Origin of the sequence: Fructobacillus evanidus, assembly GCF_963580165.1 — a bacterium.
GTDB lineage: Bacteria > Bacillota > Bacilli > Lactobacillales > Lactobacillaceae > Fructobacillus > Fructobacillus evanidus.
In genome coordinates, this window is record NZ_CAUZLM010000002.1 from 1 (window position 1) to 57,671 (window position 57,671).

A 57,671-nucleotide genomic window follows, 5' to 3' on the forward strand; every position below is an offset into this window, starting at 1 on the left:
ATATTGCTTACCGTCGATTGTTTGCAAACCGGATACGGCTTGGCCATCTGCACCAAAATAATAAGTGTTGGTTTGATCCCAAGCATTCGTCTGCTTTGTACCGTTAGTATAGTCAACATAGCCATTTTGATTCTTTTCCAAACCATTTTTGGCAGTTAAAATACCATTTTGATCGGCAGTATAGGTCTGGTTATTAACCGTTACTTCAGTGTTCTTGCGAACAGTGTATGTTTGGTCATCACCGAAGTAATATTGCTTACCGTCGATTGTTTGCAAACCGGATACGGCTTGGCCATCTGCACCAAAATAATAAGTGTTGGTTTGATCCCAAGCATTCGTCTGCTTTGTACCGTTAGTATAATCAACATAGCCATTTTGATTCTTTTCCAAACCATTTTTGGCAGTTAAAACACCATTTTGATCGGCAGTATAGGTCTGGTTATTAACCGTTACTTCAGTGTTCTTGCGAACAGTATATGTTTGGTCATCACCGAAGTAATATTGCTTACCGTCGATTGTTTGCAAACCAGATACGGCTTGGCCATCTGCACCAAAATAATAGGTATTCGTTTGGTCCCAAGCATTCGTCTGCTTAACACCATTAACGTAATCGACAAGTCCTTGGTCATTTTTTGTAATCCCATTGGCAGCTGTCGTGGGATTATCAGCACCAACTGAAGCACTTGGGCTGGAACCAACCAAAGAACTGCTTGAGCTATTAGCATCAGCTGATACATTATTTGATTGAACAGTCACTGTGCCAAATAAGCCGGCAATCAGTAAAGAACCGACTGCCCAGTACTTACCACTTTTGTACATTTTAAATCGCATTGTCCACTCTCTATCTCTTTATCATTGTAATAAAATATTTCTACTGTTACATTCTAACACAAAAAAAGCCACTACTTTCGCGGTGACTCTAATAATTAACGTAAATAATACGTCCCGTCACTACCGAAATAGTAGCTTTTTCCATCAATTGTTTGCCAACCTTGAACAGCACGGCCGTCACTGTCAGTCCAATACGTCAAACCCCAGGCATTGCGCCAGCCCTGATTTTGACGAACACCATTAACAAACCAATAATAAGTGCCCATATAATAGCGGAAACCAGTATATAACTGACCATTTTCATACCAACGATAACCACCATTTTGATCAGATCCATCATAGATATAGCCGCTAAAAGGAGTTAAAATTCCTGTACCATCAGCTTTGTACTGGGCATTGTTGATTGTCACTGTTTGATTAATACGAACAAAATAGGTTTCGTCATTACCAAAGTAGTATTGCTTCCCATCAATCGTTTGTAATCCTTGAACAGCACGTCCACTCGTATCTGTCCAGTATGTCAAACCCCAAGCAGACCGCCAGCCGGCGTTTTGACGCACGCCATCGACAAACCAGTAGTAAGTACCCATGTAATAGCGAAAACCTGTATATAACTGACCATTCTCATACCAACGGAAGCCACCATTTTGATCAGATCCATCATAAAGATAACCTTGCCATGGCTGTAAAACGCCATCCTTATCTGCTTGATACATTTGATTCTCATCAGTGACTGCTTGGTTTTCGCGCAAATTAAAAGTATTATCATCGCCAAAATAATATTGCTTTCCAGCAATCGTCTGTAAGCCTTGAACAGCACGACCATCACCACCAGTATAATACCGATTTCCCCAAGCATCATGCCAAGCATTATCTGAACGATAACCATTATCAAAGTAATAATAAGTGCCCATATAATACTGGAACCCAGTGTATGGCTGTCCATTTTCTAGCCACCGATAATCATTAACAGAAGAATCCCAAACATATCCCGTCGAGGATGTCGCCATGCCAACATAATCCATTGAAACATCAAAAGTACCACTAATCCCGTTAAAACCGGCATTTGAAGACCACTGCCACATACCATATTGTGTATTCCAAAGGTCATTAGCAGATGGCGTATATGGATATTGGGCCATCCAGATTCGATTATTTAACAGAAACGATGTGTTAAGATTCATACTATTTTTATAGTAAGCGTAGGTATACAAAGCACCATTGACAAAACCTCGACTTTTTAACTGGTCATTAAAAGCTTGGCTATTAGCAGATACACCACTATTTTGCGTTGAAGTATCTTCTAAATCATTTACTAATAAATCACTGCTAGCAAATCCTAATTGCGTTGCATAATCAGCAAAATAATTTGCTTCGGCCCGTGCACTACTTTGATCAGAATAAGTAGAGTAGTGATAGGCAGATACCTTTAAACCAACTGATTTAGCATTAGTGATTTGACTGCTGGCATATGGGTTATGATAATAGGTTCCTTCGGTCAATTTGACGATAATTCCCTTAACACCATTATTTTTCATAGTTTGGAAATCACTCGTTGAAAGATAACCATTGTTTGATGAAATATCAACGACATCCATCCGGGGTATTCCACTTTGGCCACCAGTTACCCGGTCAATATCATCAGCATGAACTGTTAAATGATTTTGATTAGCAACGACTCCAAGTGCTGTGATAGCCGTTAACGCTAACCACGTTTTTTTTAATTTCATTATTCTTTAACTCCTATTCAAGATGGTTCTACTTACATATTCAATGAGTGCTATGCTTTGCAAACTAAAAAATAATTAATCGTTTTCCTAATAGCACATAAAATTTATTAAAGCCAAATTTTCTAGCACCATCACCAATTAATTGGCACCTACCTTGAGACCTTAACCACTTACTGTCTCACTAAAATTATACGTACCAACCGTCTACTTCAACCACTGCCATATTAAAATAATAATTATTTAGAATTTTTCTCGTGTATTCCTTCTAACGTGACTTTTCACTTATTTTTAATCGTTCTTATTTTTGTTCGTCAAAATTAATTTTACAACATTATCTTTTTATTGTCATATGTAACTATTTAATCTCACTCCAGTGCGACTGTAGGTCATAATTTTTGCAATAACCTATCATTGACTAACTACGATTATGATCTCATTCGACAAAAAAAGACAAAATCCATCTGAATTTTGTCTTTTTTTGATTAGATTATCGGAGATAATACGTTCCATTATTACCGAAATAATAACTTTTACCATCAATTGTTTGCCAGCCTTGCACGGCGCGGCCATCACTATCCGTCCAGTACGTCAAGCCCCAGGCATTGCGCCAACCCTGATTTTGACGAACACCGTTCACAAACCAGTAGTAAGTGCCCATATAGTAACGGAAACCTGTGTATACCTGACCATTTTCATACCAACGGTAACCACCATTTTGGTCAGAGCCATCATAGGCATAGCCACTGATAGGTGTCAAAATACCAGTTCCATCTGCCTGGTACTGAGCATTTCCAATAGTCACTGTCTGATTTTGACGAGCATAATAACTACCATCATCACCAAAGTAATACAGCTTCCCATTAATCGTTTGCAAACTTTGAACAGCGCGACCATTGCTGTCAGTCCAGTATGTCATTCCCCAAGCTGATCGCCAGCCATCATTTTGGCGAACACCATTAACAAACCAGTAATAAGTCCCCATGTAATAACGGAAACCTGTATATGGTTGACCATTTTCATACCAACGGAAACCACCATTTTGATCTGTGCCATCATAAAGGTAGCCCGATGTTTTAGCAGCTTGGATTGCCTTTACTAATTTATCGGAAGCCGACTCAGTATCGGTTGTTGTATTAGTTGATTGGTTACTATTGGCATCTGTTGATTGGTTATTGTTCGTATTAGATGACTGGTCACTATTTGACGTTGTCGTGCTACTAGTTTGAGTCCCACTTGCTGCACCATTTGTCGCCATTCCCGTATAGTCCATAGAAACGTCAAACTTACCACTAATGCCATTAAAAGAAGCATTAGATGACCATTGCCACATACCAAAGCCAGTGTTCCAAAGATCACTACCAGATGGGGTATAAGGATATTGGGCAATCCAAACCTTACTATCGCCACCGTAAATTGAAGTATCAACGTTGTTGGTCTTCATATAGTATTTACCGCTATAAAGGGTTGTATTGGTAAAGCCACGGGCATGTAATTGGTCGTTAAAAGCTCGGATGTTGTCAGAAACATTTCCACCAACCGTACTGCTATCTTCCAAATCGTTAATTAATAAATCAGTACTTTTAAACCCGAGTTGTGATGCAACATCCGCGAAGTGATTTGCTTCTGCACGACCACCGTCCGGCGTGTTAAAATCAGAATAATGGTAGGCAGAAACAGTCAAACCAGCAGCACGAGCATTGGCAACCTGTGCTTGAGCATATGGGTTAGTATAACCAGTTCCCTCGGTCAATTTAACGATAATTCCTTTGACCCCATTATTGCGCATCGTCACATAATCTTGGGCCGTTAAATAGCCCTGATAAGAGGACACATCGACAACATCCATTCGAGGTAAACCGCTCTGGCCAGCAGTGACAGCAGCGATACTGTCAGCTCGAGCAACTAGGTGATGGCTAGCATCCACAACAACACCAAAAGTGGTTGCTGCCGCCAATGTTAGAAAAGCGTTTTTTACATTCATGGTTTCTTTTAATCCTTATTGGTGAAAGTTCTGCTTAGCATAGGTTACAGGCGATACTCCCTGCTGTGATGCTTGTGTGATAATTTGCTTAATATCACTTGGTGCCCATTGGTCGGCAGGCAAACCGGCAGCCTTTAGCTGAGCAGTTACCTGTTGAACCATTGATGAATCAACGGTTTGACCACTCAATGTTTTATTAGGATCGTAACTAGCTGATGTTTGTGGGTTAGCACCCTTTTGACTTGTTGCACTTGTCGAAGACGAGGTTGCAGATGATGCCACTGAACTGCTAGAACTAGCGCTGTCACTAGTACTTTTAGCCGTTGATGACACTGCCGAAGAGGTTGAAACCGAACTTGATGAAGTTGTTGATTCCTTTGAATTATGGTTAGTGCCCAGAGCATAGCCACCACCGGCAACAACAGCTGCCACTACAACAACCCCGATAATTGTCCCAATTTTTTTCACAAAAATTCTCCTTGATTAGTCATTCTCTCAAAGGTGACCCCTGAAGCTTGGCCAAGCCTATCATCGTCCATTTTACACTATCTGACCTATTTTTGCAGGTTCCAATCTGATTTTAATTTCCATTTAATCGAACAAGAGTAGCTCTAAATAAAAAGCGATGTCATCAATCATGACATCGCTTTTACTTTATTTTCCAATGAATTCATTCAACATGCCCGTGGCAATCCCAAAGTAAATCAGGATAGCCGCCCAATCGACCACCGTCTGCACTAATGGTCCATTCACCAATGCCGGATCCAAATTCACTTTACTCAATGCCGCCGGCACTAAGTACGCCAGCAACGATGAAAGCAGAATCGCAACGGTTGCAGACAAGGCAACAGCCAAGGCTAGCCCTTCGTTATCTTGCCAAAGGGAAACAACGGTGAAAAGAACCACGCCCGCTAAGATGGCAAGCACAAAAGAAGACAGCAACTCAGAAATCAGATTCTTCCAGAAAGACCGATCCGTGCTTGAACCAAAGTGACGGACAGCCAAGGCCAAGGATTGCGTGCCAGCATTTCCGGCAACTCCAGCAATGACCATAATAAAGGCAGCCAAAATTGGTGCCTGACGAATGGTGTGCTCAAAGCTCGCAACCAAGGCCACGGAGACAAGACCCAAAATCAATAGTGCCAAGAACCAAGGCATCCGCTTCAAAGCAGAGTGCCAGGGACTATCGTCGGTATCAGAAACATCGACGGCAGCCAAACCAGAGTACTCCTCGACCGCTTCCTCATCAATCACGTCAACAATATCATCAACTGTAATGATTCCTAACAAATGCTGATCATCATCCGTAACCGGAATGGCAAAAAAGTTGTAATCGGCCACGACTTGGGCGACTTCTTTTTGGTCATCCCCCGCCTTCACCGAAATAACCCGAGTATTGGTAATCGACTCAATCGTCATCTCATCCGGATGGGTCAGCAAGTCCCGCAAGGAAACGATTCCGACCAGGCGATGGTTTTCATCAACCACATAGACATAGATAATTGACTCGGCTTCTTCGGCCTGCTTTTTTACTTGGGCTAGAACGTCCTTCACTACTGAACTAGCAGCTACTGCCAGGTATTCCGTGGCCATCAAAGCCCCAGCCGTCTGGTCCTCATACTTAATCAAATTTCTGATTTCTTGAGCTTCTCGATGAGGCATCAATGCCAAATAGGTTGAGGCTAACCGGGCTGGCATGGCTTGAAACAAATCAGCCTCATTATCAGCAAACATTTCAACCAGGATATTAGCCCCCTTTTGTGGTGGCATCTCCTGCAAAAGGTCAACAACCTCTTCAGCATCGATTTCCAAGTTATCAAAAACTGTCGCAAGCGTTTCGTCATCCATGACCCGCCAGGCAACCTCTCGAATGTTCTTCGAAAAGCTGGCGTAAACCTGCCCCTTTTCAAAATCGTGCAGGTTGGTGAACTCGGTCATAAAGTCATCGTCTTGTCCGTTTTCGAGCAAGTCCGTTAAGGCATGGACAGCTTGTCGGACTTGCTGCTCATTGTCTAATTCCATGAAAGGATTCCTTTCCACTTCGTTTATCTTCCTTGAAAATACTACAAAATCAGCTTGGCTTCAACCTTAGTCGTAAACGTTTTTACCCTTGAATGTCCTTTAATGCCTGCAAATCAGCCGGCAAATCCGTTTGCAGATGGCGGTTTTCTTCAATAAATGGATCATAGAAGGTCATCTGGTAGGCATGCAAGGCTTGTCGCTTCAACCCATACCATAGTGGCCCGCCGTACAGGTCATCCCCTACTAATGGGAAACCGATGTGGGCAAAATGAACGCGGATTTGGTGTGTCCGGCCGGTATGCAACTGCACCTTGACCCGGGTCATCGGCTGATTTTCATCATTAGTGTACCGGTGTTCCACCCAATATTCCGTCTTTGATAATTTGCCATCAGGCGTCACCGTGCGCTTGATAAAGTCACCTGGTAAACGGCCAATTGGTTCTTCGATAATGCCGTGATCCTCTGGCAAGTGACCAGAGACGTAGGCCGTGTAGAACTTTTCCACCGAATGATCCTGCAATTGTTGATCCAAAACGGCATGAGCAAAGCGATGCTTGGCTAACAAGACAATCCCGGAAGTATCCCGGTCAAGACGGGTCACAACGTGGGGCACCAAGTCTTCGGCCCCTTCATCGAGCAAGTGCCCCTTCACCTGGTTAACCAACGTATGCAGTCGATCGGCATGCCCTGGAACAGTAGTGACCCCGTATGGCTTATCAACGGCCAAAAAGTGTTCGTCTTCATAAATCACGTCCAGCGGGGTGAAATCAGGAACGACCAAGTCGTTCCCCGTTTCAACCGGCATCACGATTGTGACCAAGTCGCCATCCTTAATATAATCGGAGGTGTACACCTGTTGGTCATTGACCAAAATAGCGCCCCCGTTATGCTTCATTTGTGAGAACATCCGGTGCGAAACACCGTGACTTTGTAAGAAAGAGCGGACCTTCCGTTCTTCTGTTCCCTGATATGTCCAAGAAAATTTCATACTAATTTATCTGTGCCGGTTAATGAACCGGCTCCTTTCAATTCCATGCAAAAGCGGTGCCTTTGCTCGACCAGACACCGCCCTGCCACTTATTCAACGTCTTCTTCGCTACTATCAGCGATAAAGGCCTGCTTAACCCGACTCCAAAAGTCTAAATGACGGAAGGAGGCAAAATGAACTTCTTTTTCGGCCACCTCAAACTCAACAGCCACAATGCCCTCGGCCAGAATCTCTAACTGGTCGCAGGTCAACAAAAAGGCCTTGGTCTTTGGTCGAATGGTAATCTTTTGCTCGGCCGGAACCACTAATGGCGATCCCAATGTTCGAAAGACCCGGTTATTAATCGACGCAATTTCAGACATTTGGATTGCCTTTAATGACGGGTGTAAGACCGCCCCACCGTTGGCCTTGTTATAAGCAGTCGATCCAGTCGGCGTTGCAATAGCGACACCATCACCCCGAAAGCCTTCAAAGCGCCGACCACTTAAGCAAATATCGGCAACCATCGTGCCAACTGGCTGCTTAATCGTCCCCTCATTCAAGGCCAAGTACTCCTGCCTGGCACCATCGGCTGTGACAGTCGTCATCTTCAGCAAGGGGTACGAAACGCGCTGACCTTTGTCATGGACTAAGCTGTTTACCAGTTCCTTGACTTCGCTGCCCAACCAATCGGTATAAAAGCCCAAATGGCCGGTATGTAAACCAACGAAACGCAAATCATCATTCCCATCGATATATTCGTGAAAGGCTCCCAACAGGGTGCCATCCCCACCAACGGAAATCACTAAATCGGGGTTCTCCCGGTCCAAGGCAATTCCCTGGGCTTTCAATTCTTTCTTCAGGTCGGCCACAATGGCAAGCGACTGGGCCTGATCATTATTGTATAAGGCGACTTTCATGCCTACTCCTCTAAGATCTTTTTTCTGCTTGCTAATCAAAAGGCCGGCCTAAGCCGGCACTTCTTAATCCTTTGCCTTAATCTCTGAAAATTCTTGTTCCAGTGAAAAGGTCTGATTGGAAATTTCCGTTAATTCTTCGGCCATCTCCGGTGAAATTTCACCATGCTTATAGCGCAAATCGTGTTCGATTGTTGCCCAGAAGTTCATCGCCAAGGTCCTGATTTGAATTTCTGCTAAGACCTTGTGCTCCCCATCCAATAAGGAAACGGGGTACTCAATCACCATATGGTATGACCGGTAGCCCGAAGGCTTGGCATTCATCACATAATCGCGTTCTTCCAAAATGGTAAAATCAGTCCGCTTGCGTAAGAGTTCCACAACCGCATAAATATCTTCAATATATTTGGTCATAATCCGCAAACCAGCAATATCTTGCAAATCGAGGGCCAGACGGTCTTCATGCAAGTGCCGACGCACAATCTTTTCTTCAATTGACGCCTGGGACTTCACCCGGCCCGTAACATATTCAACCGGCGTTGGCTGCCCGGCCTTTTGGTACTGTGCGCTGAGATAATTCAACTTCACTTTTAGCTCTGCGACGGCCTGGGTGTATGGTTCAAAAAAACTTTCCCACTCCACTACTCGGTCCTCCTTGAAACGTTGGCAATTTACTTGCCAAGATCACTTCCTATTCTACCATAAGTTTCACGGACCCTTGGGATAATAAAAAACAAACAACCGGTCAGTTGTTTGTTTTCTGTTGGATATTTAATGATTAATTAAAGCAAGACATCTTGTCTGTTCTTGTTAGCCAATGAAGCGGCACCAATGACACCAGCATCATTACCTAATTCAGCCAACTTCACAACAGTTGAAGTCCGAACAGTTGGGAAGGCAAACTTTGTCCAGTTCTTTTCAACACGCTCGCGCAAGAACTCACCTGCAGCGGCAACACCACCACCGATAACGATGGCTGATGGGTTCAAAATGTTTGAAATTGAAGCAGCTGCGTAACCCAAGTAGTAAGCCAACTTATCAACCGTTTCGTTAGCCAAATAGTCACCTTCCTTGGCCAAGTCAAAGATAATCTTTGAAGTTACTTCTTCACCGTTATCAATCATGCGGTTCAACTTTGATTCACCAGCATATTGTTCGGCAAAGTCTTGTGCCAAATGAACAACACCAGTTGCAGAAGCATATTGCTCCAAGCAACCGTGGTTACCACAAGTACACAAGTAACCATTTGGTTCAACGATGATGTGGCCAACTTCACCACCAGCACCGGCAACCCCATGAATCAATTCATGGTTGGCAACCAAGCCACCGCCAACACCAGTTCCCAAAGTAATGAAGGAAACATCGGCATCGTTGTTACCAGCACCCTTCCAGGCTTCACCTAAGGCAGCAACGTTGGCATCGTTATCAATTGTTAAGTCAAAACCAGTGCCAGCTTGAATTGGTTCCTTAACAGCTTGTTCTTGTGCCCAGTTCAAGTTGTAGGCACCCTTAACAGTTCCTTCTTCACGATTAACTGTTCCAGGAGTTCCCATACCAATCCCAATCACGCGGCTCTTGTCCAATTGGTACAAGTCCAAGTGATGGTTAATTGATTCAATAATATCAGGGACGATATGCTTACCGTCTTCCAAAATGTTGGTTTGAATTGACCACTTTTGTTGGACTTCACCTTCGTCAGTCAAAATCGCAAACTTAATGGTAGTTCCACCGAGGTCAACCCCGATTAATTTATCTTTTGCCATGATTTACTGTAGCTCTGCCGCAGTGGCCTGACAGAACATTCCTCCTGTGTCTTAGATTACTCAGTTATTTTAACAAAGGTTGTCTACTTTATGCAAGCGTTTACAAAAAATCAGCATAAGTTATTTTTTAAACAATATTATTCTGATTGTCCAATCAATCCAACTAAGGAAAAATCAGGCGAGCACAAAGCTTATTGCACACTACTTGCGGCTAAAAAGTCCGGACCGGAGTAATCCCCGGTCAACTTAGCCTCCTGGTCATGTTCCTTAGCCAAGATGACTTTCATTTTTTTATAGTCCTCTTTTGAAATCACATCGGCCTTGTAAAGGTTATCGACTTCCAAAGCAGCCATTTCAATATCCCAAAGGCGCTTGCCTAAATGAATAAAAACGTCATAGGTTTTTAAGTACTGTAAAATATCGTAAAAATTTTTCATCAAAATTCCCCGTTTCATGCAGACCTGATTTTCGGCCTTAACAAACAGTCGGCGAAACCCACCTGACTTGCCTGCCATTATACGCTGGCAAAGCCGATTACGAAAGTCCCAACGGTCGACTAGCCGAAATTTCCAGCGTTCTATGACCAGCCAAAAGAATCAAAAGCCCATTTTGAACTTGGTAGCCCGGATATTCCTGCTGTAAAGCCGTCTGGTAGAGACGAATTTGCCCCGTATATTGATAGCGAATTTTGGCTAGACCCTTATTTTGCTTTGGTCCTGGCGTCTTTGCCACATAATCCGTCTTGTAATCAAAGAGCGTAATTGTTTTTTGCTGGTCATCGATAAAGTAACCGTCGATAATTCCGTGAATTAAAATCGGTTCCGTCTCGGTTAAATCAGGATAGACCTGGTTAGCGGGCACCAGCATTGAAAACGGATTTTCCCGGTGTAATGTCTTAGAATGGCGGGCAATTGTTTGCGCCATCTCTGTTTGTAAGAAGTCCAAAATCTGGTCCAAGTCAACCAAGGTCGCCACCTGGTCCAAGACCTTGCCATCCGCCACCAAGCTAGCCAAGAGGTCTTCCAGGTCAGCCAATGTATACGGCTGATTAAAGTCAATCAACTGTAAAATCAGGTGGGTCGCCGTCCCCACAGCAGTTGGTGCTGGCTTGGCTTGACCGTCTTCCTCAAAGGCTGGTACCGGCAAGGTATCGGTCGTGAGCACATGGGCCGTTGGATCCAGAACGCGCTGGTCAGGACGGTGGCTGGCGTTAGCTTGGGTGGCTGGCTCGGCCGAGGAGTCTGACTTGCCTTGAACGCTGTTGTTGTTCGAGCCAGCACCGTCTTGAGCTTGTTGCCTGTTATCAGCAGCCAACTGCTGCGACTCTTCTCTACCTTTAGTTTCAACAGAATGACCCGACCACGACATTTGATGGCCAGCCTGGTCCAAGGTCAGCTTCGCCAATTGACCTTGGTCCGGATCTTCAAAGAGACTCTTAATTTCAGATACCGATTGATAGGCGGCCGTTTGGGTCGCTGGCCAGTTTGGATATTGGTAATTCAAACGGTCACGCAGGCGGTCGGTATCAATCGACTGCTTTGGCGTGACGGCGCCGGCCGCTAGTTCAGCAGCCGATGATCCGGCAGGCAAGTCAGCTGATTTCACCGTCAAGGGGCCAACTTCCTCTTCTGGAATAATGGCGACTTGAATCACACCAGTCTGTGGTGTCTGAGTCGATGGCACCCGTGGCGTTTGGACCTCGCCCAACCACTCGGTCAGCACCGGCACCTTCAACCGAGCCAGGGTGATCAACGTCCAGTCCAAGTAAGACTTGGACCGAAGACGCAAATCACGCCCCAAGAACTGCCCCGTCGTTGACCGCGCCTCGAGATAAAGTGCCCGTGGCCGGGCACTTTCATCCTCTTGCTTAGCGACGGTACCGACTAGGTAAAGTTGCTGCTTGGCCCGAGTTAAGGCCACGTAGTAAAGGCGCATTTCTTCCGACCAAGCCTGCCGTTGTAGAGCTTCCTTAACGGCATACTTTGCCATGGTCGCTACCTTAACTTTGGCATGCGGCTCCAAGTAATCAACACCGACACCGGCATCCTTTTGCACTAAGAAGTCGCCCTGCATATCGCGGGCGTTTAAATCCTTTTCTAGCTCCGGCAAAATCACGATTGGAAATTCCAACCCCTTGGAAGCGTGGATGGTCATCAAGGCAACACTTTCCTCGGCTGATTCCTGGGCTACCTCGCCCACTTCCTGACCATTCTTTTGAATCTCTTCAATGTATTGGATGAAGGCGTACAGCCCTGATTGGCCATTCTCCTGAAAGGCACCGGCCTTTTCATACAGGGCATGCAAATTAGCCTGCCGCTGGTTGCCACCAGGCAGGCCACCAGCGTAATCCAGCCAGCCGGTATCCTGGTAAATCGCCAAAACCAAGCCAACCAAATCATTTTGACGCGCCAACGATTGCCAGGCACCGAGCATTTCTAAGAACCTTTGACTACGGGCATGACTCTTGGCGTCCGCCACCACAGCAGTATAGAAATCATGGCGGCGGTCAGCCAAGCGAATTTCCGCCAAATCGTTTTCATCAAAGGCAAAAATTGGTGACCGCAGGACGGCCGCAAGTGGAATATCCTGGTGGGGATTATCAACAATTCGCAAGAGGTCAAGGACTAAGTACACTTCCATAACCTGATAGTAATTTCCAACCCCATCCGATTGGACTGGGATGCCGGCCTGATTTAACGTGCGTAGTAATTCAACGTAGCCAGTCTTGGACCGGGTGAGAATCGCAATATCGGAAAACTTGACCGGGCGCATCAAACCCGCTTTTTGGTCATAGACTTCACCCTTTTGAATTAGCCCCTGAATTTTTTGTGCTAAGTAGCGGTACTGGCTGGCCCTCTTTTCGCTATTGTCGGCTTCTGGTCCAGCCTGATTTTCACCACTTTCATCAGTCGCAAAGCCTGTCTTTTCCTTATTCGCCTGTTCGATAATATCCAGGTGAAAGACCGCTGGCACCATCTTTGGATAGGACGCCGCGGCAATCAATTTAGCAGAATCCTGGTATGGAATATCGCCCAGCTCTTCATCCATCAATTGGGTAAAAATCTGGTTAATAACCGTCGTTACGTTATTTTCTGACCGGAAGTTTTCAGCCAATTCAATTCGTTCATCAGGGCTGTCATCCCTAGCAAAGTCAAAGTATTTGCCGGTAAAGAGCGACGGATCCGCCTGACGGAAACCATAAATGCTCTGCTTGACATCCCCCACCATATACATATTTTCGCCGTTCGATAGGCTTTTCAAGAAAGTTTCCTGAAGACGGTTAATATCCTGGTATTCATCAACCAGGATTTCTTGAAATTGACTTTGTACCAAATTCAACACATCTTCCTGCTGCAAAATCAGCAAGGACAACTGCTCGGCATCCGAAAAGTCCAATAGGTTTTCTTCCCGCTTCTTAGCAGCAAAAGCATCCAAAAATGCCTGCGTCACCGTTACCAGCGTGCTTACCAACTGGTTACCGGCCGCATTAACCTGCTGCCACTGGTCTTCTGTCAAAGCAAAGATGGTTTGGTTCAAGTTGACGATTGCTCCAACCCGACCAGACTTGGCAAAGAAGGTGCTAAAGCCAGTCCGAGCGGCATCTAAGAGCGCCGCCAAATCCGGGTCTTCCTTAAAAACCTTGGCCGTCTTCGCCTGTGGGATTTTACCCCAGTCGGAGGCAATCAGCTCCCGTAATGTATCAAAGGATTGGTGATCGGTTAACGCCTGCTGGACTTGGTGAACCTTGTCCAAAGTTTCCTGGACAAAGTTGGCCGTCTTGTTTAACTCACTAATCCCCTCGATGTCCTGCAAGATTCCGGTAAAAACCTGGTCTGCCTGGTTAAAGGTCGCCAAAGTTTTTGGTGCTAAAAACTTTTGAAAATTATTCTGATCAATTAGGGCTGGCGCTGGTGTAGCCGCCGTTTCCTGAACTGTGTCAATTGTCGAGGCCGGCGCTGGTGCAGCCAAATCACCCGCCAAAGAAGCCAGCCACTCCGGACCATCGGGCCGGGCTAGGGCAAAGTCAGCCAGTTTTAAGACTTTTTCCTTCAGGTTTTGATCCTGATTTGGATTAGCAAAGTTATTGACTAAGGTCAAAAAAGCCTCATGGTCGGGATGACTTTGATCATAAAAGTCAGCAAAGACCGCCTCAATCACCCGGTCCTTTAACAGGTTTAGTTCCGCCTGGTCGGCTAGGAGCCGGTAACTGGGGTCGAGACCAATTTTATAGTAGTACGTATCGATTAGCTTCAGCGCAAAGGAGTCGATGGTCGAGACATTCGCAACGGGCAAGAGTGCCAACTGATCCAGCAAGAAGCGCTTTTGCTGGTCATCTGTCACCTGGCCAATTTGCTCCGTAATCGCCACTTCCAGCCGTTCCTTCATTTCCGCAGCAGCGGCATTAGTAAAAGTCACGATTAGAAACTCATCGACACTGGCACCGGCTAAAATTTTACGGACCAAGCGCTCAATCAGGACCGTCGTTTTCCCAGAACCAGCCGAGGCCGCCACTAAGATATTATGGCCACTATGGCTAATTGCCTTTTCCTGATTTTCGGTGTATTGTCTAGCCATTTTCACCATCCTCTTCTGCTTGTAACTGTTTGATGACTTCTTTCTTCCGCCCGGTATACTTTGGCACCTGGTAACGGTCGCCCAAGACCTTATCAAAGCGCATGATGTCCTTATAGGCCGAATATTGCAAGGCACTTTCAACCGGTCGAATTGGGAATTGCCCGGCTTGAATCTTTTCGGCGGCTTCCTGCAGTAGTTCTTGATTTTTCTTAGCCAAAAGGGCAAAATCAGCATCGGCAATCGTTTCCGATGTTGCCGTTGGCTGCCCATCCTTTGACATCGTTAACTGATAGTAGCGCGCCTTTTCCTTTGGTGCCAGTCGCTCTAGTTCGTCTAGGTAATCAGGATTATCCAGAGCCAAGCCCCGGTACTGAAAACTCTGACTAGTGGCTTTACCAGCCAATAACTCATCCACGTCACCGCGGAATTTAGCCAGTGGAATCACTTCTTGCTGGATTGGGGCAAAGAAGGCTCCACCAACACTTTGGATGCCCAACTGCTTGGCGTTTTCCTGAACAGCCTGCCAGTATGTCAGCAACTGAAGCTGCAGGCCATTGGCCGCATCACGGTAACTAAAGGTTTTTCCGGATGTCTTGTAATCAACCAACGTGGCAAAGTCCCCGGCTGGGTCCTGTCGGTCTAATCGATCAATCTTCCCACGGACGATGACCTCCCGATTACCTTCACCCAAACTCAAGGCCATCAGGTCTCCCTGAGGAAAACCGAAAAGCGTTTCAACCCGGTCTGGGGCAGACTGGTTCGTTTGGGCTGCCTGCGTTAGCTGTTTGAGCAACTCCTGGGCAACCTGGTCCAAATACTGGGCCACCGTCTTGCCTTGGCCGTCCTCATTTAATTCAGCAAATTGTGGTTCCTGGACCAACCGAGCCAATTCATCTTGAACGACCGTCTTAATCTCTGCTGGCGTGAGGTCACGAAGGGTTTCCTTCTTCTCAATTAGGTTGCCGACCGCCTTTTCAAAAAGGTCATGATAAATAATTCCCGTCGAGGCAGCATCCAGCTCGGCACTTGGCCGTTCTTGTAAGCGCAACCCATACTTCAAGAAGTATTCATAGGGATTTCGATAGAAAGCTTCAATTTGTGAAATTGAGACCCGCAGTGGCCGTTGGAATAACTCCTTGGCCAAAGCAGGAGTCAAAATCCGGGCCTGATTTTGATAATGGCGGCTCGATAGCACCCGGTCAACCTGGCCATCTAAGCCGGCATCTGCCAAGGCATCTCGGACCGCTTGAAAATCAGTTTCCTGACCAGCTAAATCGGTCATTTTAGCCAATTGCGACAGCGTCGCCGCCGGTGTTCCTAAGTAGTGCGCCGTTAAATCAACCAAGTTTTTGGCCTGTCCTGCCACCGGCTGAACCGGTACTAAAAAGAAATTCAGCAATCGGCTATAGTAAGGTGACATTTCGTTTTGCTTGCCCTCCTGATTTAACAGTGGATAGGACAAAACGACCTTTGACGAAGCAGCCTGCAGGGCCCCGTAGAAAACCAAATTTTCTTCGGCCATCTGGGCCGCAGCGGTTTGCCGCAAATAGCGTGGCGTTTCCTGCTCGGCCAATGCCGGCTGCACGAGCAGACGGTCTTGGTCCGTCAAAACGGTCTTATTCTTAACCTGCGCTGGTAAGGCCGACCGGGTTCCACCAATAAAGTACAAAACTCGGTACTTTTGGCTCTGCACGATTCCAGCCTCTGAAATGGTCAACTGGTCCAACTGGTTGGGAATACCCGTAAATTTCCCTCCGGCAAACCCTGATTGCAGGGCCGCCAAAAAGACCTGGCGGTCAAAGTCTTGATCACCGGCCACTTGGACAACTTGGTCCAAGATATTAATAAAGAGTTGCCAAACTTCCATGACCTGCTGGGCCTTAACCAAGTCGCCAGCTTCCACCAAGGCATCCCGGTGATTGATAATCGCCTTTTTAACCTGAAACTGGTCTAGGTAAGCCATCAAGAAGCGGGCGCCATCGCTTAACGTTTTCGCCTGCTTTAACCCTTGGTTCATGGCATCGAGGGCTTCCACCACAAAGCCCTTCAGAAGGTTCAGGCGGCGGTTAACCCGCTGATCTTGGTCAAAGCCAGGCCGATCTGGTTCACCGTTATCCTCAAACAGGATAAACTGCGCCTGCCGATCATGCCATTTCCGTGCGGAAGGACGGTGGCCGGCCAAATAATTATCAAGGTAGGCCACGGTTTCAAAATAAATGTCGTCACTAATTAGCTGGCCGTCTTGACTAGGACGCAAGAAACCGGTTTTCAAAATTGTCAGAATATTTTCCGGATAAAAGGCCTGGTTAACGGGACCAAGTAGCTTCGTCACCAACTCGACCAAAGGATGGTTACCCATCTTAATGTCATTGTCCAGGAAGTAAGCCAGGTCAAATTGGTTCATCACCGCTGGTAAGTGCTTACTATAAGGCCCCAGATCACGCGCGAGGACTAAGATATCCCGTAAACGAAGGTCGGGTTGGTCCTGTAAGTCCTGGCGGATTCGCCGGGCCACCTCTTCTAATTCCGTCACGGTATTATCCGCCACAAAAGCTTGTAAATTAGGTTCGATCTGTTGGCCTTTTGGCTCTTGGTAAGACCCCAATTTGGCCCAGGCCGGTAATAGGATTTCTTTCGTTGTTTTATTTTTTTGTTTTGAATCAGTAGCAGGCTGTTTTTTATCATTTGGTGCACTAATATCTTCAAACGGCTGATTTTGCCGGCCATCCAAAACCGTGATATCAATTTCCTTGTACCGGGCCCGTTTGATAATGGTTAAGGCCGTTGTCAGCGGTTTAGCATAAACATCCCCCGATTCAAAAGTGGTCAGCTGGTCTTTGTCACCCAAGATAGCCAAGGTCAAATCAGTTTTTTCAATCAAAAAATTCACAACTGACCATTCACCAGCCGTAAAGCCTGTAAACCCTTCGAGGTAGATGACAGTATTACTTAAGTCCAAGTTCTCGCTTTGCTCAACAAAATAAGGCAGGGCCTCTTGAGCCAACAAATAGCGTTCTGCCAAGGCCTCGTTGAAGGCATCCGCTACGACTGCTAAATCGCGGAGCTTCTGGCTTAGGGTCTTGGTCTGTAATGGATTTTTTTGTCCACTTTCCTGGACCTGGTCCAAAATAGCCAGTAAGTCCTGGGGACTGATTTCTGCACCACGTAATTCAGCTAACTGGCTAACCAAATTTTGTACAAAACCTTTCTTGGCCTGCATTCGGGCAAAGGTTGGCAAGAGGCTAGCATTTTCTTTTAAAATTTGGGAAACCAACACGAAGAGCCCGGCCTCTCCCAACACGGGTGGTTGGACCTTTCCTTCAGCCTGTAAGAAACGCCAGGCTAACCGAGTCAACGAATAAACCTGAACCTGCGATTGAGCAAAAACTTGGTCTGCCGCATAGCCCTGAGCCCGGGCCAACCGCTTTAAGACGTCAACTTCAGCATCAAACTTCACGTGATTGGGCACCACGTAGTAAATATCACGCCGGTCCTCATGGACCAGCTGGTTGTGGATTTGTTCAACCAGTTGTTGCCGGCTGTCTACTTCACCCGGTGTTAATAAAATGGTAACCGCCATGTCATCCCCTAGTCTTTTTTAGTTATATTTATTATACAAAAAAAGAACACGTTTCCGTGTCCTTCTAACTTAGTCAACGACGATCTTTTAACCGCTGTTGCATCAAATATTGGTAACGAGAATACCAAACATCAACGTACCCCTGCGAAAAAGGCCCTTTTTCGTTATTAATCCAGTCAACCAAAATCTTAACGTGTGCCTTTAAAATTTGATCAACTTCTTTAGGGTAATGCCATTGTTTACTGTGGGCCGCATACTCATCCGCATCTAAGAGATGTTTTTCCCCATCCGGGAAAACCTTAACGTCCAAATCATAATCGATATACTTGAGCGCTTCTTTATCCAAAGTGTATGGTGAGGCTAAGTTACAGTAGTAAGATATCCCGTTATCGCGAATCATCGCGACGATGTTAAACCAGTACTTCTTATGGAAGTACAAGATAGCCGGTTCGCGAGTCACCCAGCGCCGACCGTTATCTTCTGTCACCAAAGTATGGTCATTTAGACCAATAATGGCATTCTCACTGGTTTTCAACACCATCGTGTCACGCCAGGTTCGATGCAGCGAGCCGTCATGCTTATAGCTTTTGATCGTGATGACATCCCCTTCGCGCGGTCCGCGACTTGGCTTATCAACAATCATGCTCGTCCCACTTTTCTGACAAAAATTCCTTTTCGATTATACCATAATTTTAAAATCAGTTGGCTAATATAGTCAATTTTCTTCAGAAAAGACGGACATCAAAGGAGCACAGCTGGGCCAGTCATCCCTCTTCAAAGATCAATTAAAACGCAGGACAGCTGGTTCTCTTAAAATCAATCAAAGGAACAAAGCTGGTTAATCATCTCTCTTCAAAATCAATTGTTTCCAGGGCCTGATCAATGACCTCACCGCGGTACCCCTTAGCATAGAGGCCTTGTTTCACCTTATAGAATCGATCTTTTGCAGCCAGACGTTGGTGATGGCGAGCGATCTTTTCGGCCTGCTTATTAGCATTTTCTTGCTCATCGTCGTCATCGTTTGCGATATCCAAGTCGTTGATGACCTGGCTGGCCAAGTCATAGGAAAAGCCCTTTTGCACCAAAGCTTGTGCGACCTTTTGTTGGCGAATCACCGTTGAATCCCGTCGATGGGTCCGTGCTAATTTTTCTGCCATCTTTGTAGCAACGAGGACCTGGTCTTCTTCTGCAAAACCTAAGATGGCGTTTTCGATAATTTCTTCTTGGACCCCGGCCTGCTTCAAGTCCTGCGCAATCCCCCTGGGTCCCTTGGGATTAAAAACCTGTTTCGTGGCCACATAGTGTTTGGCATAAACAGCATCATCTAACAGGCCCTGCTGGCGCAAATGGCTGATGACCTGGTCAATGGCATCTTCTTCCACCTTCTTTTGCTTCAGGCGGTCTTTAACCTGACGAACGGTGCGCAAGGCGGGACTCAAATAGTTCAGCGCAATTTTAAGACCCTGATCAACCTTCTCCGCCTGCTTTAGCTCTTCAATCATGGCGTCATCGAGTTGGCGGCCCTTCAAGAGGCCAAATTTTGCCAAAACGTTTTCGGACAGTCCAAATGCAAAGTGTCCGTCCAATTCGATATTATAGCGGCCATCCCGCTTTTGTGTCGCAATTTTCGTGATTGTTTTCATAGGCCTATTTTACGAATTTTCAGCTAAAAACGCCAGTCATGGAGAACCAACGGCCGACAAGACATTATTGTTCAGATTAAGTTCACAGTAAAGTTTTTTCAGCTAATTTGTATTAGAAAACATTTAAATAAATTAGAATGAATCTTATCTATGGTTTTTTTGAAAAAAGAGCGGTACAATGAAAAAAGTAAAATTAGGAAATGAGGAATTACTACAATGCCAATTAATCCGAAAGTCGCCCAAGATGTCTGGAAAGACATTGGACAAAGCGTCCAGTTTACAGTATTGAAATTTAAGGACTTGCCACAAGCCGACCTGCATGATGCCATCGTCGATTTTGCGGACCGGTCACAAGCCATCATTCGTTCGCTAAGAATCCGCGATGGTCAAAATGATGGTTCGCCCTCAACTTTGAAGGTTGCCATTGGCTTTTCCAATCATGCTTGGGAACTACTCTTTCCAAAGTCTGCCAAGCCAAAGGAACTTGAAACCTTTGCCGGCATGAAGGGGCCCAAATATGGCATGCCTGCCACGGAAGGTGACATTTTCTTCCATATTCGTGCCAATAACCAAGCCATTGTTGTCGAAGCTCAAACCCAATTCATGAAGTTCTTAAAGGACTTTACAGAAGTCGTTGATTCGACCCAGGGATTCCGCTACTTTGAAGGTCGCGCTATTATCGGCTTCATTGATGGCACCGAAGCACCCGCACCGGAAGATTCTGCTGACTACGCCCTGATTGGTGATGAGGATGCTGCCTTTGAGAATGGCTCATACGCCTTTGCTCAAAAGTGGCGCCACAACATGGACTTCTGGAACAAAATGAAGACCGAACACCAAGAAAAGGCTGTTGGACGCGAAAAGTTTTCTGATTTAGAATTAGAAGACGACGAAAAGTATGAAAATGCCCACAACGTCGCTTCTAAGTACGAGCCAAATGGCGTTGAGCAGAAGATTATCCGCATGAACGTGCCATACTCTGACCCCGCCACCGGAAACACCGGAACCTACTTCATGGGTTACGCCCGCCATTGGGAAGTCACCAAGGGCATGTTGCAAAACATGGTTGATAAGTCCGACTTCCTGTTGACCTTCTCAGAACTTTTGTCCGGTCAACTTTTCTTCATCCCATCCCGCGATACATTAGCACAAATTGCCGATGGCGACTTTGACTAAAATATAACGCTAATAAATCAGGCCCAACACCAATTTCCATGGTGCTGGGCCTTTTAATTAGCGGAAATTAACCATAAAGTTTTCAAACAGGAAGAGCGGATCAACCGTTTCGGACTTCATCTTAATTTCCATCTGCAAAATTTGTAGGAATCCGGCCCGCACCTGTCCCAGCCGATAGTGGCGCAATGATTGTCGTGCCAGCTTTACCCGATAAGGATGAACCTTCAAAGCGGTTCCAACGGACTGGTCAGTCCCATTCGAACCAGCCACCTGCAATAACAGGCGGAATTGGCCGAGCAAAAAGGCATTCAGCCGCAACGGCGCTTCGCCATTTTTAACAAGGTCATGGTACAAATGCAACGCCTCAGCCTTTTTCTGTTTCAAAACCAAATCGGCCAAATCAAAGGCTTGCGCCGTCGATTCCTTTGGCACCAAGCCGGTTACCCCAGTCAAATCAATCGTCTTCGTCTGACTAGCATAGGCCAAAAGCTTTGGTAATTCGGCCAGGACCTTTGAATAGGAAGCCTGGGTTCTCAACAGTAACTCGGCCTCCGCTTCTGGACTGATTTCCACCTGCCGCTGGTCTAAGAACTGGTGCAGGGCCTGGCGTGTCTGGCGTTCATCCAATGCCGGCAAGTCAAGAAGCTCTGCCTGACTCAAAACGGACTTGGTGACCTTCTTGCGTTTATCCAAAGAAGCCTCATTGGCAAACAAAACCAAGAGGTTTCCTGGTACAGGATGGTCCAATGCTTCTTGCAGAGCCTTTTCCTGGTTAGCGGTTAACTTCGATCCAGCCGTTAAAAAGATTGGATTTTCAACCAAAACCAAGCGGTGATCGCCAAAAAAAGGAGCACTTAAATAATCGTCCAGGATTGGGTCCAGGCCAACCTCGGCGAAATCATAAGTCGACTGATTCATTTCTTGCTCAGCTGGATCAATTATCGATGAGAATAATCGATGGGCCTTTTGAACCAAGGCGGGCTCGTTGCCGGTCACCAGGTACAGGCTTGGCAACGCGCCCTGGTCAATTTGTTGTTTTACTGTTTGTAAGGTCATTGGTGCTTTTTACCTGGAAATGTCCTTTTTTGTGATTTTCATATACATATCTTAGCATACCTTGACGTCTAGTATCGTAGACAATCATCTTCTGCCTAGTGGCAATCTCCAGCACCTCCTGATTTGGGTGGCCGTAGCGGTTTTTTCGACCAGCAGAAATCAGACCGTAGGTCGGCTGCCACTCGGCCATCACCGCTGGATTTGTCGCCGTCTTCGATCCATGATGGCCAAACTTAACCAAGTTAGGACGAAAATCCGGATACTTAGCTAAAATCTTTTTCTCCCCGGCCTGGTCCAAATCACCAGCAGTAAATAAGACTAGCGGACCAACCCGACCACCAAGGGCAATCGAATCCTCATTTTCCCCAATACCAGGTTGAAATGGGTGCAAAACACGCAATGGCAAATTAGCTGGTTGAATTTGATCAGTCACTGAAACAACCCTGGCCTTTCCCAGATAAGGCTGAATTTTCTTCAAAAAAGCTGGCTGCCCAGCCATACCCGCCGGCAACAAGACTTGATCGACTTGAAAGGTCGTTAAAATCACTCGAGCATCCCCCAGATGGTCCTGGTCCTGGTGAGACAACGATAACGTATTAATTCGACTAATTCCATGCGCATGCAAGTAGGGTACAATCACCGTCCGTGCCTGCCCTTCCTGATTCTTCGGCCAACTCTGTTTTTCATAAGGTTTGTTTTCAGTTGCTTCTTGGCCAGAAAAACCCGTTTTTTGAAAGGAAACCTTGCCACCTGTATCAATTAAGGTCACTGACTTATTGTACGGTTCGCGGAGTAAGGCGGCATCACCCTGACCAATATCAAAGGTGGTAAACTCCCCCGTTCTTGGAAAGTGTACTAGGGAAAATCCAGTTAAAAAGGCGAACAGCCAAGTACTGACCACCCATCGACGGCCGGTTTTCTCGGCCCCCAATAAAAACCACGGCGCAAACCCCAGTACTAATAAAATTGGCCAAGGCAATGCGCCAATAACGATTTGTCCCGGGAGGTTGCCCAACCAGTAAACAGCTTGGTCAAACATCGTTACCAGCCAATTCGCTATCGTAACCAAGCCCGGCACCACCTGACCGAAAAAAGCAACCAACACAACGGGTAAAATCACCAACGAAAAGACTGGGATAGCGATTAAATTGGCAAGGCTTTGCCAAAGATTCCAGGTATACTGCTGAGCTACGATTAGAGGAAAGGTCAAAACCGATAAGAACAGTCCCTTTTGCCAAGTCGGCCAATAGTCGGGCAAAATCGCTAGGGCTAGGGTCAGAAAAAACGACAGCTGCCCACCCAGGGTCAATAAAATCTGTGGGTGAACGACCAACGTCAACAACAGCGACCATGACCAGATTTGAATCGACGCAAACCGGCGGTTAAATGCTTGTGCAAAAATCCTGCTTTCACCGGCAATAACCGCACGAACTAGAATTGGTGGGCAGGCCGTCAACCAATAGAAGCCAATGAGGCAAAGAGCCATAATAGCCAAAGTAAGTTCCTGGTAAAGGCCGACCAATCGTCCCAGCCAACGAATGACGGTGATTAAAAAAGCAACGTGGAAGCCCGATAACGAAAACAGATGAATTAACCCTAATTCCTGAATTTTAGGATTATCATCATACAAAGTTTGATCCTTTGAACCCAGTAGGAGCGCCAAGGCGTAGTTTCTCACTGGGTTGGGCAGTGCCTTGGCATGGTCCGACAAAATCGCATGCCAATGATGAAATTGAGCGTTCAGACGATCAAACCAGCTAGCCGCTTGATTCGAACGCAAGTCCACCTCCTGCAAGCGCACTTGGTGTGTGATTCTCTTCGTTTTAGCGAATTCCTTAAAATCAAATTGATAAAAATTAGTCGCCGACATCATTGGCGTCAAATCACCCTGGCCGGTCATCAAAGTTGGGCCAGCTAATGACCGAAATCGAGCCAAATCTTCCGGATCCTTCGCCTGGTAATAATAATAAACGCGTTCACCAGAACTTTTTAAGCGGCCAATGCCAGCAACGCGCCCCTGAGAATTAGTAGTTCGTTCGTCTGGATAGGCAAGGATTGTATAGGATTGCCTTTTTTTCTCAGGCTGATTTGCCTGACGGTCTAATGCTTTTTGGTCGACCAAAAAATACAATAAAAAAGCCAGAGACAAGGCCAGCACGACAATTAAGTCCCTGCCACGCGTCGTTAAAAAGGCAAGTAAACTAAAAAATAGTGCCAAACAGATAGTCAACAAATTCGGTCGGTAGACAAACAATGACAGGGCGCCTACCAACCAGGATGCCTTCAATGTTGCTTGCAGCCCCATTAAACCGTCACCTGATTTTTTAATTGTTCAAAACGTTTGGGGCCGATACCGCCAACTTCTTTCAAGTCCTCAACCGACTGAAAGCGGTGCTTTTCCTCCCGAAAAGTCACAATTTGCTCCGCCTTTTTGGGGCCAATGCCATCCAGTGCCTCCAACTCCTTGGCGCTAGCCGTGTTTAAATTAACGAGCGTTCCCCCGCCACTTCGACCAGATTCTGAAATTGCACCTGATCGAGCGCCACCAACATTACCAGCGCCACTTGAAACTCCAACCCCTGCCAGTTGATTTGGCCCCTCTTCGCCAACTTTTTCAATATAGAGCGCCTGACCATCAACCAATAATTGAGCTAAATTAATGCGATTACGGTCGGCTTGGTCCGTTAGGCCACCAGCCTGTTGGATAGCGTCTTGGAGGCGACTACCCGTCGGCAGGTCAACCACTCCCTGGTGGTTAACCGCCCCCTTGAGATCAATCACCACTCGGCCACTAGCATCCGGCTTTCTCTTTTCACCTTTATCCGCTATCTTTTCCTGCTTTTCATTTACAGCAGAGGATAGTCTTGGCACAGGGCTATCTTGCTTGGCCCCTTGCTCAGCGCCCAAGGGGTTCAATCGCCAAAACACAACAATCACCGCCAGCAAACCTAGGCCAGCCATAAGCCAATAGCGCCAGTAGTCAATCAAACTCTCCTTCACCCAAGTCAATAATTTTTTGTACGTCATCTGCTCGACCTCCTGGCAAATCAGACGAAGTGCAAACAAAAAGCCAACACGCTGATTGGTACGAATATCCAACTTTTTGAATACGTACCAACGAGCTGTCGGCTATTTTTTATTGAAAATGTTTTTGTAAGGCGGTTACCACCACCGCTGGAACGAAAGCGTCGAGCTTGTCGGCACCAAATTTAGCAATTTCTTTGACCATCGATGATGAAACATTCTGATTTTCCGGTTTGGCCAAGAGCAAGACCGTTTCCACACCAGCCAAGACAGAATTGACTTCCGCAATATCGCGTTCGTACTCGAAATCCTTGGCATTTCGCAGGCCACGAACTAGGTATTTCGCACCAATTTCGTTCATATAGTCAACCGTCAAGCCGCCAACTTGGCCAACCTGAACATTTGGCAAATCAGCTACGGCCTCTTCCACCAACTCCAGGCGCTCAGACGGCGTGAATAATCCCTGTTTATTGGTATTAATTCCCACAGCCACGACAACTTCGTCAAAAATTTCAGAAGCTCGTTGAATAATATCCAAGTGGCCGTTGGTCAACGGGTCAAAGGACCCTGGAAAGACTGCTTTTTTCATTTTTCCACTCACTTTTCCTGTTGAGGTTCGTACCTATAAAGGCTCACTCGCGTAATTCCGTAGTCCTTTTGCTTCAATAAATTTAAGTTAAGACCTGGCTCCGGTAAATCAGCGACTTGGTCCGATTCAATCATGATAATGGCCTCGGTCGCAAGCAATCCGCCCTCTTCCATTGCCGTCAAATCAGCCTTTAGCTTTTCCTTAGCATACGGTGGATCAAGCAAAATCAAATCAAAGGACTTTCCCTGACTAGCCAAACGTGTCAACGCAGCGCTGGCTGGAACCTTCAAGACCGTAAAGGCATCTTCAGCATGGGTCTTTTCGATATTTTTCTCGATAACTGCAATTGCAGCTTTCTGTCGGTCAACTAAGACTGCGTGATCCATTCCCCGCGAAACTGCCTCAATACCAAGGCCACCCGTTCCAGCATACAGGTCTAGAACTTGACCACCGTTGATATAGGGCATCAACATTGAAAAAATAGCTTCTTTAATTTTATCAGTTGTCGGCCGTGTTTCCCGTCCCTTGACGGCATCCAAACGAAGGCCACCAAATCTTCCTGCAATCACACGCATTAGGACTTTCCTCCCTTTTCAGCCGGCACCTGCTTCTTTTCGTCAGCCTGCAAACCCTGTTGCTCATTACCTTGACGAACGTTCTTTTCAGCCTGCTGTTTTTGGTTTTGATCAGCTGCCACATTTTTGGCTTCCTGGCCTTTTCCTTGGCCAGTTTGCTTAGCTGATTTTGCGTCTTTGCGGTCCGTTGGCTCCGCTGATTTTTTATCGGATTGGTCCTTTTCAGCATCTTCTTGGGCCTGATCGTAGGCCTCAAAGAAGACGTCATCATGGACGTCATCCAAATCAGGATCAATATCTGGCCGAGGCGAAACCTTGACCGTCTTCACAAACCGGTACTGGTTCAACTTATCAACCGTTTTTTCAACCTCATCCTCATTCAGATAAAGTTCAACATAGCCCATTCTCTTCGAAATGTAGCTAATGTCACCAAATTTCTTTAATTGTTCAACGTGCTTCAAACCGCGTAAGAAAACATACACGGCTCGGCGTTCTTTCATGGTAAACATCTTAACGTTTTAATTCCCTTCGTGCCGCATAATCTTGCGGGTTTGGTTGGATTAGTTCCTTGTCCTTGGCCGAAACGTTCAAGGCAATCCCGATAGCTGCCGAGAAGAAGACAAAGGATGAGCCACCACCTGAGATAAAGGGGAAAACAACCCCAGTAATTGGCAGCAAGCCCAAAACGCCGCCCAAATTAACAAAGGACTGCATCAATAAGAGACTAGCCAGCCCATACAAAAAGAGGCGGTTGTACTGTCCCTTTTGCTTGATTCCTAAGTAGACCAAGCGACCAATTAACAGTAACACCATCAACAAAACAAGGCAGATGGCCAAGGCGCCTAATTCTTCTGCCGCGACAGCCATAATAAAATCAGTGTTCGATTCTGGTAGATAAGGCTTCAACAATGAATTTCCCAGTCCAACGCCAAACAAGCCACCATGCGAAATGGCGTAGTAAGAGTACAATAGCTGCCGACTTTGGTCAACATTATGCCAAGGATTGACAAAGTTCGTCAATCGTCTGATGGCATAAGAAGACGAGTTTCCCAAGTGGAAAAAACCAATAATATCTGGCAAAAAGACCAAGATGATAAAGAACAGAAGCAACCAGAAAGCGCAAGCCCGAGATGACATCCCCGACGCCATCATCATCATTAATAAGACCGCCAAGGTAATAAACATGTTGCCCAAATCGGGCATCAAGAGATTCATTGCCAACATCACAGCGGGTAAAAAGAGCTTCCGTAGCATACCAGGTGCCGTCCATTGGCGAATTTGGCGTCTCAAGCCCGCACGTGGCAACCAAGGCTTTTTATCAAACCAATGAGCAAAATACAAAATCAACACGATTTTTGATAATTCAACCGGTTGTAAAGTCACCGGCCCCAGGTTAATCCACCCGTGAGCACCGTTAATGGCCGGCGCTAAGCGGGCCACAATCAGCAAGCCCGTGGTCCCGACCATTAAAAAGTTAAGCACGCTCTGCGAACGCAGAATGGACCGGTTTAACCGAAAAGCGAAAAAGGCAACCATCCAACCAACAATCACGAAAATGGCCTGCTTTGAAAAGGACATAATGGGCGATAAATAAGCGTTTTGGGTCGCCGAAAAGACCATCACAATTCCGATGGCCGATAGCACGGCATAAGGCACCGCAATCCAGTAATCCAAACGTTCCAACTTCTTAAACATTACCGCTCCAAAATATCTTGATAAACGCTTTCATCCAATGACTTAGCAATTGCGACTACAAGGGCCTGTGCCGCTTCAAAATCAGGAATTGACCACACTGTTTCATGAGTATGAATGTAGCGGGATGCCACACCCAAGGCGACAGCAGGAAGACCAAATCCCTGGCCTTGAACGCCACCGGCATCGGTGCCACCCTTTGAAACAAAGTATTGATACGGAATGTGGTTATCCTCTGCCGTTTGCAGGATAAATTCCTTCAAGCGTGGTGACGTCACAACTGTTGGATCGAAGACGCGAATCAACGTTCCTTGGTCCATGACTCCCTGACGACCAACTGTACCATCAACATCATTTGCTGCCGAAGAATCAACCGCAAAGAAGACATCTGGCTTCAATTGGTTAACAGCAGGCTTCGATCCGCGGAGACCGACTTCTTCTTGAACGTTTGCCCCAGCAATCAAAGTGTTTGGCGTTTCTACTCCTTGCAATTCTTCCAGAGCAGACAAAATTGTCACTACTCCAAAGCGGTTATCATAAGCCTTGGAAACAGCTCGATTAGGGTTAGCAAGACGGGCTGTCTTGGTTGCTGGCACAATAAAGTCCCCTGGACGAACACCAAAAGTCTGAGCCTGGTCAGCTGATTCAAAACCAGCGTCAAAAAGAATATCATCAATGGTCAACTGGCTTTGACCACCGGTCTTACCACGCAACAAGTGTGGTGAAACAGAAGATGACACAACCGGATATTGCCCATCCTTTGTAAAGAGCGTAAAGCGGTGAGCAGAAACGGTCATGGGATTCCAACCACCCAAGGCAACCACTTGCAAGGCCCCCGTTGGTAAAATGCCAGAGACCATAAAGCCAACTTCATCCATGTGAGCTGCAAACATCACACGGGGGCCATTTGACTGCTGATTTTTCACACCAAAAACACCACCAAGATTGTTTTGGTAAACTTCGTCAACTAAGGGCGTTAAGTCCTGTTTGAATGCTTGACGAACCTGATTTTCCTGTCCAGATGTTCCCTGCAATTCCGTATATTTGACGAGTTGTTCCCAAGTATGTTGATCCATAACGCCCTCCTCAAGGTTTTTAATATAAAAGTTACTTTATTATAGCCTAGTTGAGGGGGACTGGCAAAGCCTTCAAGTTTGGCTAACAAAGCTTACGCCGACCGGTTAGATAACTTTTACAGGCAATCAAAAATCCCCGATAAGAACCTTATCGAAACAAATCACTCAAGTAATCACTATTTCTTTTGACCTTCTCTTGCCCCTTATCTTTCAATTAGATTCTTTCACTAACCTCAATCATATACTCTAGTTAATATATTTTATTTCAAATGCTACACAATAACGTTATAATAGTCATATAAGACACAAAATAAAAGGAGGAAATTATGTCAAGTCATTCATTACGTTATTTTATGGGGATAGATGGCCTTATCGCTATCGCCTTTGGTTTATTAGTTATAATCCTTCCCACCGATACGGCGGCCGTTGCTGCCGCCATCGTTGGGATTATGATGGTTGGTTCCGGTTTATTTAAAATTGTTCATGCCATCAAGAACACCGCATTAACCGGGTGGAATAAAACCGGTGCTAGCCTACTGGGCTTTATCTATATTTTGGCTGGTTTAATTATCTTCATTAACATGCGCGTTGCTTCAGTATCACTTTTTGCGGTCGTCGGTCTCATGGTCGGAATTGCCTGGCTGTTTGAGGGGGTCATCCAGCTTTCAATCGTCAGCCGCCTTGAAGACCACCAAGCCTGGTTGACCTTTTCTGCCGTTTTACATATCGTTGCCGGTATTCTTTTGATGGTTAGCCCTATCTTTGGTGGCGCTATCATTTGGATGTGGTTAGGCATCACTCTCATTATTCTCGGTGTTTACCGCCTCTTAATGTTTTTCCGTTTTTAAATTTCCTGTTGTATAGCAAAATCACCAATCCGGTGAAAAATCAGCTTAGATTTCGCTTTGGAATAGAAATTGCCAGTTAGCAGTGATAAACTCAATTTTCTGAGATTTAAATGATTATCATTAAAATTTAAAATTATAAAAAGTGAACAATTAGTTTTACTTTTATTTAATGTTCGTTTTTATCAAGCCATTTTGCGCATTTCGCTCAGACAAAGCAAATATTTCTTGCTAAAATATTCAGGTAGGAAAAATATTATAAGGAGTCACTTATGTCCTTTCTCTCATCATATTTCCAGTTTGAAAAACTGGGCACTTCTTTTAGAAAAGAAGTGGTTGCCGGCTTGACTACTTTCGTAGCCATGTCATACATCCTGTTCTTAAATCCAACTGTCCTTGGTGACGCTGGTATGAACAAGGGGGCCGTCTTTACAGCCACTGCCTTGGCCTCTGGAATTGCCACCATCTTCATGGGTCTGGTTGCTCGTTACCCAATCGCAATTGCCCCAGGTTTGGGTGTCAATGCTTTCTTCGCTTATTCCGTTGTTATCGGTATGGGCGTCAAGTGGCAAACTGCAATGGCTGGTATCTTAGTTGCCGCCATTATCTTTTTGCTCTTAACAATGTTTAAGATTCGTGAAAAAATCATCGATGCAATCCCTTCTGATTTGAAGATTGCTATCGCTGCTGGAATTGGCCTCTTCATCGCCTTCATTGGTTTGCACAACGCTGGTTTGATTGTGGCAAACAAGGACACGATGGTTGCCATGGGCTCATTGACAAACGCCAACACGCTCTTAGCTATTTTTGGAATCGTCTTGACTTTGGTTTTGTTGGCCGTGAACACGCCAGCTGCCATCTTCGTTGGAATGATTGGCACAACAATCGTTGGCTTCATCTTCGGTTTGATCAAGATGCCAAGCTCAATCATCGGTTCTGTTCCTTCTTTGAAACCAACATTTGGTGAATCAATCAACTACCTTGGTCACATCAATACTTTCCAAATGTGGATTGTCGTCTTGACCTTCTTGATTGTGACCTTCTTCGATACGGCTGGTACTTTGATTGGTTTGGCTGAACAAGCTGGCTTCATGGAAAACAATAAGATGCCACGTGCCGGTAAGGCCTTGATGGCCGATGCCGTTGGAATGACTGCCGGTGCCGTTTTGGGAACTTCACCAACTTCAGCTTACGTTGAATCATCATCAGGAATCGCCGTTGGTGGCCGTTCTGGTTTGACTTCTGTTGTGACTGGTTTGCTCTTCTTCGCTGCCTTGATTTTCTCACCATTGTTGTCAGTGGTAACGGATGCCGTTACTGCCCCTGCCTTGGTAATTGTTGGAATCATGATGGCCAAGAACTTGCAAAAGATTCAGTGGGACGACTTGGCCGTTGCAGCACCTGCCTTCTTGGTTGTTGTTGGAATGCCATTAACTTATTCAATTTCAGACGGTATCGCCCTTGGCTTTATCGTTTACCCAATCACGATGATTGCTACAAAACGTGCAAAGGAAGTTAACTGGTTGATGTACCTCTTGGCCATTATCTTCGTCTTGTTCTTGTACTCAACCCACAGTTAAATCAGCTTTACGATTACTGCAAAAAAGCGTTGGAATTAATTTTTCCAACGCTTTTTTTAGTGTTTATTTTTATCCCTGTGCCTTTGCCCGCAAATCCTTGGCGTTTGCCAAAGCGGCATCGGTTACCTGGTTGCCAGAAAGCATCATCGCAATCGCTTCATCACGCTGATTTTCTGGCAGGTCCTTAACCTGTGTCACTGTTCGATCGTTCTGATTAAACTTCTCAATCAAGAAGTGGTGGGTAGCCGCAGCGGCCACTTGAGGCAAGTGGGTAATCGCCATAACCTGCGTCTTCTCAGCGATTGTTCGCATCTTCTTGGCAATAGCGGAACCAACTCGACCGGAAACACCGGTATCGATTTCGTCAAAGACAACCGTTGGTAGACCGTGTTGGGCAATGAAAATCGTTTTCAAGGCCAGCATCAATCGTGAGGCCTCACCGCCGGATGCAGCCTTTTCTAGGGGCTTAGTGCCCTCACCCTGGTTTGTTTGAACAAAGAAGGCAACCTTATCCGCCCCACTAGGCAAAAAGCCCGTCACGGGCGTAAATTGAACCTCAAAATAGGCTTGCTCCATCAACAAGTCCGCCAATTCACGGTTAACCGCCTTCTCCAACTTCTTAGCTACCTTTTGCCGGCTTTTTGTCAGCGCTTGGGCAGCGGCAACAATTTTGCCCTTGATGGTTTCTTTTTCCTTCGTCAATGATTCCAAATCGAAGGAACCACCGTCCAAGTCGGCCAACTCGCGGTCAACCTTTTGCTGGAATGCTAAAATTTCATCAACAGACTCGCCATACTTCCGCTTCAGGTTATGAATCACCTGCAAGCGGTCGTCGATTTCAACTAATGCGCCCTCATCAAAAGTCAAATCAGAAACCGCCTCGTCTAAATCACGGCCAGCATCCTGGGCAGCATAGTAGGCCTCCGATAACGATTGAGCCAAGTTTTCAAAATCTGAGTCATAAGCAGCAGCCTGGGTCATCGCTTGATGAGCAGCAGCCAAAAGATCAATCGCACCGCCATCTAAACCTGGATTCAAAGCCTGCTGAGCCTGGTCTAGAGCATCCGCAATCTTTTTATGATTTGCTAGTTTGCTCCGATCGGCTAAAAGCTGGTCTTCTTCTCCTGGTTGCAGGTTGGCTTCCTTCAACTCCTCTTGCTGAAAAGAAAGCAGGTCCAACCGCTGATTAATATCCTGCCGCCGATTTTTCAATTGATCAATCTGTCGGGTAATATCACGGTAGCGGTAAAAAAGCCCTTGATACTCATCCTTAGCCCGGCTTAAATCAGTTTCAGCAAACTGGTCCAACAGGTCTAAATGGTGATCCTGATTTAACAGCAGGGAGGTATCATGCTGGCCCTGAATTTCAACCAACTGGGACCCAAATTCGGATAGCACCTTGAGGGGGACGATTACGCCGTTAATGCGCACGATTGACCGGCCTTTGTGGTTAAACTCGCGGTAGATAACAACCTGGTCGTCACTAAGTTCAATCCCGGCAGCACTCAACTGTTCTCGTAAACCGGCAGCTCGGTCACCTACAAGGGAAAAAACAGCCTGTAAGACGGCCTTGTCGGCCCCCTTACGGATCATTTCCGTACTGGCTCGTCCACCGGTAACCATGGCCAAGGCATCGATAATGATTGATTTTCCGGCACCAGTCTCACCTGTTAAAACGGTTAATTGGTCGTCAAATGACAAGTCAACTTGGTCAATAATCGCAAAATTTTGTATGGTTAATTGTTCAAGCATCCTGCATCCTTTCTACCAGTCAGTTTTAGTTGCCAGCCTGGTCTAACTGACCGTGTGCCGCATCAACCACTTCGTCAATTGCAACACTTGGATCAATTTGGGCCTCATCAGACCGCTTGAGCCAGGCCAAAAATTCAATATTTCCCTGACCACCCTTAATTGGCGAGTAGGTCAAGCCAGCCACGGTAAAGCCATTTTCCACCATCATCGGCAAAGTTGCAGCCAAGACCTGGCGGTGAACAGCAGGGTCTTTGATGATACCGTGCTTACCAACTGCTTCCCGGCCCGCCTCAAATTGAGGCTTGATCAACGCTGCTACTTCCCCACCCTGGGCAATAATGTCTTTCAAGGTTGGTAAAATCAACGACAGCGAAATAAAGGAAACGTCAATGGTTGCCCGAGTTGGCTGGCCTTCCATAAAGTCGGCCAACTTGGCATAGCGGAAATTAGTGTTTTCCATCACCGTTACGCGGTCATCAATCCGTAGCTTCCAGGCCAACTGGTTGGTCCCAACATCCAGGGCATAGACATGGGCAGCACCATTTTGCAGGGCCACGTCCGTAAAGCCACCCGTGGAAGAACCGATGTCTAAGACAATCTGGTCGGCCATGGCCAAGCCAAAGGTTTCAATGGCCTTCACCAGTTTATAGCCGCCACGCGAAACAAAAGGCAATGGTTCGCCCTTAAAATGTAATTCAGTTGTGACCGGAATCTTTTCGCCCGCCTTGTCCAGACGCTGCTCATTTTCGCCAAGAATTTGCCCGGCCATAATGGCTCGCTTTGCCTGTTCTCGAGAGGTAAAGAGTCCCTGTTGGACGAGTAAGACGTCCACACGTTCTTTTGCTACTGCCACGATTTACGCTCCAATTTTAGCCAAAAGGCTCGTTAATAATTCTGAATCAAAGTTTTTATTTTCCTGGGTCAAATCAGAAAGGGCCTGATTTGCCCGCTTCGTCAACTGCACAACCAAGTCATGAGCCTGGTCTAGCCCAACCAAATGCACCAATGAGACAACGCCTTCTTCTTGATCTTGGTCATAGTCATCCAAGTCATCTTGGATTTGGAAGAGCAGGCCAAATGCACCGGCAAAATCGGCCAAACGGTCTAAATCTTCAGCTGCAAGGTTGGCATAATGGCCACCAATCAAAGCGGCCGCTTGCAACAAATCAGCCGTCTTCTTTTGGTAAACTTGGTCCAAAACGGCTGCCAAAGCCACCTGGTCCTCATTGATATCATGATTTTGCATGTCTAAGACCTGACCCAAAACCATGCCGTTGGCACCCGCCTTTTCGGCCAGCGTTGCGACCATGGCGACCTTTTGCTCAGCGCTAACTTCTGTCAAAGCAGCCAAGAGAGAAAAGGCGCCCGCCTGGAGCGCATCCCCAACCAAAACAGCACTGGCTGGGCCGTACAGCGCATGAACTGATAGTTGTCCCCGGCGATAAGCATCGTTATCCATTTCCGGCAAGTCGTCGTGAACCAAAGAATAGGCATGAACCCACTCGAGGGCCGTAGCCGCCTGAATGGCATCCGCCGTGATTTCTTGGCCAAAGGAGTCAATAACAGCCAAAGCTAAAAGTGGTCGCAGACGCTTGCCAGGCGTTAGGAGCGCATAGGTCAGCATCTGCCCCCAGTCACTAGAGGACTGATTAGGAACTTGTTGGGCCACCTCGGCTTTTAAAGCTGTGTTAACCTGTGGCTGATATTTTTCTGAAAAATCGTTAAATTTAGTCATTGTTGGTTAATTCCAAATCCGTCAAATTGCCATCGTCATCCATGACCTTAGCCAAAGTCTTTTCAGCATCCTGCAAGGTCTTCTGCAAATCTTTAGCCAATGCGACTCCTGTCTGAAAGTCCGTTAAGGCTGTTTCCAAGGGACGGTCGCCCTTTTCCAAAGCCGATACGATGACTTCGAGTTGTTTTAACTTGTCTTCAAATGATACTTTTTCAGCCATTTTATTCTCCTGTAATTTGAGCGGGTACTTCGCCGTCCGCAAAGGTTAAGTGGACCCGGTCTCCAACTTGTAAATCAGCTTTTTCCTTGATGACCTGATTTTTTGGGCCCTTCACAATCGTGTAGCCAGCCGATAAAATTTTCAGTGGCGACACTAAGTCGAGCTTCGTGCTGGCCAAAGCAAGGGCTTCTTGGTAAGGTCGTAGCAACTGCTGTTGTTCCTTGACTAGGCTATTTTTTGCCTGTTGGAAGCGATATTGTTTTTGTTCGAGCTGACGACTAAAACCGCGGCCAAGCCGACTCGTCAACTGGTCAACTTCCTGCTGATAGGCGGCATATAGTCGGTCCGGTTGTTGCATGATTGGGCGATTGACAATTTGATCTAAGACCTGCTGACGTTGGGCAATGGTTTGTCGACCAGCAACCACCAAGCGTGTTTTTAATTCAAACAAGCGGTCAAGGATATTTTGCCGAGTAACCGGTGTCGCGAGTTCAGCGGCGGCCGTTGGTGTCGCTGCTCGGCGATCGGCCACCAAGTCGACCAAAGTATTATCGGTTTCATGACCAACCGAAGCAATCACCGGCGTCTTTAAAGCTGCCACCTTACGGACCAGGGCCTCATCGTTAAAGGCCCAGAGGTCCTCAATCGATCCACCACCTCGACCAATAATAACCGTGTCAAAACCAAGGTTGTCGATTCGATTCAGCTGTTTCAGTAACGACGGCACTGCCCCTTCACCCTGGACAACGGCCGGTAACAAGATTACCTGAGCATCCGGCAAGCGTCGTTCAACCGTCTTGGCAACGTCTTCCACCACGGCCCCTGTTGGTGAGGTAATCACGGCAATCTTTTTGGGTAGTAATGGCAAAACCTTCTTTTCTTGTGCAAAGAGCCCTTCTTGACTCAGCTTTTCCTTTAACTGATTTAAGGCTAAGAAGAGGTCCCCAATCCCATCGGGTGTCATTTGGTCTAAAATAATCGAGTAAGAACCAGACGGTTCATAAACCTGCACGCGACCAATAGCGAGGACCTTCATCCCCTCCTTGGGTTCAAACTTCAATCTTGATGCATAGGAAAACATCGTTGCGCGAATGACTGATTTACCATCTGGATCCTTCAACGAAAAATACAGGTGGCGCCCCTTTCGATTGCCTAAGTTCGAAATTTCGCCTGTTAAATAGACCTTTGCCAAGTATGGATCACGGTCAAATTTTGCTTTCAAATAGCCGGTTAACGCACCGACTGTCAGGTACTGTGACGAATCTGCCATTAAGGCCTCCTAGAACGCGTTCTTAGTACATATTATACCAGAGAAATCAGCCAATAAAAAAAACAGCTAACCGAAGTTAGCTGCTTAGTTTGGCATGCCAGATACGCTCTGACGGGCGACTTGAACAAAGTCCAAGTAAGTCTACGTCACCACAGTCAAAGACTGTTAGTCATGGTGAGGTAATGGAATTCCACAATACCATTACCACCTACGCCAAATCCGTGGCTGGTAATTTAATACAGTAGGCCGCGTGTGCGTTCTAAAAACGCATTCGACTCATCGCATACCTTTATTATGCCAGACTTCTCAACAAAAAGCAAGCATCCCCAACTAAAACTGCCTTTACACCCAAACTGCCAGACCGTATAATAGGCACATGATTATCATTGAACAGATTAAAACAAAAGAACTGGTCCAAATGGGCCCAGCAAAAGACCATGATTGGGAGGACCTAGCCGTTCCCGACATGGGACAAAGCCCAAAGGACCTAGTTAAAGCCGTCATTGAGGCTTACGACCTCGGTGAACTAATCGCTCAAGCTCATACCGCTAACCCACAGGTCTTAAAGGCCACTGTGGAAAAGGACCATGTTTCCTACCACTTGTCAGCTAAAATCAGATTTGACTAAAAAACAGCTCGTAACATCTGTACTTCTCTAGAAGGCAGGTGCTGCGAGCTGTTTTTGTTTATTTTTTATTAGCAGTTTTTGTGTCAGCTTCGTCTGTTGCAGCTTTCTCTTCATCAGCTTTTTGGTCAGCCTCCGCAGCTTCCTGTTCGGCTTGTTGCTGATTTTCCAAGATAACCTGCAGCTGGTCGTCGAACCAGGCAGCCGCCTTGGCAAAGACGCCATCACTGTCATCTAATAGGGCCGCTAACGAAGACAATTTAGCAATCTTTAACCGTGACTTGGAGACATTGGGGTTATCAACGATTGTGTAAACCTGTAAATCGTAGTTCTGATCGGCATACACCAACTTTTTCTCCTGATTGGCATAGCGCAGCGGTAAGTTAATCACGTTAACTTCCAAAGAAAAGGTTGTGCCCCCCTCCTCGATACCACCGTCGATATCCGCCTTGGCCAGTGCCAGGTTTTCCTTTTGGGCTAAAGGCAAAAAGGCTGAAAAAAGGGCATCCAAATCAATGCTCTGGCCATCCTTGACTGCTAAGGTTTCTTGAGCATAATTTTGCTCTTCAATTTGATCGATAATGGCTTGGCCATTGATTGACATAGTCTGTCACTCCCCTTGTTTCTAATAAAAAAAGTATAGCATAATCCGCTATACTCATTAAACACTTTTATCAAAATCAGACCAATCGCAAACGCCGTTGCAAAGTGTACTCGATTGATGGGAAAACATAAACTAAGTCGTTCAACTGTTCCTTGGTCATCTTCATTTGGATGTAAGGCACAATCGTATTAATGGTATTGTCAGCATTATTCGACTTTTCCGCTGCACCAACCAAGGCCTTGCTATTCTTATCAAAAATCAGTGAAAGCTTAGCTCCCTGCTCATTTTCAACCTGACGATACCAATCGCCATCATAAGAGGCTTCCGTAACCTCATAGCGATCAGGTTCTGCCAAGGCCTGATCAAGGTGCACCCCAACCTGGGCAATCCGAGGTGAAGTAAAGACCACTTCCGAAATGGCTGGATAGACGATTGGCCCATCATTGTCACCCTTGAAACGAGCAGTCAAATACCGCGATTCAAAGGCTGCGGTTGGTGTTAACTTTGGCACCTGCTTGTCGATGGCATCACCGGCTGCATAAATATTTTCAACGGATGTCTGCAAATATTCATTAACCACAATCCCGCGCTGGTTAGCTTCGACCCCGATGGCCTCCAGGTTCAACTGGTCATGGTTTGGCACGCGACCGGTCGCATCCAAGACATAATCGGTTGTCAATTGGAATTCATGGTCGCCGGTCAAGGCAATCTGGCCAGCTGCAGTCTTTTCAGCGCTCTTGATATTCATATCAGGAATAAAACGAACACCACGGCCCTTCAAATCAGCCTGAACTTCTGCCACATACTTGGCTGGGAACTGACGTAATAAGCGGTTTGACCGAGTAATCACATCAACCTGGGCCCCCACAGCGTTGGCAATCGTCGCAAATTCAATGGCCACAAAGCCACCACCCAAAATGGTCACATGCTTAGGCATGTGTGGCAAGGAAAGAAAGTCAGTCGAATTCTCAAAGAGTTCATGGCCTGGAACGTCCAAGACGTGGGGACGCAAACCAGTGGCAATGACAATTTTATCAGCGGTATAGGTTTTGCCATCAACAGCCACCGTATGGGTATCGACAAACTCGGCATGGCCGGTGATTGTCGTGATACCAACATTATCCAAACGTTCCTTACCGTGGGCATCTTGAGGAACAATTAATTCGTGCTTGTGAGCCATCAAGTCTTCCCAGTTAACAGTTGGGACACCATCAATGCCCCGTCCCTGGAGGTCTTTGACTCGGTTGATCAATTCCAAAGGCTTATCCAAGATAATCTTGGCATTGCAACCCTTATTTGAGCAAACACCACCGTATTGGCTTTCTTCAATCACAGCCACCTTAGCGCCAGACTTGGCCAATGGGACCGCCCCATTCCAACTTGCCTGCCCGCTACCAATGTATAGTACTGAAAAATCCATCGCGTTCCATCCTTTCATTTCTCTCCCTTATCGAGACTTGATTTCACTTTCAACCAAGTACTTGTGATTCATGACCATCTTACCACCATTAGTTGGCTGATAGTTAACCGCGTAAGCGGGACCATTAACAACCTTCGTGATGGTTGCTTTTGCCCCCTTCATTCCAGCCATATGAGTACTTGTCAACGTGACCCTATCACCTTCTTGGTGATCCATCATGTCAGAAAAGTCTTCCTTGGTTAACCACTTGTGACCGCTGACCTTTTTGCCACCATTAGTTGGCTGGTAATCAACCTCATATAGCTTGACGTCGTAAGCGGCCGCAACCGTTCCCTTGGCGCCCTTCATTCCGGTCATATGATCAGCCTCTAACGTAATCTTAGAGCCAACCGGGTACTTTGGTTGATTAGCATTTGGCAAATCAGTTGGTAAGCTTTCATCCATGTTCATGCCAGACATCGAAGACGACATGGCCATCGATGACGAGGACGAAGACATCTGCATCTGGCTACTGGACATGGTCATCTTCTTGGAATGGTGGTCATCCTGATTTTTCATTCCTAAAATCAGCACCACGCCTAAGATGAGCACTAGCCCAAGAGCCAATAGCCAACCGATTGTTTTCTTCCGCATTTTCTTCTCCTTCTCTTATTTTTTATATTGGTATAGTTTAAATAACCATGTTTTTATTATAAACAAAGTCGATTAGATAGGCAAGCTATCTCTTTTTAGGCAAAATAAAAAAGAATAGGTTTCCCTATCCTTTTTTATGGGGCATTCTGTCCCAAAAATCATCTTTATTTGTTTGTCGACTGCGGGCAATGCCCATTTGATGAAAGTCGACATCATCTGTAATCGTTGAACCCGCTGCCGTAATGCTCTCATCAGCTAGGGTCACTGGTGCAATAATCTTAGTATTGGAACCAATAAAGACCCTGTCGCCAACCGTCGTATCGAACTTATTAACACCGTCATAGTTGACGAAAATCGTTCCGGCACCAACGTTCACATCCGCTCCTAATTTGGCGTTACCAACATAAGAAAGATGGCCAACCTTGGAACCAAGGCCAACTGTCGCCTTCTTGACTTCCACAAAGTTTCCCAAATGCGCTTGGTCTTTGATTTCAGCCAATGGTCGCAGGTGGGCATAGGGACCAATTGTCGTTTGGTTCTCAACTAGTGCTTCTTCAAGGTGTGAGGAAGTAATAACGTTTCCATCTCCAATAGTTGAATCTTCAATCCGAGTCCCGGCCGTTAAAACATTATCGCGGCCAATCACCGTTTTGCCCTTCAAGGTAACGTTTCCCTCAACCACCGTATCTTTGCCAATTTCAACACCGGCATCAATATAGGTATTATCGGGGTCAATTAATTCAACACCATTTTGCATGTGCCCACGATTAATCCGCGCACGCATAATTTTATTGGCTGCAGCCAGGGCAACTCGATCGTTAACCCCCATTGACTCAGAAAAGTCCATCGTCTGGTAAGCACCAATCTGTTCGCCCATTTCCCGTAAAATGTCGAGCGTATCAGGCAAGTAGTATTCAGCCTGTACGTTATCGTTGCCAACTTTTGATAAAGCCTGGAATAAAAGCTGGTTATCGAAAATATAAACACCGGTATTGATTTCTTGAATACGACGCTCCGTAACGGACGCATCCTTTTCTTCAACAACCTTCAAGACCATTTCGTCTTCACCACGGACAATGCGGCCATAACCCGTTGGGTTTTCGGCAAAAGCCGTTAACACCGTCACGGCATTCTTTGTCCGGGCATGCTCATCCAAAAGCGCCTGAAGCGTTTCCGTTGTAAAGAGCGGCGTATCTCCTGATAAAATCAGCGTAGCGCCCTGGCTATCAGCCAATGCCTGCTTGGTTTGCAAGACGGCGTGGCCAGTTCCTAATTGTTGCTCTTGCACAACAAAGTCTGACTTACCGGCTAAATGGTCCTGGACCTGCTTAGCCCCAACACCCGTCACCGTTAAAATTTTACTTGGGTTCAATGGTGCCACGGCGGCAACCACCCAATCAACCATTGCCCGACCGGCAACTTGGTGTAAGACCTTTGGCAGGTCTGATTTCATTCGCGAACCGTTTCCGGCCGCCAAAATGACAACGTTTGTGGCTTGCATCGCTTCTTATTCCTTACCTTGATAAATTTCTTCAAAATAGTTTCCTGGTTGCACGTTAATCGACTGGCCAGAATCCAAGTTTGTTTCAACGTGTAGCAAAGAAGTATAGTCCTCTAGCAGACGGACATTTGACCGACCTTCAGCAAAGACGGCTGTGCCAACAACAGTACCACCGAATTCGCGCACCAGCGTTTGCATCCCCTGAATGGTTCCGCCAGCCTTCATAAAGTCATCGACAATCAAGACGCGCGCACCGGCCTTCAAAGACCGCTTTGACAAGGCCATCTTTTCCACACGCTTGGATGATCCGGTCAAATAGTTAACTGAAATCATCGATCCTTCCGTCACCTTGGCATCATCACGAACAATAACAAAAGGCACATTTAGTTGGTCAGCGACTGCTTGGGCCAAAGGAATCCCCTTGGTTGCAGCGGTCATCACGGCATCAATTTCTTCCCCAACGTACTGGGTTGTAATCAATCGTCCGGTTTGGCGTAAGACATTTGGCTGTCCTAACAAATCAGATAAATAAACATAGCCACCCGGCAAAACGCGGGATTCATCGTTCACAATTTGGCAAATGCCATCCACAAAGTCTTTGGCCTCACCAGCCGCCATCAATGGCGTGTAATAAACCCCACCGGCTGCGCCTGGATAGGTTTTAACTTCACCTGTACCACGGGCTTTATAGGTTCGACGAATGATTGACAAATCTTCGGAAATTGACGATTTGGCTGCTTCATAGCGATCAGCAAAAAAGTTCAGTGAAATCAGTTGGCGCGGGTGGTCCAATAGGTAGTGTGACATATCGACCAAACGGTCAGCTCGACGTGTTTTCATAAGTATTTTTGTGGGCAAAAAAACTGCCCTTTCCTCCTCAGAGTAATAATTTCCATCCCGACTATTATAGCATAAAACCGGAGGTAAAAACGAACATTCGTTTTTACCTCCGGTATTTTTTAATATTTGTTACAAAAAGGCTGACCTAATGCGCTTTATTCTTTAGCAAGCCAAATCGAAAGCAGATAAATCAGCACTTCAATCCCAGCAATAAAGGCAGAAGTTGGTAGATTCGTGACATAGGCCAAAGCTAAACCTGTCCAAGTTCCGAACAAAGCAAAAAAGACCGAGAGAGCCATCAACCGACCAACAGAACCTTGGTAGTAACGGGCGGATGCCGCCGGTAGTGTAACCAAAACAAAGATTAACAACGACCCAACTAATTGTGACGAAATCGCCACGGATAGCGCCATCACCACCAAGAAGAGAATTTTTAACCAAGTCTTTTTTCCTCTTGAAAGTAGTAGCCCTGCCTCATCAAATGCCAGTAGGCGCAATGGCTTGTAAAACAAGAAAATCACGACGAAGACACCAAGAGCCATCCCCGCCAAAATTAACAAATCGGTGTGCGAAATTCCCAACACGGAACCAAATAAAATACCGGTTGCCGCCGAATTGGCAGTATGGCCAAGGGCCAAGAAAAGAATTCCTAAAGCAATGGCAAAGGCTGATACAGCAGAAGTCACGTTATCCTGGCGGACCTTGGCATTCTCCAATCCCCCGATTGATAGCGCAGCGAGGATTGTAAAAATCACCATCCCCAAAAGTGGTGGCCAACCAATAAAGAAACCAAAGGCCGCCCCAGCAAAAGCAATTTCACTTAAAGAATGGCTCAAGAAGTTATACGACCGCGCCACCACGAAAGTTCCAACTATTCCAGCAACAATTGAAATTACTGTGCCGGCAATAAAAGCATTTTGCATAAAAGCTTGATCAAACATGGTTTACCTCCTGGCGGTGTTGTGAAGCAGCCGCATCTGGCAAATCAGCTGCCTGGCCGCCCTGAATCTGGCCATCATGCAACCAAAGGTACCCATCAGCATACTCTTTGACCCAAGAAGTATCGTGCGAAATCCACAAAACACCAATCTGGCGACTTTGTTGCAAGGCCCGAACACTTTTAACGAGGGCCAAGGCATGATTGGCATCCAAGGCGGCGGTCGGTTCATCTAAAATCAACAAATCAGGTTCTTGAACTAAGGCCTGGGCAATATAAGCCCGTTGCTTTTGCCCACCAGAGGCATCCGATAGCCGTAAATCAGCTAAGTCAGTTAAGTCGACTTGCTCTAAGGCTTGATCGATGGCTGATTTTTCACGGGCATTCAGCCAAGGGCGCAAGCCAGACTTTAGCCCTAAGGCGATAAAAGACCGGATCGTCAGCGGGTAATCATCTCCCAGATCACGAAACTGTGGAACGTAGGCCAAGCTTTTACTGTTGACCTCAATCGTCCCCTGCTGCTTCTTGTTTTCATGGCCAGGATGTTTTTGACCAATGACTTCTTGAATCAAAGCCTTAATTAAGGTCGTCTTGCCGGTTCCATTTTCACCAACAATGACGGTAAAGCGGTGTCCATCAATTGTAAAGGAAACATCCTTTAAAACCATGCGATCACCAAAGGCAGCGGTAAAGTTTTTGACAACAATCTGCGCACTCATGGCATTCTCCTCTTTCATTTTAAAGCCAGGCAAACAAAAAAGCCCTGACGGGCTTTTTATGTATTTCCTTAATCGGCAAACGTGATATCCACGTTATTCGTTAAGACGTCTGTGTAACTGTATGAAGCACGCTCAAATTCGGCTTCTTCATCCAGTTCAACCACAAACAGTGATGGGAAAGTAGAACGCAAGATTCCGGAACGCTCCGTGAATTTCTTACGACCTGCCTGAGAAACTACAGTGACTGTTTCGCCTATGTGCGCGTCCAAGCGCGACTTAATATCTTCTAAAGTTGACATTTTCGACCGCCTTTCTCATTAAACAAGAACTATTATAACACATTAGTAACAAAAGCTCAATATTAGCAAAAAAATTGCGATTGTTGGCGTTAACAGTTAACCTGCGTAGAATCCCTGTTCCATCAGGGCTAAATACAAGTCCGTTAATTGGTTGAGGGTTAGTTTTTCGGCACGAACCCCCGGTTGAATATTCGATTGGTCTAGAGCTTTTGTTAACCGTTCCTTGATTTCTTCCTCTTTACCAAAACGTTGTAGGAGGTTATTCCAAAGCGACTTCCGGCGATGAGCAAAGGTCGCCTTAACCAGTGAGAACAATTGATCAGGATTTTCAACTGGTTGGTCAGGTTCTCTTGGTGTCAAGGAAACAACAGCTGAATCCACATTTGGCGCTGGATTAAAGGCAGTCCGTGGCACCTTCAACGCAGTCTGAACATTAGCATAGTAAGACAAGGTGATAGACAAAACACCATATTCCTTCGTCCCTGGTTCAGCCGTTAAGCGGTCAGCCACTTCCTTTTGCATCATCACCACTAATCGAGACCAGTTAATCTGCGCTTGCAATAATCCTAAAAGAATTGGCGTCGTGATGTAGTACGGCAAATTAGCGACCACTTTGACCGAGCGCTCCGGCCCAAAATGTTCAGCTAACGTTTGCTTCAGGTTAACCTCTAGGACATCATCGTTTTGAACCGTAACATTATCGTACGGCGCCAAGGTCTCACTTAGGACCTTGACCATGTCCCGGTCAATTTCAAAGGCTAAGACCTGGTCGGCAGCCAAGGCCAAATATTCGGTTAAACCACCAATCCCGGGACCAATCTCGACCACGGCATCTTCTTTACTCAACTCTGCTGCATCCACAATCCCAGTCAGAATGTTTTGATCAGTCAAAAAATTTTGACCAAACTTCTTTTTGGCCCGCAGGCCATACTGATTTAAAATTGCCTGAGTCCGCATTGGGTTGGCAATCTTAATTGACTTTTCCATTAATGTTTCCTTTCAAGGCAGCCACAACCTGCTCTTGCATGATGCCATAGGCTAAAAGGCGGTGATATAGTTGTTTGCCATTGGCATAACCAATTTGTAGGCTTTGACCGAGCAAAATTCGCCTCTCCTTGGCGGTTGGTCCACCAATCAAGCCCAAATCGACCAGAAAGTCCCGGTCAATATCAGAATCCGGTCGAGACTGGCCAACTTGCTGGTCAGCCTCCACAAGGCAGGCCGCCAGCACATCCAGTGGTGCATGTTCCACCCCTAATGACTTGTGGGGATTGTCCTTTTGTGCCCGGCCCTGGTCCTGGCTAATTGTTGCTTGGGCAACTTCCGGGACTGCTTCTGTAATTAGCCGCCGAAGCCGGTTCCCATTAAAATCAGGGTCCGTCAAAACAATGGCCCCCCGCTCTGCGGCTGCTTTTTGAATGCGCAAAATCACTTCTTCGCCGAGCGCCGATCCCCTGGTTTCAATCGTGTCACAGTCAACCGCTTGACTCAGACGTTTTGTATCCGACCAGCCTTCCACGACAACCATCGCCTTAATTTTTGGCCGATTAGTCATGGTTCAAAAAAGCCCATTCAGCGTTTTGCTTGGTTTGTGCTGCGAGGTCATCGGCTGACATTGAGAGCGTCTTGGCCAAATCATCAATCACAAATTTGGTCCAACCGGGTTCGTTGCGCTTACCACGGTTTGGACTTGGCGCCAAGTATGGTGCATCCGTCTCCACCAAAATTTGGTCCAATGGCACAACTTTGGCTGCTTCTCGAACTTCTTCTGCTTTTTTGAAAGTCACGACGCCAGAAAAAGAAATATAATAACCTAAATCAGCGAAGGCCTTGGCCTGTTCCGGAGTGCCGGAGAAGGAATGAATGACCGCCTTGGTCACCTTCTGTTCCTTCAAGACGCGATAAACATCGTCAAAGGCCTCTCGGTTATGAATCACAACCGGTAAGTCCTTTTCCTTGGCCAAACTGATTTGTGCTAAGAAGGCCTGCATTTGAACATCTTTATCGGTATCGAAGTGATAGTCCAAGCCGGTTTCACCAACGGCAACGACCTTATCTTGGTCCAATTGCTCAGTGAGCGTTGCCAGAGCCGCCTCATCAAAATCAGGTGTGTCCTCAGGCTGGTAACCTAAGATAGCGTAAACTCCGTCATTTTCTTGGGCAATTTCTAAGGCCCGTTGGTTACCAACGGCATTATAGCCGACAATATTCATTTTAACTACTTGAAATTCATGTGCCCGCGCTAAGTATGCTGGCACATCAAAGTAAAGTTCATCGTCATTCAAATGTGTATGACTGTCGTATGATGGTGCTGGTTGTTCATTTGGATGGTAAATCGCCATGATGGCCTCCTTTTTACTTCCTCTATTTTAGCACAGGACGCCACTCCCCTTTGAATTCGTGAGGAAATAGACAAATATTATTACAATAGTGCCAGCGTCCGTGCGAGTTAGCTAACCAATTGCCTGTTGATAAAAAAAGACTACTCAGCAACTTATCCCCAAAAAATGGGTTTATAAGCTGAGCAGTCCTCTTTTTTAAGCATCGACTGGCGCATAGTTCTTCAAGACACCGTTAACAAACTGAGCATCTTGTTGACTAGCAAATTCCTTGGCAAGTTCAACCGCTTCATCCACTACAACCTTGTAAGGTGCAGGTTCTGGCATTTGCAATTCATAAACTGCAATGCGCAAAATGACGAGGTTAACCCGTGCAATTCGGTCAACCTTCCAGCCTAAGGCCAAGTGCTTTGCAATATCAGCATCTAATTGTGCTTTTCGTGCTAAAACACCGTTAACCAGTTGGGGCAAAAAGGCATGATAGTCTTGATCACCGACAACTAGGTCATAGACCAAATCCATTTCAGCTTCATCTGGCGTCTTGTTAGCGCAAGCAAAGAGAATTTGGACGGCCGCTTGCCGTTCTTCATGTCGTGATAATTGAGTCATTAGCTGGGCTCCTTTGCCAGGTCATGATCAAACAAATGGTCAGGGTCCAGGGTATCGTTTGTATCATCAGGAACCAAACCGGCAATGGTTACGTTTACTTCCGTAACCGTTAAGCCGGTCAAATCAGCCAAGTTCTTCTTGATTGATTGTTGGATAGCAAAAGCCACCTTTGGTACGACAACACCATAATGCAAAACAACAGAGACATCAAAATTCAAGCCATCTTCGTCGTTTTCCAATAAGACACCCTTCGTCTTGGCGATATTGGCCAAAGATTTTGGAAAATGGTCGTAAACGTTTGTTTGCATAGCTGCTACACCATCAACCTCGAGGGTCGCTGCCTGTGCAATCAATTCCAAGGCATGCCGGGCAACCATTGTTTGCCCGTCTTCCATTTTTTCAGCGGACAGTAAAAAGTTCTTATTCGCTAAGTTGGCTTGCTTGACCATTGTTTCCTCCAATCAACCGATAAAATCGGTACCAATAAATACAAAAGACTGCTTCATCAAGAAAGCAGCCTAAGCAACCTTAGGCCCGACCCTTGTAGGACCCATCTTCAGTATTAACAATGATGGTTTCACCTTCGTTAACAAAATCTGGCACTGTAATTGTAGCACCAGTTTCAACAGTAGCAGGCTTACCTGAACCAGTAGCTGTTGCACCCTTGATACCAGGTTGCGTCTCAGTCACCTTCAAAGTAACAGTTGATGGCAATTCTGCCCCCAAGACTTCTGAACCATACATCGTAATCTTAACTTCCATTCCTTCAAGCATGAACTTCAAGGCTTCTTGCAAGTTATCATCTGAGATGTTGATTTGTTCGTAAGTTTCAGTGTCCATAAAGACACGGCCATCGTTTTCGGCGTACAAGTATGACATTGGGCGCGTTGAAATTTCGGCCTGTTCAAACTTATCACCAGGACGGAAGGTTACTTCGTTAACCGCACCCGTCCGCAAGTTCTTCAACTTAGAGCGCACAAAGGCAGCTCCCTTTCCAGGCTTCACGTGTTGGAATTCCAATACACGCCAGATTGAGTTTGAGTATTCAATCGTCAAACCTGTCTTCAAATCATTCATGCCAATTGCCATGAGTCTATCCCTCGTTCGTTAAGTAATTGTATTTTATTATAACAAATTTTTAGCCAATACGCACTCTTCTTTCACAAAAGCGCAGGCTTGGACTTAGGATTAAACTGATTTACCAATTGTTTTCCTTTAATACCCCACAGCAAACGCGCATCACATTACTCAGCTCAGGCTTTCTTACTTCAAAAAATCTGGGTTTTGGTAAACTGGCTTGGGATACTCATAAAAGCCCTTCTGTGTGGCCAAGCCCATTTCATTTTGGTCAATTCGTTCCTTTAGTAAAGCAGCAATCTTTTCTTCAATTGGGTTATCTTTTGCCTGTGCCAAAGCCAAGTTGTATGGCGTATTTAGCCCAATGACATCCAAAATGGCAAAAGGCCCCATCGGTGCCCCCGTCGCAATCATCCACGCCTTATCAATTGTTTGTGGATCAGCCACTTCATCGGCCCACAACTTTTGGCCCGCTTCCAAAAATGGTACCAACAAGGAATTCAACAGATAACCGTGCTGTTCCTTATTCAAACGGAATGGCACCATGCGAATATCTCTTGCAAAATGAACCAGGTCATCAACGTATTGCGCATTCGTACCAGCATGACCCATAATTTCCGCTGTGTTGTTCGCCCAAATTTGATTAGCAAAGTGGATGGCTAACAGGCGCTCAGGTTGACTGACATATTCAACAAATTGTGAGGGAATAAAAGTTGAAGAATTCGTGGCAAAGATTGTTTTTGCCGGCGCCACTTCTGAAAGTTCCCGATAAAAACTTTCCTTGGCGGGCAAGCTTTCAGGAATCGCCTCAATCACCAAATCAGCATTTTTCACCGCTTCAGCCAAATCAGCCGTAAAACGAATCTTTTCAATAACCGAATTCGCTTTCTGGCCATCTTCGTAAAAGTCATTATAAATGGCTACATAAGGCTGCAAACGTTCCTTGGCCCGCTTTAGTGAATCCTCTGATCGGCCGTAAACCGTTACGTTAAAATCTGTAAAAGCACTTTGAAAGGCAATTTGCGATCCAAGAACACCGCCTCCGGCAACTACTACGTTTTTGATTGTCATGGTCATTCTCCAGGTCGTTATTTTGTGATTTTTTTATTATTATGCCAATTATTATAGCAACGATTATTCTTAATGTGAATGTTTTTACAAAACGTTTTAGTAACTTTTATATCGAATATATCAGCTTTTTATCGTTTATTCCTGATTTTATACCTAGGTTATTGTTGCTCTAATTTAAATAGTGAAAACAATAACTTTATCGCAGGTTTATATTTTTCTATTTACTTTCTATTTACTAGTAGTCCTTATTAGCAACAAGCCGATAGAAAAGCCCCCAATCCCCTGCCAGCTGTGGTAAAATAGAAGTTAAGGTTTTCGTTCGTGATCAATTAAAAATTAAACTTGGAGGAACAAACATGGTTTACAAAGTTTACTATCAAAGTCATTTCGACCGCAATCCAAAGCGGGAAAACACTCAGGCCTTTTACATCGAGGCCGAATCAAAGCCAGCCGCATTAGCAGCTGCGCAGGCAAATACAGAATTTAACATCGAAGATGTTGAAGAATTATCCGATGCAGCACTGGTGTACGAACAGGCTAATCCGGAATTTAAGTTAACAACCTTCGCCTAATGTCAACAGTTGATATTAAGGAAAACGAAGTTGGCGTTTACGCCCTTGGTGGACTTGGCGAAATTGGAAAAAACACGTATGGAATCCAATACCAGGACGAAATTATCGTCGTGGATGCCGGAATTAAGTTTCCGGAGGATTCTCTTTTAGGAATTGACTATGTCATTCCAGACTACTCGTACTTAGTCGAAAACATTGACAAAGTAAAAGCTCTGGTGATCACCCACGGACACGAAGACCACATCGGGGCGATTGCTTACTTTTTACAGGCCGTCAATGTTCCAGTTTATGCCGGCCCACTGGCAATGGCTCTAATTCGTAACAAATTGGAAGAAAAGCAGCTTCTAAATCGTTCTGAACTCCACGAAATTACGGATGGGTCAGTCATTGAATTCGACCAAATGTCAGTTGAATTCATTCGTACCACCCACTCAATCCCAGACGTTTTTGCCGTTTCAGTCAAAACGCCCGTTGGAACGATTGTTGAAACCGGTGATTTCAAATTTGATTTGACACCAACCACCAAGCAAAAGCCCAACCTTTGGTCAATGGCTCGCACTGGTGAAGAAGGTGTCTTGTTATTGATGTCGGATTCGACCAACGCTGAACGACCCGAGTGGACAAAATCAGAAGCCTGGGTTGAAAAGACTGTTCAAAAGCTTTTTGAACAACTAAAGCATGGCCGCATTATCTTTGCTACTTTCGCTTCGAACATGAATCGAATCAAAATGGCAACGGATGCTGCCATTGCTCACGGCCGTAAGATTGCCGTCTTCGGTCGGTCAATGGAATCAGCCATGACCAACGGACGGGCCCTTGGATACTTAAACATCCCAGACGATGCCCTGATTGAGCAGTCACAGATTAAAAATATCCCAGATGACGAACTTTTGATTCTTTCAACCGGATCACAGGGAGAATCAATGGCCGCCTTGGCGCGGATTGCTAATGGGACTCACAAGCAAGTTCGCTTGAAGCCAAACGATAATGTTATCTTCTCTTCTTCCCCAATTCCTGGGAACACAGCCTCTGTTAACGCTGTGATTAACAAATTAGAAGAAGGTGGCGCCAACGTCATTCATGGTAAGTTAAACAATATTCACACTTCTGGTCACGGTGGCCAAGAAGAACAAAAGTTAATGTTGTCATTAATGAAGCCTGAATACTTTATGCCTGTCCACGGTGAATACCGGATGCTTAAAGTTCATGCTGGCCTAGCCGAAGAACTTGATATTCCAAAAGACCATACCTTTATCCTGGAAAACGGTGATGTCCTCGCCCTTGATGGTGTTAACCCACCACGAATTGCTGGACACTTCCCTGCCGAAGATACTTATATCGATGGTTCAGGAATCGGTGATATCGGTTCAATCGTTTTGCACGATCGCTTGAAACTGTCACAAGATGGTTTGGTTATCGTCACAGCCACAATTGACTTAAAGAAGAAGGAAATCCTGTCTGGACCCGATATCTTGTCTCGTGGTTTTGTTTACATGCGTGAATCTGGTGACCTCATTAATGACGGTCGTCATGTCATTTTCAATACGATTCGTAAGGCAATGTCTGCAAAGAATGCTAGCGAATCCGATATTCGTCAGGCTATTATCGATGACCTGGCCAAGTATTTGCATAAAGAAACGGCTCGTAAGCCAATGATTTTGCCAATGCTGATTATGATTTAAGAAAAATAGAAAACGTCTAAATGATTTTTATCGTTTAGACGTTTTTTTCATTCTAAAATCTGCTATTATTAAAGGGTATCGTTAACATTTTATTTGTGCTTTTACTTGTTTAACGATTGATTATCCGTTTCTATCCCAAAAAGGAGCTTTAAGAGATGACAGAACGCAAGATTCCGGCGATTATGGGCACACAACACCCTGATAACGCCAACGCCCCCTTCTGGGACACCGCGCAACAACCTTTCATCAGTGCTTATCGTGAAACTGATGAAGCCTTTCAAAACTACCAGGCCCTCGATGTTGATGAATACATGTGGGACTGGGAAGGAAAGCACGCCGATGCGGCCGTCATTGACCGCCTTTTTTCAACCCACTATGAGTACTTTAAGGAACACCAACTTGGTCGTGACAAGTTTTTGACCTTCCGTTTCCCAAATATTTGGGAAGAAAAAGGCTACAACTTAATGCAAGCCATGACGGCCTTTTTAAGTTCCGAAGACTTTGCCAATGACCTTGGCTTTGACCAACGTCCGTTGTTTGAAGCCATTTTGCCAATGGCCCAGCGTGCCGATCAAATCATTGAAATGCAGCTTTTGTTTGAAAAGCTGGCCCAGTTCAAGGATGCGACCTTTACACCAACAGAAGACAACAAGGCCTACATCGAGATGATTCCACTCTTTGAAGACTTTGAAACCCAATACCATGCACCAGAAATCTTGAAGGAATACTTGAACCTTCATGAGGAACACTTTGGCTTCCGACCAAAGTACTTACGTGTCTTCTTGGCCGGTTCTGATTCTGCCCTTTCAGCCGGCTTTATGTCCTCAATTATCGGAAATAAGTTAGCCTTAGCACGCTTGCACCAATTTGCCGAAGAAGAAGGCATTGCTATTTATCCAATTTCCGGAACCGGGTCTGCCATCTTCCGTGGTGGCCTCTCACCTCGTCGCGTCAAGCGCTATGTTCGCGAATTCCCTGGTGTCAGAACGGCAACGGTCCAATCAGCGTTCCGTTACGACTTTTCAATTGACGAAACAAAGGCCGGTATCAAGTACTTGAAGGAAGAATTACCAAAGGCAAAGCCATTGGTCATTAGCGATGAAGACGAAGCCATTCTTTCCGATATCGCCCAAAAATCAGCAACCTTCTACCAAGAAACACTCGAACAGTTGGTCCCTGACGTCCAGCCAATCTTCAAGGCCTTCCCAAAGCGTCGTGACCGTCGTCAGCACGTTGGGGTCTTAGGCTATTCCCGTTCAGTTGATAACATCGAGTTACCTCGGGCCATCAACTTTACCGGCGCCTTCTACTCAATCGGTGTGCCGCCTGAATTTATCGGCTTCGGCCGGGCATACGCGAGCCTCAACGAGGAGCAGTTGGCTGTCTTGAACCGCTATTACCCAAGCATGCGCGCTGATTTTGCGGAATTAGCCCACTATGTCAACTGGGATGCCCTCCAGGTTTTGAAGACACAAAGTCCTGCCTGGCAAGAAGTCGAAGAAGATATCGTTATCCTAAAGGATGCCTTTGACCTCCACGTTGGCCCAGAAACAATGGCTGAGCAACAACACGCCGAGATCGCCCTCCAAGTCGTTGAATTCAAGGAAGGCGCTTCCGTTGCTATTACCGCCTTGATTAACCGCATGGCCCAATTGCGTCATTTCTTAGGTTAAGCCAAGCAATTAGAAAACAATCATCAAAAAGACAAACTTCAGTGATATGAACCCCAAATTAGGACATGTCATTGAGCAGCCTTTAGGACTGACGCCCGATATTCAATCGGCGTCAGTCCTTTTTAATTGCTCGTCACTTCGTCATGCCAGAAGACGTGGCGCAACACAATTGTCAAGAAAAAATCGTCACCAACCCTGATTTTCTGCTATAATCGACGTATTCTGACAAATTCGAAATGATACCCGTCATTTGGGTATCCGGCATGCGCTGGCATGCCTTTTTTAACGACATAGCAAAGACTTAAGATTATGACATCAGCACACTTTATTATTGATACAACCTTGATTCGCCAAAAAGATCTAGGGGCCTTGGATCAAATTCAAGGTCAATTGACAGCCGCCCAGGCGGTGACAAGCTTTCAAAAGGCATCGACGCAAAACCCAGTCTATAACCTCGCCCGGAAAGTCGCTAAGACCATGCAGACAGAAGAAGTCCTGCCAATCGTCGTCATTGGTAATCCAGCTTCCTTGAATGCAACTCTGGCTGCAATTTTAGACTTTGACGATACCCTGCGCTGGCCACTTTTGCTCATCAACTGGAACGATAAAAGCCACTCAACAAATCGTCTGGTGAATCAAATTTTAACTTCCTTAAGCAACCAAACTATCCGGCAAGCTCCTCTGGGACTAGTGACTGGCTCTGTTCCAAAGCAAGGCAAGCAATACTTCTTGGATAGCTTTCAGGTTGGCCCTGATTTTTCAGCCATTTTACCCAAGTTCAATCAAAAATTTGCTTGGAAGCATGCCTTTCATCAAATGTTTTCTTTCTGGGGCCAGGCCTCACGCAACCAAAATAAAATCAGCTTCTCCTGGACCCTTCGTTTTGCCCATACCTACCAAAACCATTCCAAGACGCTCGGTTTACAAATTATTCTGGGCCAAGATGGTATCGCGGCCGAAATTCGGCTGGTGAACCAACTTCCCTGGCCACAAATCATGCTGACTTATCTGCGTGGTAAAAAAGGCGTGGAGAATCCTAGTCGAAAGGGCTTTACCACCATTCCGCTAATGATTCCTGCCGATTTTCATATCCAAGATATTCAGTCGGTCAAAACCGATGGCCGTCTCCTGCAATCCGGTGCCTATTCCTTCACCATGACGATTGCGGGAACCTACCCCATCATGAAAGTTAGCGAAAACTAATCAACACAAATGAAAAGACCTGGATGCGTCCTTCGACGGCATTCAGGTCTTTTGTTCGTTTGTATGATGGTTCTGATTTTTCCTAAGGGAAATTAGCTTACAATTCCGCCTTGATTTGGTCAACCTGGTCCAACTTTTCCCATGGCAAGTCCAAATCAGGACGACCAAAGTGGCCATAAGCAGCTGTTTGCTTGTAGATTGGGCGACGAAGGTCTAGGCTGTTAATGATTGACAAGGGACGGAAATCAAAGAGCTTCTCAACGATGGCTTCAATCTTGTCCTCTGAGACTTTAGCGGTCCCAAAAGTTTCAATATTCAATGAAACCGGCTTGGCGACACCAATCGCATAGGCTACCTGGAGCTCAATTTTGTCGGCCAAGCCAGCAGCAACCAAGTTCTTCGCCACATAGCGAGCATAGTAAGCAGCTGACCGATCAACCTTGGTTGCATCCTTTCCTGAGAAAGCGCCACCACCGTGGTGGGCTGCCCCACCATAAGTATCGACGATAATCTTCCGACCAGTCAAACCAGAATCAGCTTGAGGGCCACCTAAGACAAAGCGGCCGGATGGATTAATGTAATACTTCGTTTGGTCATCAACCAAATTAGCAGGCAAAACAGGGTCAATCACAAACTTTTTAATATCAGCACGCAATTGTTCCAATGTTACTTCTGCATCATGCTGAGTTGACAAGACAACGGCAGCAATTCGCTTAACCTGGCCATCATCCGTTAATTCCAACGTTACTTCACCCTTGGCATCCGGACGCAAGTAGGTCAATTCTTGGTCATTTCGTACCTGACGAATTTTACGCATTAACTGGTGGGACAAGTCCAAAGCCAATGGCAAATAATCAGCCGTTTCGTTGGTTGCATAACCAAAGACCATTCCTTGGTCACCGGCGCCTAATTGGTCAGGATCATCTTCGGCAGCATCAACAGCTTGGGCAATATCGGGTGATTGTTCCACAATCTTGTTAGAAACATTGATGGAATCAGCTGAAAAGCCAAATTCCGGCTTGTCATAGCCGATAGACTTAATCGTATCAACGGCAATTTGACGGACGTTCACATAGGCAGTCGTAGACAACTCGCCAAAAATGGAAACATCCCCCGTTGACGTCGTCACTTCGATTGCGGCCCGAGCCTTTGGGTCTTCTGTCAATACAGCATCCAAAATCGCATCGGCGATTTGGTCCGCCACCTTATCCGGGTGCCCATTGGCGACTGATTCAGCAGTAAAAAATTTTGTCATTTTCTTTTTCTCCTTTAAATTAACTAACAATTAAGAGACAAAAGAAAAGCGCCTTGGACAACCCAAAGCGCTTTGCAAGTTGCCTATCTTACAGAATTACCACCGTGCGAATGCCGGTTGGTGCAGGTTCACCGTGCTGTATCACTTCCCTGCTCTTGATAGTTATGTAATTTATAATTTATATTCTACATGATAGAATAAGAAATAGCAATTGACTTTCGAGGTTCTGATGACAAAAGAAAATGAAACAACCAATCCTGACCAACAAACCAGCACGCCACTCGATGGCGCAACTGACGAACCGCTCCAGGAAAAAACAGCCGACTTCTTCTCTCGGTCACAACGACGGCAAGAACAACAGCACCAGCAGCAACAAGCTAGCCAGGCCCAAGTCGCTGCTTTACCAACACCCCATCGCTATACGGTTCCAGCGATTGCAGTTGGTCTGAACATTATCTGGTGGCAACAACCCCTGATCTACCACCAGGTTTGGCAAAACGCCGGTAACTGGCAGATTTGGTCCCTAATCGCCTATTCAATCTTTTCTGCGATTGCCTTGGGCTTCCTCGTTAAAACCCGGTTTGCCAAGGCCGACTGGCGCGTTTGGGCTTCCTTAGCTGCTTCTCTAATCGTGATTTTTAACTCGCAATTACGGTCACGTTTTGAAGTCTTAGCTCTCCTCTTGCTCTTTATCTGCTTCTTGCTGATTTTACCCTTCCGGGCCTTTCAGTTGAAGAACCCGCTTGGCTTAGCCGGCTTAAGTATCTTGCTCACCTTTTCGGTGCCAATTTGCATCAACTACCTGGCTAACAACTATGTCGAACCTGATTTTTTGAAGCAATCATGGCTATTAGTCTTTGCCACCGCCTTTTACTTCACGCCCCTCTTCCTGCCAACAGCTAAGGGGCGAAAATTAGGACTCATAACCGGGCCGCTTTTTATCCTGGCCACCCTCATCTTGGAAGGCTTCTCACCAATTGCCTTTCTCACCATCGCTGTCGCCTTGGCCGCCTACTGTTTAACCTTTGTCCGGCCATTAACCTATCAAATTCAACCTCTAGCAGCCATTCTGGGACTGATTATTACCGTGATGGTCTATTATCATTAAGATACAAAAAAACGCTTAGAAGCGATTCTAAGCGTTTTTAATTTGCAATCAAACTTATTGATCCAATTTTGTAATCGTATAGGACTTGTCGTCGGCCTTACGAACAAGCAAAGCTTGAATCTCGTTTGCCGTTTGAATCTTGATTTGTACAGGAGCTGATGAAGGTAAGAACTTCATAGCAGATGTGGCCACATAGTTCGAGAAAGCTTCGATTTCAGTTGGTGAATAGAACTGCGTTGTTACCGTAACATTCATGGAAGACAACTTATTATTCGTAAACTTAGCAGAAGCTGTTGCCCCAGCAATGTTTGGGAAAAAGTTCGAAATATCCGTCTTGAAGTTATTAAAGCCAGTATTTTCATCAGATCCAAGGCTCGAAGTATCATCCGATTCCTTTGGCAGAACAATCGACTTTTCGTTGATATCTGACCAATCACCGATATCAGTACCTGATTTTGAGGTCGCTTCCGCATAGAAAGAACCTGGCGCCAATGAGTCCTGAGAAGCAGTATCATACATGGCCAATACGATTGGAATGTTCTTGCCAACACCCTGTTGCTCACGAATCGTTTTGATCAACTTCGGAGCAATCTTTTGGCCGTAGGCAATTCGATCCTTATCTGAAATCGTCTGGTAATAGGTCGTACCATACTGTTCTTTTTGGTAGGCATCCTGACTATTCATCGCCACACCAACAACCATTCCGGCTAATTGCAGGTTATTACCACTCTTGGTCATGAAATCTTGTTCAGTCAACGTTTGAACGTAAATTGGATTTCTTGAGCTATCCGTCTTGCCGTTATCCTTTGGATTCAAACCAGTCGAGTTACTATCCGTTTGGCGGGCTAAGAGGCCATTGACCGTATCAGAGTCAAGATACTGACCTTCTTGGAAGATATAACGCC

The 57,671-nt window shown here is 45.9% G+C and carries 53 protein-coding genes and 1 riboswitch (1 of these 54 running past the window's edge); of the genes, 9 read left to right on the forward strand and 44 right to left on the reverse strand.

What is annotated here, in order from left to right:
- The 14 genes from AABI08_RS01445 to recX form a co-directional block, all read right to left on the reverse strand.
- Positions 1–831: KxYKxGKxW signal peptide domain-containing protein (locus tag AABI08_RS01445; protein ID WP_338343334.1), on the reverse strand; the 831-nt coding region annotated here is incomplete at its 3' end.
- A 95-nt stretch (positions 832–926) separates the two neighbouring features.
- Complete coding sequence (locus AABI08_RS01450; RefSeq protein WP_338344110.1) at positions 927–2,561, reverse strand: GH25 family lysozyme; 1,635 nt, start codon at positions 2,559–2,561, stop codon at positions 927–929.
- A 487-nt stretch (positions 2,562–3,048) separates the two neighbouring features.
- Positions 3,049–4,542: a GH25 family lysozyme gene (locus tag AABI08_RS01455; protein ID WP_338344112.1), complete on the reverse strand. Its 1,494-nt coding sequence runs from the start codon at positions 4,540–4,542 to the stop codon at positions 3,049–3,051.
- Positions 4,543–4,557: 15 nt separating this feature from the next.
- Positions 4,558–5,010 carry a hypothetical protein gene (locus AABI08_RS01460; protein ID WP_338343336.1) on the reverse strand — a complete coding sequence of 151 codons (453 nt, stop codon included), beginning with the start codon at positions 5,008–5,010 and terminating at the stop codon, positions 4,558–4,560.
- A 186-nt stretch (positions 5,011–5,196) separates the two neighbouring features.
- Entirely contained in the window at positions 5,197–6,564 is a 1,368-nt protein-coding gene (gene mgtE, locus AABI08_RS01465; protein WP_338343337.1) for a magnesium transporter, read from the reverse strand.
- 82 nt (positions 6,565–6,646) lie between these two features.
- On the reverse strand, positions 6,647–7,552 hold the full coding sequence (locus tag AABI08_RS01470; protein WP_338343338.1) for an RluA family pseudouridine synthase: 906 nt from the start codon (positions 7,550–7,552) through the stop codon (positions 6,647–6,649).
- A gap of 89 nt (positions 7,553–7,641) precedes the next feature.
- Positions 7,642–8,451 carry an NAD kinase gene (locus AABI08_RS01475; protein ID WP_338343339.1) on the reverse strand — a complete coding sequence of 270 codons (810 nt, stop codon included), beginning with the start codon at positions 8,449–8,451 and terminating at the stop codon, positions 7,642–7,644.
- Positions 8,452–8,514: 63 nt separating this feature from the next.
- On the reverse strand, positions 8,515–9,090 hold the full coding sequence (locus tag AABI08_RS01480; protein WP_288845966.1) for a GTP pyrophosphokinase: 576 nt from the start codon (positions 9,088–9,090) through the stop codon (positions 8,515–8,517).
- Between the two features lie 140 nt (positions 9,091–9,230).
- Positions 9,231–10,211 carry an ROK family glucokinase gene (locus AABI08_RS01485; RefSeq protein WP_338343340.1) on the reverse strand — a complete coding sequence of 327 codons (981 nt, stop codon included), beginning with the start codon at positions 10,209–10,211 and terminating at the stop codon, positions 9,231–9,233.
- 191 nt (positions 10,212–10,402) lie between these two features.
- Entirely contained in the window at positions 10,403–10,648 is a 246-nt protein-coding gene (locus AABI08_RS01490) for a YqgQ family protein (protein WP_047975119.1), read from the reverse strand.
- A gap of 97 nt (positions 10,649–10,745) precedes the next feature.
- The gene (gene addA / locus AABI08_RS01495; RefSeq protein WP_338343341.1) at positions 10,746–14,786 is read right to left on the reverse strand and encodes a helicase-exonuclease AddAB subunit AddA; all 4,041 of its coding nucleotides are present in this window, start codon (positions 14,784–14,786) and stop codon (positions 10,746–10,748) included.
- The gene (locus AABI08_RS01500) at positions 14,779–18,366 is read right to left on the reverse strand and encodes a PD-(D/E)XK nuclease family protein (RefSeq protein ID WP_338343342.1); all 3,588 of its coding nucleotides are present in this window, start codon (positions 18,364–18,366) and stop codon (positions 14,779–14,781) included. Before AABI08_RS01500 ends, addA begins: the two co-directional genes overlap by 8 nt.
- Before the next feature lie 73 nt (positions 18,367–18,439).
- Positions 18,440–19,009, reverse strand: coding sequence for a nucleoside tri-diphosphate phosphatase (gene ntdP, locus AABI08_RS01505; protein ID WP_047975116.1), 570 nt, complete (start codon positions 19,007–19,009; stop codon positions 18,440–18,442).
- 199 nt (positions 19,010–19,208) lie between these two features.
- Positions 19,209–20,009: a recombination regulator RecX gene (gene recX / locus AABI08_RS01510; protein WP_338343343.1), complete on the reverse strand. Its 801-nt coding sequence runs from the start codon at positions 20,007–20,009 to the stop codon at positions 19,209–19,211.
- Positions 20,010–20,225: 216 nt separating this feature from the next.
- Between recX and AABI08_RS01515 the strand changes: the two genes are divergently transcribed.
- A complete protein-coding gene (locus tag AABI08_RS01515; protein ID WP_338343344.1) occupies positions 20,226–21,185 on the forward strand; it encodes a Dyp-type peroxidase in 960 nt (319 codons plus the stop codon).
- Positions 21,186–21,242: 57 nt separating this feature from the next.
- On the opposite strand, the gene holA is transcribed toward AABI08_RS01515, so the two are convergent.
- The 8 genes from holA to pepA all read right to left on the reverse strand — a co-directional run bounded on the left by holA (position 21,243) and on the right by pepA (position 29,197).
- On the reverse strand, positions 21,243–22,241 hold the full coding sequence (gene holA, locus AABI08_RS01520) for a DNA polymerase III subunit delta (protein WP_338343345.1): 999 nt from the start codon (positions 22,239–22,241) through the stop codon (positions 21,243–21,245).
- Positions 22,210–24,546 (reverse strand): DNA internalization-related competence protein ComEC/Rec2, encoded by a 2,337-nt coding sequence (locus AABI08_RS01525; protein WP_338343346.1) that lies wholly within the window; start codon positions 24,544–24,546, stop codon positions 22,210–22,212. Before AABI08_RS01525 ends, holA begins: the two co-directional genes overlap by 32 nt.
- Positions 24,546–25,268 carry a helix-hairpin-helix domain-containing protein gene (locus AABI08_RS01530; protein WP_338343347.1) on the reverse strand — a complete coding sequence of 241 codons (723 nt, stop codon included), beginning with the start codon at positions 25,266–25,268 and terminating at the stop codon, positions 24,546–24,548. Before AABI08_RS01530 ends, AABI08_RS01525 begins: the two co-directional genes overlap by 1 nt.
- Before the next feature lie 109 nt (positions 25,269–25,377).
- Positions 25,378–25,854, reverse strand: a complete 477-nt coding sequence (coaD, locus tag AABI08_RS01535; protein ID WP_338343348.1) for a pantetheine-phosphate adenylyltransferase — start codon at positions 25,852–25,854, stop codon at positions 25,378–25,380.
- Positions 25,855–25,862: 8 nt separating this feature from the next.
- On the reverse strand, positions 25,863–26,429 hold the full coding sequence (rsmD, locus tag AABI08_RS01540) for a 16S rRNA (guanine(966)-N(2))-methyltransferase RsmD (protein WP_338344116.1): 567 nt from the start codon (positions 26,427–26,429) through the stop codon (positions 25,863–25,865).
- Entirely contained in the window at positions 26,429–26,929 is a 501-nt protein-coding gene (locus AABI08_RS01545; RefSeq protein ID WP_338343350.1) for a YlbG family protein, read from the reverse strand. Before AABI08_RS01545 ends, rsmD begins: the two co-directional genes overlap by 1 nt.
- Positions 26,930–26,939: 10 nt before the next feature.
- The gene (locus AABI08_RS01550; RefSeq protein WP_338343351.1) at positions 26,940–28,124 is read right to left on the reverse strand and encodes an FtsW/RodA/SpoVE family cell cycle protein; all 1,185 of its coding nucleotides are present in this window, start codon (positions 28,122–28,124) and stop codon (positions 26,940–26,942) included.
- Complete coding sequence (pepA, locus tag AABI08_RS01555; protein WP_338343352.1) at positions 28,124–29,197, reverse strand: glutamyl aminopeptidase; 1,074 nt, start codon at positions 29,195–29,197, stop codon at positions 28,124–28,126. Before pepA ends, AABI08_RS01550 begins: the two co-directional genes overlap by 1 nt.
- Before the next feature lie 326 nt (positions 29,198–29,523).
- On the opposite strand from pepA, the gene AABI08_RS01560 reads away from it, so the two are divergent.
- Both AABI08_RS01560 and AABI08_RS01565 read left to right on the forward strand, forming a co-directional pair.
- The gene (locus AABI08_RS01560; protein WP_338343353.1) at positions 29,524–30,045 is read left to right on the forward strand and encodes an HdeD family acid-resistance protein; all 522 of its coding nucleotides are present in this window, start codon (positions 29,524–29,526) and stop codon (positions 30,043–30,045) included.
- Between the two features lie 269 nt (positions 30,046–30,314).
- A complete protein-coding gene (locus tag AABI08_RS01565; protein WP_338343354.1) occupies positions 30,315–31,622 on the forward strand; it encodes an NCS2 family permease in 1,308 nt (435 codons plus the stop codon).
- 69 nt (positions 31,623–31,691) lie between these two features.
- Here the strand turns inward: AABI08_RS01565 and recN are convergent, their stop codons facing one another.
- The 5 genes from recN to xseA are packed head-to-tail and all read right to left on the reverse strand — an operon-like array spanning position 31,692 to position 36,599.
- Complete coding sequence (gene recN, locus AABI08_RS01570) at positions 31,692–33,374, reverse strand: DNA repair protein RecN (RefSeq protein WP_338343355.1); 1,683 nt, start codon at positions 33,372–33,374, stop codon at positions 31,692–31,694.
- Between the two features lie 25 nt (positions 33,375–33,399).
- Positions 33,400–34,230 carry a TlyA family RNA methyltransferase gene (locus AABI08_RS01575; protein WP_338343511.1) on the reverse strand — a complete coding sequence of 277 codons (831 nt, stop codon included), beginning with the start codon at positions 34,228–34,230 and terminating at the stop codon, positions 33,400–33,402.
- Positions 34,231–35,109 (reverse strand): polyprenyl synthetase family protein, encoded by an 879-nt coding sequence (locus AABI08_RS01580; protein WP_338343356.1) that lies wholly within the window; start codon positions 35,107–35,109, stop codon positions 34,231–34,233.
- Positions 35,102–35,329, reverse strand: coding sequence for an exodeoxyribonuclease VII small subunit (locus AABI08_RS01585; RefSeq protein ID WP_047975268.1), 228 nt, complete (start codon positions 35,327–35,329; stop codon positions 35,102–35,104). Before AABI08_RS01585 ends, AABI08_RS01580 begins: the two co-directional genes overlap by 8 nt.
- A 1-nt stretch (position 35,330) precedes the next feature.
- Positions 35,331–36,599, reverse strand: coding sequence for an exodeoxyribonuclease VII large subunit (gene xseA, locus AABI08_RS01590; RefSeq protein ID WP_338343357.1), 1,269 nt, complete (start codon positions 36,597–36,599; stop codon positions 35,331–35,333).
- A 376-nt stretch (positions 36,600–36,975) separates the two neighbouring features.
- Here xseA and AABI08_RS01595 point away from each other — a divergent pair, with 376 nt between their 5' ends.
- The gene (locus AABI08_RS01595) at positions 36,976–37,227 is read left to right on the forward strand and encodes a hypothetical protein (RefSeq protein ID WP_338344118.1); all 252 of its coding nucleotides are present in this window, start codon (positions 36,976–36,978) and stop codon (positions 37,225–37,227) included.
- 58 nt (positions 37,228–37,285) lie between these two features.
- Here the strand turns inward: AABI08_RS01595 and AABI08_RS01600 are convergent, their stop codons facing one another.
- The 15 genes from AABI08_RS01600 to AABI08_RS01670 form a co-directional block, all read right to left on the reverse strand.
- Positions 37,286–37,828 (reverse strand): hypothetical protein, encoded by a 543-nt coding sequence (locus AABI08_RS01600; protein WP_338343359.1) that lies wholly within the window; start codon positions 37,826–37,828, stop codon positions 37,286–37,288.
- A 76-nt stretch (positions 37,829–37,904) separates the two neighbouring features.
- Positions 37,905–39,248, reverse strand: coding sequence for a dihydrolipoyl dehydrogenase family protein (locus AABI08_RS01605; protein WP_338343360.1), 1,344 nt, complete (start codon positions 39,246–39,248; stop codon positions 37,905–37,907).
- A 27-nt stretch (positions 39,249–39,275) separates the two neighbouring features.
- Positions 39,276–39,881, reverse strand: a complete 606-nt coding sequence (locus AABI08_RS01610; RefSeq protein ID WP_338343361.1) for a YdhK family protein — start codon at positions 39,879–39,881, stop codon at positions 39,276–39,278.
- A 124-nt stretch (positions 39,882–40,005) separates the two neighbouring features.
- Positions 40,006–41,382 (reverse strand): bifunctional UDP-N-acetylglucosamine diphosphorylase/glucosamine-1-phosphate N-acetyltransferase GlmU, encoded by a 1,377-nt coding sequence (gene glmU / locus AABI08_RS01615; protein WP_338343362.1) that lies wholly within the window; start codon positions 41,380–41,382, stop codon positions 40,006–40,008.
- A 6-nt stretch (positions 41,383–41,388) separates the two neighbouring features.
- Complete coding sequence (purR, locus tag AABI08_RS01620; RefSeq protein ID WP_047975274.1) at positions 41,389–42,222, reverse strand: pur operon repressor; 834 nt, start codon at positions 42,220–42,222, stop codon at positions 41,389–41,391.
- A gap of 155 nt (positions 42,223–42,377) precedes the next feature.
- Positions 42,378–43,163: a metal ABC transporter permease gene (locus tag AABI08_RS01625; RefSeq protein WP_338343363.1), complete on the reverse strand. Its 786-nt coding sequence runs from the start codon at positions 43,161–43,163 to the stop codon at positions 42,378–42,380.
- Positions 43,156–43,878 carry a metal ABC transporter ATP-binding protein gene (locus AABI08_RS01630; RefSeq protein ID WP_338343364.1) on the reverse strand — a complete coding sequence of 241 codons (723 nt, stop codon included), beginning with the start codon at positions 43,876–43,878 and terminating at the stop codon, positions 43,156–43,158. Before AABI08_RS01630 ends, AABI08_RS01625 begins: the two co-directional genes overlap by 8 nt.
- 68 nt (positions 43,879–43,946) lie before the next feature.
- The gene (locus AABI08_RS01635; RefSeq protein WP_338343365.1) at positions 43,947–44,177 is read right to left on the reverse strand and encodes a Veg family protein; all 231 of its coding nucleotides are present in this window, start codon (positions 44,175–44,177) and stop codon (positions 43,947–43,949) included.
- Positions 44,178–44,273: 96 nt separating this feature from the next.
- Complete coding sequence (gene rsmA / locus AABI08_RS01640) at positions 44,274–45,164, reverse strand: 16S rRNA (adenine(1518)-N(6)/adenine(1519)-N(6))-dimethyltransferase RsmA (protein WP_338343366.1); 891 nt, start codon at positions 45,162–45,164, stop codon at positions 44,274–44,276.
- Positions 45,148–45,732, reverse strand: coding sequence for a ribonuclease M5 (rnmV, locus tag AABI08_RS01645; RefSeq protein ID WP_338343367.1), 585 nt, complete (start codon positions 45,730–45,732; stop codon positions 45,148–45,150). The genes rsmA and rnmV overlap by 17 nt, the downstream gene beginning before the upstream one ends.
- A complete protein-coding gene (locus AABI08_RS01650; RefSeq protein ID WP_338343368.1) occupies positions 45,725–46,519 on the reverse strand; it encodes a TatD family hydrolase in 795 nt (264 codons plus the stop codon). The genes rnmV and AABI08_RS01650 overlap by 8 nt, the downstream gene beginning before the upstream one ends.
- 195 nt (positions 46,520–46,714) lie before the next feature.
- Positions 46,715–47,125 carry a transcription antitermination factor NusB gene (nusB, locus tag AABI08_RS01655; RefSeq protein WP_338343369.1) on the reverse strand — a complete coding sequence of 137 codons (411 nt, stop codon included), beginning with the start codon at positions 47,123–47,125 and terminating at the stop codon, positions 46,715–46,717.
- On the reverse strand, positions 47,125–47,574 hold the full coding sequence (locus AABI08_RS01660; protein ID WP_338343370.1) for an Asp23/Gls24 family envelope stress response protein: 450 nt from the start codon (positions 47,572–47,574) through the stop codon (positions 47,125–47,127). Before AABI08_RS01660 ends, nusB begins: the two co-directional genes overlap by 1 nt.
- A 79-nt stretch (positions 47,575–47,653) precedes the next feature.
- Complete coding sequence (gene efp, locus AABI08_RS01665; RefSeq protein ID WP_338343371.1) at positions 47,654–48,214, reverse strand: elongation factor P; 561 nt, start codon at positions 48,212–48,214, stop codon at positions 47,654–47,656.
- A gap of 174 nt (positions 48,215–48,388) precedes the next feature.
- Entirely contained in the window at positions 48,389–49,273 is an 885-nt protein-coding gene (locus tag AABI08_RS01670) for a 3-hydroxyacyl-CoA dehydrogenase (protein WP_338343372.1), read from the reverse strand.
- Between the two features lie 356 nt (positions 49,274–49,629).
- Between AABI08_RS01670 and AABI08_RS01675 the strand changes: the two genes are divergently transcribed.
- The 4 genes from AABI08_RS01675 (at position 49,630) to AABI08_RS01690 (ending at position 54,403) form a co-directional block, all read left to right on the forward strand.
- Positions 49,630–49,845, forward strand: a complete 216-nt coding sequence (locus AABI08_RS01675; RefSeq protein WP_047975284.1) for an RNA polymerase epsilon subunit — start codon at positions 49,630–49,632, stop codon at positions 49,843–49,845.
- Positions 49,845–51,527 (forward strand): ribonuclease J1, encoded by a 1,683-nt coding sequence (gene rnjA / locus AABI08_RS01680; protein ID WP_338343373.1) that lies wholly within the window; start codon positions 49,845–49,847, stop codon positions 51,525–51,527. The genes AABI08_RS01675 and rnjA overlap by 1 nt, the downstream gene beginning before the upstream one ends.
- A 155-nt stretch (positions 51,528–51,682) precedes the next feature.
- Complete coding sequence (gene ppcA / locus AABI08_RS01685) at positions 51,683–53,200, forward strand: phosphoenolpyruvate carboxylase (protein WP_059393570.1); 1,518 nt, start codon at positions 51,683–51,685, stop codon at positions 53,198–53,200.
- A gap of 309 nt (positions 53,201–53,509) precedes the next feature.
- Positions 53,510–54,403 carry a hypothetical protein gene (locus AABI08_RS01690; protein WP_338343374.1) on the forward strand — a complete coding sequence of 298 codons (894 nt, stop codon included), beginning with the start codon at positions 53,510–53,512 and terminating at the stop codon, positions 54,401–54,403.
- Positions 54,404–54,500: 97 nt separating this feature from the next.
- On the opposite strand, the gene metK is transcribed toward AABI08_RS01690, so the two are convergent.
- The gene (metK, locus tag AABI08_RS01695) at positions 54,501–55,658 is read right to left on the reverse strand and encodes a methionine adenosyltransferase (protein ID WP_338343375.1); all 1,158 of its coding nucleotides are present in this window, start codon (positions 55,656–55,658) and stop codon (positions 54,501–54,503) included.
- 80 nt (positions 55,659–55,738) lie between these two features.
- A riboswitch (SAM riboswitch) is annotated at positions 55,739–55,823 on the reverse strand.
- Positions 55,824–55,887: 64 nt separating this feature from the next.
- On the opposite strand from metK, the gene AABI08_RS01700 reads away from it, so the two are divergent.
- A complete protein-coding gene (locus tag AABI08_RS01700) occupies positions 55,888–56,766 on the forward strand; it encodes a hypothetical protein (RefSeq protein ID WP_338343376.1) in 879 nt (292 codons plus the stop codon).
- A 54-nt stretch (positions 56,767–56,820) separates the two neighbouring features.
- On the opposite strand, the gene AABI08_RS01705 is transcribed toward AABI08_RS01700, so the two are convergent.
- Positions 56,821–57,671 carry the 3' portion of a CamS family sex pheromone protein gene (locus tag AABI08_RS01705; protein WP_338343377.1) on the reverse strand. 295 nt of this gene lie beyond the right edge of the window, so 851 of the gene's 1,146 nt are visible here — the last part of the coding sequence; the start codon falls outside the window, past its right edge — the gene reads right to left on this strand; its stop codon occupies positions 56,821–56,823.

What these genes read in the sequence shown, in the direction of transcription:
- AABI08_RS01450 (WP_338344110.1), bottom strand. Translation starts at nt 2,561, where the DNA reads ATGAAATTAAAAAAAACGTGGTTAGCGTTAACGGCTATCACAGCACTT.
- AABI08_RS01455 (WP_338344112.1), bottom strand. Translation starts at nt 4,542, where the DNA reads ATGAATGTAAAAAACGCTTTTCTAACATTGGCGGCAGCAACCACTTTT.
- mgtE (WP_338343337.1), bottom strand. Translation starts at nt 6,564, where the DNA reads ATGGAATTAGACAATGAGCAGCAAGTCCGACAAGCTGTCCATGCCTTA.
- AABI08_RS01470 (WP_338343338.1), bottom strand. Translation starts at nt 7,552, where the DNA reads ATGAAATTTTCTTGGACATATCAGGGAACAGAAGAACGGAAGGTCCGC.
- AABI08_RS01475 (WP_338343339.1), bottom strand. Translation starts at nt 8,451, where the DNA reads ATGAAAGTCGCCTTATACAATAATGATCAGGCCCAGTCGCTTGCCATT.
- AABI08_RS01485 (WP_338343340.1), bottom strand. Translation starts at nt 10,211, where the DNA reads ATGGCAAAAGATAAATTAATCGGGGTTGACCTCGGTGGAACTACCATT.
- AABI08_RS01490 (WP_047975119.1), bottom strand. Translation starts at nt 10,648, where the DNA reads ATGAAAAATTTTTACGATATTTTACAGTACTTAAAAACCTATGACGTT.
- addA (WP_338343341.1), bottom strand. Translation starts at nt 14,786, where the DNA reads ATGGCTAGACAATACACCGAAAATCAGGAAAAGGCAATTAGCCATAGT.
- AABI08_RS01500 (WP_338343342.1), bottom strand. Translation starts at nt 18,366, where the DNA reads ATGGCGGTTACCATTTTATTAACACCGGGTGAAGTAGACAGCCGGCAA.
- ntdP (WP_047975116.1), bottom strand. Translation starts at nt 19,009, where the DNA reads ATGATTGTTGATAAGCCAAGTCGCGGACCGCGCGAAGGGGATGTCATC.
- recX (WP_338343343.1), bottom strand. Translation starts at nt 20,009, where the DNA reads ATGAAAACAATCACGAAAATTGCGACACAAAAGCGGGATGGCCGCTAT.
- AABI08_RS01515 (WP_338343344.1), top strand. Translation starts at nt 20,226, where the DNA reads ATGCCAATTAATCCGAAAGTCGCCCAAGATGTCTGGAAAGACATTGGA.
- holA (WP_338343345.1), bottom strand. Translation starts at nt 22,241, where the DNA reads ATGACCTTACAAACAGTAAAACAACAAATTGACCAGGGCGCGTTGCCA.
- AABI08_RS01525 (WP_338343346.1), bottom strand. Translation starts at nt 24,546, where the DNA reads ATGGGGCTGCAAGCAACATTGAAGGCATCCTGGTTGGTAGGCGCCCTG.
- AABI08_RS01530 (WP_338343347.1), bottom strand. Translation starts at nt 25,268, where the DNA reads ATGACGTACAAAAAATTATTGACTTGGGTGAAGGAGAGTTTGATTGAC.
- coaD (WP_338343348.1), bottom strand. Translation starts at nt 25,854, where the DNA reads ATGAAAAAAGCAGTCTTTCCAGGGTCCTTTGACCCGTTGACCAACGGC.
- rsmD (WP_338344116.1), bottom strand. Translation starts at nt 26,429, where the DNA reads ATGCGTGTGATTGCAGGAAGATTTGGTGGCCTTCGTTTGGATGCCGTC.
- AABI08_RS01545 (WP_338343350.1), bottom strand. Translation starts at nt 26,929, where the DNA reads ATGAAAGAACGCCGAGCCGTGTATGTTTTCTTACGCGGTTTGAAGCAC.
- AABI08_RS01550 (WP_338343351.1), bottom strand. Translation starts at nt 28,124, where the DNA reads ATGTTTAAGAAGTTGGAACGTTTGGATTACTGGATTGCGGTGCCTTAT.
- pepA (WP_338343352.1), bottom strand. Translation starts at nt 29,197, where the DNA reads ATGGATCAACATACTTGGGAACAACTCGTCAAATATACGGAATTGCAG.
- AABI08_RS01560 (WP_338343353.1), top strand. Translation starts at nt 29,524, where the DNA reads ATGTCAAGTCATTCATTACGTTATTTTATGGGGATAGATGGCCTTATC.
- AABI08_RS01565 (WP_338343354.1), top strand. Translation starts at nt 30,315, where the DNA reads ATGTCCTTTCTCTCATCATATTTCCAGTTTGAAAAACTGGGCACTTCT.
- recN (WP_338343355.1), bottom strand. Translation starts at nt 33,374, where the DNA reads ATGCTTGAACAATTAACCATACAAAATTTTGCGATTATTGACCAAGTT.
- AABI08_RS01580 (WP_338343356.1), bottom strand. Translation starts at nt 35,109, where the DNA reads ATGACTAAATTTAACGATTTTTCAGAAAAATATCAGCCACAGGTTAAC.
- AABI08_RS01585 (WP_047975268.1), bottom strand. Translation starts at nt 35,329, where the DNA reads ATGGCTGAAAAAGTATCATTTGAAGACAAGTTAAAACAACTCGAAGTC.
- xseA (WP_338343357.1), bottom strand. Translation starts at nt 36,599, where the DNA reads ATGGCAGATTCGTCACAGTACCTGACAGTCGGTGCGTTAACCGGCTAT.
- AABI08_RS01595 (WP_338344118.1), top strand. Translation starts at nt 36,976, where the DNA reads ATGATTATCATTGAACAGATTAAAACAAAAGAACTGGTCCAAATGGGC.
- AABI08_RS01600 (WP_338343359.1), bottom strand. Translation starts at nt 37,828, where the DNA reads ATGTCAATCAATGGCCAAGCCATTATCGATCAAATTGAAGAGCAAAAT.
- AABI08_RS01605 (WP_338343360.1), bottom strand. Translation starts at nt 39,248, where the DNA reads ATGGATTTTTCAGTACTATACATTGGTAGCGGGCAGGCAAGTTGGAAT.
- AABI08_RS01610 (WP_338343361.1), bottom strand. Translation starts at nt 39,881, where the DNA reads ATGCGGAAGAAAACAATCGGTTGGCTATTGGCTCTTGGGCTAGTGCTC.
- glmU (WP_338343362.1), bottom strand. Translation starts at nt 41,382, where the DNA reads ATGCAAGCCACAAACGTTGTCATTTTGGCGGCCGGAAACGGTTCGCGA.
- purR (WP_047975274.1), bottom strand. Translation starts at nt 42,222, where the DNA reads ATGAAAACACGTCGAGCTGACCGTTTGGTCGATATGTCACACTACCTA.
- AABI08_RS01625 (WP_338343363.1), bottom strand. Translation starts at nt 43,163, where the DNA reads ATGTTTGATCAAGCTTTTATGCAAAATGCTTTTATTGCCGGCACAGTA.
- AABI08_RS01630 (WP_338343364.1), bottom strand. Translation starts at nt 43,878, where the DNA reads ATGAGTGCGCAGATTGTTGTCAAAAACTTTACCGCTGCCTTTGGTGAT.
- AABI08_RS01635 (WP_338343365.1), bottom strand. Translation starts at nt 44,177, where the DNA reads ATGTCAACTTTAGAAGATATTAAGTCGCGCTTGGACGCGCACATAGGC.
- rsmA (WP_338343366.1), bottom strand. Translation starts at nt 45,164, where the DNA reads ATGGAAAAGTCAATTAAGATTGCCAACCCAATGCGGACTCAGGCAATT.
- rnmV (WP_338343367.1), bottom strand. Translation starts at nt 45,732, where the DNA reads ATGACTAATCGGCCAAAAATTAAGGCGATGGTTGTCGTGGAAGGCTGG.
- AABI08_RS01650 (WP_338343368.1), bottom strand. Translation starts at nt 46,519, where the DNA reads ATGGCGATTTACCATCCAAATGAACAACCAGCACCATCATACGACAGT.
- nusB (WP_338343369.1), bottom strand. Translation starts at nt 47,125, where the DNA reads ATGACTCAATTATCACGACATGAAGAACGGCAAGCGGCCGTCCAAATT.
- AABI08_RS01660 (WP_338343370.1), bottom strand. Translation starts at nt 47,574, where the DNA reads ATGGTCAAGCAAGCCAACTTAGCGAATAAGAACTTTTTACTGTCCGCT.
- efp (WP_338343371.1), bottom strand. Translation starts at nt 48,214, where the DNA reads ATGGCAATTGGCATGAATGATTTGAAGACAGGTTTGACGATTGAATAC.
- AABI08_RS01670 (WP_338343372.1), bottom strand. Translation starts at nt 49,273, where the DNA reads ATGACAATCAAAAACGTAGTAGTTGCCGGAGGCGGTGTTCTTGGATCG.
- AABI08_RS01675 (WP_047975284.1), top strand. Translation starts at nt 49,630, where the DNA reads ATGGTTTACAAAGTTTACTATCAAAGTCATTTCGACCGCAATCCAAAG.
- rnjA (WP_338343373.1), top strand. Translation starts at nt 49,845, where the DNA reads ATGTCAACAGTTGATATTAAGGAAAACGAAGTTGGCGTTTACGCCCTT.
- ppcA (WP_059393570.1), top strand. Translation starts at nt 51,683, where the DNA reads ATGACAGAACGCAAGATTCCGGCGATTATGGGCACACAACACCCTGAT.
- AABI08_RS01690 (WP_338343374.1), top strand. Translation starts at nt 53,510, where the DNA reads ATGACATCAGCACACTTTATTATTGATACAACCTTGATTCGCCAAAAA.
- metK (WP_338343375.1), bottom strand. Translation starts at nt 55,658, where the DNA reads ATGACAAAATTTTTTACTGCTGAATCAGTCGCCAATGGGCACCCGGAT.
- AABI08_RS01700 (WP_338343376.1), top strand. Translation starts at nt 55,888, where the DNA reads ATGACAAAAGAAAATGAAACAACCAATCCTGACCAACAAACCAGCACG.